We start from the raw sequence: 56,753 nt of genomic DNA, 5'->3' as shown, positions 1-56,753 counted from the left end.
GTGATCACCGCGTAGCCGGCCTCGGCGAGGGCCCGGCCGATGGTCACGCCGGCCTCGTACTCGGGTGAGTCGGCCGGGGTCCTGGCGGAGCCGAAGACGCTGATCGCGGGCGGGAGTTCGGCGAGGGCGCCGAAGCCCTCGACGAACTCGGAGGTGATCCGCAGCACCCGCCACGGGTCGGTGTGCAGCCAGTCGGTGGGGCCGGTGGTGTCCAGCAGGCGCTGGTCCGTGGTGCTCGTGCCGACCTGGTCCCGGCGCACCAGCACCGGGCCCTTCTGCTTCTCGGGCCAGGCCTTCCGCTTCCGCGGCACGCCGACCTGCTCGGGGCCGTGTCCGTAGTGCTTTTCGTCTCCTGTGCCTGTCATGACGAAACCCTACGCCCGCCCTCCCCCGTTTTCAGGCAACGGGGGAAGGTCGGTTGGGCAACCGGAAGGTGGCGTTCGACGGTTGACCGGATCAGCGCCCGATCGACGGTGCCCGACCGGGGGCTCAGCCGGTCAGCCAGGCGCGCAGCCGCTCCTCGGTCTCGGTGATGGCGCTCAGCGAGCAGTGCTCCTCCCGCTTGTGCGCGAGGTTCGGGTCGCCCGGGCCGTAGTTGACCGCCGGGACGCCCAGCGCGCTGAACCGGGCGACGTCCGTCCAGCCGAACTTGGCCCGGGCCTGGCCACCGGTGGCCGCCAGGAAGGCCTGCGCGGCGGGCTGGGCGAGGCCGGGCAGGGCGCCCGCGGCGAAGTCGGTGACGGTCAGCTCGAAGCCGTCGAAGACCTCGCGCACGTGCTTCTCCGCCTCGGCCTCGCTGCGGTCCGGCGCGTAGCGGAAGTTGACCGTGACGACGCACTCGTCCGGGATCACGTTGCCGGCCACGCCGCCGTCGATCCGGACCGCGTTCAGGCCCTCGCGGTACTCCAGACCGTCGATCTCCACCCGGCGCGGCCGGTAGTCCGCGAGCCGGGTGAGCACCTCGGCGGCGTGGTGGATGGCGTTGTCGCCGAGCCAGCTGCGGGCCGCGTGGGCGCGCACGCCGGTGAGCCGGACCTGCGCCCGCAGGGTGCCCTGGCAGCCGCCCTCGACCATGCCGCCGCTGGGTTCCATGAGCACCGCGAAGTCGGCGGCCAGCCACTCCGGGCGGTCCTTGGCGAGGTGGCCGAGGCCGTTGCGGTGGGCCTCCACCTCCTCGCAGTCGTAGAACACGAAGGTGAGGTCGCGGTTGGGCTCGGGCAGGGTGGCGGCGAGCCGCAGCTGGACGGCCACGCCGGACTTCATGTCCGAGGTGCCGCAGCCGTAGAGCAGGTCGCCCTCGACGTACGAGGGCAGGTTGTCGGCGATCGGTACGGTGTCCAGGTGACCGGCCAGGAGGACCCGCTCGGCTCGGCCCAGGTGGGTGCGGGCGACCACGTTGTTGCCGTACCGGTCCACCGTGAGGTGCGGGTAGCCGCGCAGGGCGGCCTCCACGGCGTCGGCGAGCGCCTGCTCGTCGCCGCTCACCGAGGGGAAGTCGACGAGTCGGGCGGTCAGCGCGCCGCCGTCGAGAGTGAGGTCCAGGGGCGTCGGGTTCGGGCTGCTCATGGCGCCAGCCTAGTCCGCGCGGTGGGCCTCCAGTGGGGCCTCCGGTGGGGCGTCCAGTGGGGCGTCCGCGGGGGCCTCCGGACGGAGGTGAACGGGTGGCCGACGGCAACCGGCGGCGCCGCACACCCGTCCGAGTGGGTACGGTGTCGGATCAAGGTGCAGGTGCGAGAGGGGCGACGGTGGCCAGGAGAAGGAGCAGCGACGAGCTGGGCGACGAGGCGGCGCCCGCCCGCCGCCGCGGGCCGCTGCGCGCCCTGCTGTTGGTGATCGTGGGGCTGCTGGGCCTGGCGCTGGTCGCCGGACTGGCCGTGGTGGGCATCTGGTGGTTCGGCTTCAAGCCGGGCGAGTCCGAGGGCTGTTCGGTGAAGACCGCGGCCGGCAACGGCACCCTGGAGGTCCCGCAGGCCGCCAACGCCGCGACGATCGCCGCGGTGGCGCGCTCGCGCGGGCTGCCGGACCGGGCCACCGCGATCTCGCTGGCGACCGCGATGCAGGAGTCCAAGCTGCGCAACCTCGCGGGCGGCGACCGGGACTCGATCGGCCTGTTCCAGCAGCGCCCCTCGATGGGCTGGGGCACCCCGGACCAGATCGCGGACCCGGTGTACGCGACCAACAAGTTCCTGGACGGCCTGGTCAAGGTCCCCGGCTACACCCGGCTGCCGCTGACCGACGCCGCCCAGGCGGTGCAGAAGAGCGGCTATCCGCAGGCCTACGCCAAGCACGAGACCAAGGCGACGCTGCTCACGTCGGCGCTGGCCGGCCGGGAGCCCGCCTCGTTCTCGTGCATCGTGCACGACTACGCCAAGCCGGACCCGGCGGACTCCGCCTCGCCGACCGCCGGTTCGCCGGCCGCGGGCGCCCCCGCCGCGGGTGCGTCCGCCCCGGCCGCGGCGCCGGACCGGACCCAGGTGCTGGCCGACCGGGTGCGCCGGGACTTCGGCCGCACCGTCACCCCGGCCACCGGCTACGCCTCGTCCATCAAGGGCGCCGAGAACGCCGTCTCGCTGACCCCGGACCCGGCCGCCGCCGCACTGACCTCCTCGGCGGACTCCGGCGCGGACGGCGGGGTGAGCGCCGAGCGGGCCAGCGGCTGGGAGGTGGCCCACTGGGCGGTCGCCCAGGCCCAGCAGCTGGGCATCGCGACGGTCGCCTACGACGGGAAGATCTGGCGCAAGGGCAAGTCCGAGGACGGCTGGCAGCCGCAGACCTCGGGCACCTCGACCAAGCTCGTCCTGGTCACCGTGGCGCCATCCGGCAAGAGTTGACGCACAGGCGTTCGGGTTGCCGCCGGACGGGTGATTCCGGTCAACCCCGGTGGACCGGACACCGGGGCCGGCGAGGTGGGACGGAGAACCGTCACTTCCCTTGACCGGGGCCGGTCCGGCGACGTCCGAGCGGCCCGGCGAAGGCCATTCCTGCAGTCGTACGATCCGATCGTCGGTCAGGCACTTTCCTTGCACCGGCCGAAACCTTCTGGCTTCTCAAGCGGTAACAACGTCGTCCGCCCGGTCGTCCACGCCCGGTCCCATGGGCGGACGGGACGGACCCAGACCCCTTCGAGGAGCCCCATGTCTCACCCCCTCACGCGCCGGATCGCCCAGGCCGCGCTCGTCGTGGCCGCCGGAGCGACCCCGCTGGTCGCGGCCGGCTCCGCGTTCGCCCTGGGCGGTGACGCCCTGCTGCCCAAGAGCGACCTCGCGGCACCGCTGGGCCAGCTCACCAACACCGACACCGGTTCCACCCTCCAGCACACCACCCACCAGCTCGGCCAGGCCGCCGGCACCACCGGCGCGGCCACCGTCGCCGCAGGCGTACCGGCCTCCGCCGACGCCGCCGGCAACATCGTCGCCCAGCAGCTCCCCGAGGCGAACGAGAAGGCGAGCTCGCTGACCGCCCCGGTCGACCAGACCGCCGCCACCACCGGCCAGCTCTCGGCCGTCACCCCGAAGGTCGCCTCGGCGCTGGCCGGCAAGCTCGGCGAGACCGTCACCGGCAAGGGCATGGGCACCCGCAGTGCCAACGCCGGCGCCAGCCCGGTCGGCGGACTCGCCCAGGCGGGCTCCGTCGCCAAGACGCTGCCGGGCGCCGACAAGCTCTCCGGCGCCGTCCCCGGCACCAACGCCGTCACCGACGCGCTGCCGCTGGGCTCCGTCGAGCGCGCCCTGCCGCTCGGCTCGGTCGAGCACGCCCTGCCGGCCGGCCTGCCCGGCACGGACGCCCTGGGGCTGGCCGAGCACGGTTCGGCCAACCGCCTCGGCGGCGCCGACCTCGGCCCGAACAACCCGCTGTCCGGCCTCACCGGCGCGCTCGGCCCGGTCGGCGGGCTGCTGAGCGGCGTCAACGGCGGCAACATCAGCGGCCTGCCGCTGTAGTCCGCGGGCCGGTCACCGCGGGCCGCGATCGGCCTGCGGTGACCGGCGTGCAGTGATCGGCATGCGGTGGCAGACGTGCCGTGGTCCGCGTGCCGGAGCCCTGACAAGCGAAGGGGCCGGTGTTCCGAGAACGGAACACCGGCCCCTTCGTCGGTTGGGTCAGCGCGCGGCGTTCAGCCGCTCCACGGCCGCCGCGACCCGCTCGTCGGTCGCGGTGAACGCGACCCGGACGAAGCGCTCGCCGGCCGGCCCGTAGAAGTCGCCGGGCGCCACCAGGATGCCCAGCCGTGCCAGTTCGGCCACGCTCTCCCAGCACGGCCGGTCCTGGGTCGCCCACAGGTAGAGGCTCGCCTCGGAGTGCTCGACCCGGAAGCCGTACGCCTCCAGCGCCGCCCGCAGCGCCGAGCGCCGGGCCGCGTACCGCGCGCGCTGCTCGGCCACGTGCGCGTCGTCCGCGAGCGCGGCGACGGTCGCCGCCTGGACGGGCGCGGGCACGATCATGCCGCCGTGCTTGCGCACCTCCAGCAGCTCCCTGACCACCACCGGGTCGCCCGCGACGAACGAGGCCCGGTAGCCGGCCAGGTTGGAGCGCTTGGAGAGCGACTGGACGGCCAACAGGCCCTCGTGGCCGCCCCCGCACACCTGCGGGTCGAGGACGGAGACCGGCTCCGCCTCCCAGCCCAGCTCCAGGTAGCACTCGTCGCTGACCAGCAGCGCCCGGTGCTCCCGGGCCCACTCGACGGCACGGCGCAGCTCGTCCGCGGCCAGCACCCGGCCGGTCGGGTTGGACGGCGAGTTCACCCAGAGCAGGCGCACCCGGGAGCCGTCCAGCTCGTGCACCGAGTCGTACTCGACCGGCTCGGCGCCGCACAGGCGGGCGCCCACCTCGTAGGTCGGGTAGGCCAGGCGCGGGTAGGCGACCTGGTCGCCGGGGCCGAGGCCGAGCTGGGTCGGCAGCCAGGCCACCAGCTCCTTGGAGCCGACGGTCGGCAGCACGGCCTGCGGGCCGATCTCGGCGCCGACGCGCCGCCGCAGCCAGCCGGCGATCGCCTCGCGCAGCTCCAGCGTGCCCCACACGGTCGGGTAGCCGGGGGTGTCGGAGTGCGCGGCCAGCGCCTTCTGGATCACCTCGGGGACCGGGTCGACCGGGGTGCCCACGGAGAAGTCGCAGAGGCCGCCCGGATGGGCCAGGGCGGTCGCCTTGTACGGTTCCAGCTTGTCCCAGGGGAAGACCGGCAGGAGGTCGGACAGCCTGCCCCGGTCGCCCTGGCGGCGCGCCGCCCCCGGGTGGCCCGGGAACGGCGCGCGCGTGCTGTCGGTGCTCACAGCTTCGTTGCCACCGATCGTCAGTGGTCGGCGTTCTGCGGCGGCAGAGCGGCGATGAACGGGTGGTCACGCTCGATCAGGCCCAGCTTCGAGGCGCCACCGGGCGAACCCAGGTCGTCGAAGAACTCGACGTTCGCCTTGTAGTAGTCCTTCCACTCCTCCGGAGTGTCGTCCTCGTAGAAGATCGCCTCGACCGGGCAGACCGGCTCACAAGCGCCACAGTCGACACACTCATCCGGGTGGATGTAGAGCGATCGCTCGCCCTCGTAGATGCAGTCAACCGGGCACTCTTCGATGCACGCCTTGTCCTTCACGTCGACACAAGGCTGCGCGATGACGTAGGTCACGCTGTCGTTCCTCCTCGGAAGGGCCTGGTGGCCCGTTCTGTTCTGCTCGCGTGCGCGGTGAGCGCGGCGTCGTCGATGCCCGCCCCTAGTATCGCGGGTCGGAGACCGCAAATGCACAGGAGGTGGCCGGATGACGACGGGCAACCCGGTCGGGGACCGTCCGGAGGTCCGGATAGATCGCTCTGACGTGGGACGACGCGTGTCGGTCCGGCGCCTGTCGGAGTTCGTGGACGACCGCCCGGTCTTCCGGGATTCGATCGGCGTGCTCACATCGTGGGACGATCATGGGTTGACGGTCGTGCCCCGGTCCGGTGATCCGGTCCACGTGCCGGAGAAGCTGCTGGTCGCGGGCAAGGTCGTGCCGCTGTTCCCCGCTCGGCGCGCCCCCCTGCCGGTCGTCACGCCGGTCGGCCTGCAGCGGATCGCGGGGCGCGGCTGGCCGGCCGTGGAGCAGGAGCCGCTCGGCGAGTGGACGCTGCGCGCCGCGGCCGGGTTCACCCGGCGGGCCAACTCCGTCCAGGCACTCGGAGACCCGGGGGTACCGCTGCCGCAGGCGCTGGCGGCCGTCCGCGCCTGGTACGCGGCGCGCGGGCTGCCCGCCTACGTCGAGGTGGTCTCCCCGGGCTCGCCGGACCGGCTCGTCGCCGAGCTCGACCGGCTGGGCGCCGGGTACGCGCCCACCCTCGTCCGCACCGCCCCGCTGGCCGGACTCGCCCGGGCCGGCACCGGACACGACCGGGTGCGGCTCGCCCGGACGGCCGACGCCGCGTGGCTGTCGGCGTACCGGCGGGTGAGCGGCGACCCGGCGGTCGAGGAGGCGGCGCGGCAGGTGCTGCACGGCGGGCCGTCGGTCTGGTTCGCCACCGTGCCAGGCGCGCCCGGGCAGCCGCCGCTCGCGATCGGACGCTGCGTCATCGAGGGCTCCTGGGCCTGCTTCGGTGCGATCGAGGTCCACCCGTACGCCCGGCGGGCCGGGCTGGGGACGACGGTCATGGCGGTGCTCGCCTCGCGCGCGGCCGAGGAGGGGGCGACCGGCGGATACCTGCAGGTGGAGGCGGAGAACGCGGGGGCGATCGCGCTCTATGACGGACTCGGCTTCACGACCAGTCACACTTACCACTACGCCCTTCTTCCCCAGGGGTAGCAGTCAGGTCGTTTTGCCCCGCTTGTCCCAATTGCCCGCCCGGAGCTCGGTCGGTCGGTCGTGCCGTCCACCGCCCCGCCCCGCCCGTTCCACCATCTCGTCCGTCCGCCGTACGAAAGCCGTCGCCGTCACCGTGACCGAGCAGAGCAGAGACCGCTTCCGGACCGCCGCGCGCGCCGAGCAGCCCGACCCGGTGCTGCTGTGCGTGCTCGCCGCCGCCGAACACGGCCCGGCGCTCGACCCGGGCGACCCCGGCGAGCCCCCGGGCGCGGACGCCCTGCTCGCCGCCTGCGAGGCCGCACTGGAACGGCACGCGGCCGCCGTCCGGCTGGCCGTCGCGGAACGCGCCCCCGCCGGGCCGGAGGAGACCGCCGCCCTGCTCGCGGCCGTCCTCGGCGGGCGGGAACGCTTCCACGGGCGGCAGGCGGACTACAAACGGCTGGAGTCTTCACTGCTGCCCGAGGTGCTGCGGCGGCGGCGCGGGCTGCCCATCATGCTCTCGCTGGTGTGGACGGCCGTCGGGCGGCGGGCCGGGCTCCCCGTCCACGGCATCGCCCTGCCCGGCCACTTCATCGTCGCCGTCGGCGGCCCGGCGGGCGGCGAGGACTACGTCCTGGCCGACCCGTTCCACGGCGGGCGGCTGCTCGACCCGGAGGACGTCCAGGGCCTGCTCGCCGCCACCGGGCACGACTTCACGCCCGCCATGCTCACCCCGGCCCAGCCCCTGGACATCGTCCTGCGGGTGCTCGGCAACATCCGCGCCTGGGCCGCCGACCGCCCCGAGCACGCCCGCACCCAGCTCTGGGCCACCGAACTCGCCCTGCTGCTGCCCCGACACCCGGCCCAGCTCCGCCTCGAACGAGCCGAACTCCTCGTCCGCACCGGCGACTTCCTCGGCGGCTCGGCCGAGATGGACGCGTACGCGGAGATCCTCGACGCCTTCGACCCGGACGGCGCCGCCAAGGTCCGCCAGGAGGCACGGGCGGCACGGCACCGGCTCAACTAGCGCCCCCCTACAGCCAGCCCTTCTCCCGGGCGATCCGGACCGCCTCGGTGCGGTTGCGGGCGTCCGTCTTCTGGATCGCCATCGACAGGTAGTTGCGGACCGTCCCCTCGGACAGGTGCAGCCGCCTGGCGATGTCCGCGTTCACGGCGCCGTCCGCGGCCGCACCCAGGACGTCCCGCTCGCGCGGGGTCAGCGGGTTGGCGCCCTCGGCCAGCGCGGCCGCCGCCAGCGCCGGATCGATCACCCGCTCGCCGCGCAGCACCCGGCGGATCGCCTCGGCCAGCTCGGCGGCGGGCGCGTCCTTCACCAGGAACGCGTCCGCGCCCGACTCCATCGCCCGGCGCAGGTAGCCGGGGCGGCCGAAGGTCGTCGCGATGACCACCTTGGTGCGCGGCGCCTGCCGGCGCAGTTCGGCGGCCGCCTCGATGCCCGTCATCCCCGGCATCTCGATGTCCAGCACGGCGACCCGCACGTCGTTCGCCAGCACCGCCGCCACCACCTCGTCCCCGCGCCCGACCTGCGCGACGACGTCGATGTCCCCCTCCAGCCCGAGCAGCGCGGCCAGCGCCTCCCGGACCATCCCCTGATCCTCGGCCAGCAGTACGCGGATCGAGGCCCCGTTGTCTGTGTCACTCATGGCCACGACCTTAGAGGGCAACGGGCTTGAGTCTCCGGCAGGGGGAAACCGCACAGGGTGCCCATGGACGCAGACCTTCGGCGGCCTGGACGCCAACCCCGAGTTCGTCACCGTGAGGCTCTCCGCCATGCCCGAACTGCCCGACGAGACACGGCCGGAGCCGGTCGAGGCCTGGGTCGAACCGGGCGAACTCGTCCAGGACCCGGACTTCCGCGCCGCCGTACGGACGATGGCCGAGCACCAGGCCGCCGACCGGACCGACGGCACCCGCCGGTTCCACGTCATCCGGGACGGCGACGGGGAGCTCGTCGGCCGGGAACTGCCCGCCGCCTAGGACTCGTTCGCACCGGGCGCGGCGTTCTCGGCCGGCGCAGACCCCGGGACAGACCCCGGCACCGCGCCCGGCACGGCCGCCGCCGCAGAGCCCGGGCCGGACAGCGTCCGCAACGGCACCGAGGCGCGCATCCGGAAGCCCTTCCCCCGCTCCCCCGGCCCGCTCTCCAGCCGCCCGCCGACCAGCGCCAGCCGCTCGTCCAGCCCGGAGAGCCCGTTCCCCGGCTGGGACTTGCCCGGCCCGCGCCCGTCGTCGGCGATCTCCAGGACGGCGTAGCGCTCGCCGTTCGCCTCCCAGCTCTCGTCGGCCGTCACCGTGCAGACGGTGGCACCCTCGCCGTGCCGGACGATGTTGGTGACGGCCTCGCGCAGCGCCCAGGCCAGTGCGCCCGCTTCCTCGTTGGCCAGGCCCGGCCAGGTGTCCGCCAGTTCCGGCGCGGCCTCCAGCCGGACCTGGGCGGCCGCGAGGGCGGTGCGGGCGGCGGCGAGTTCGACCGGCAGGGTGGGGCGGCGGAAGCCGGTCACGGCCTCCCGGACGTCGATCAGCGACTGCCGGGCGACCTGTTCGATGTCGGCGACCTGGGCCCGCGCGGCCTCGTCCTTGCCGGCGTCCATGAACCGCCCGGCCAGTTCGCTCTTGAGGGTGATCAGCGACAGCGAGTGCCCGAGCAGGTCGTGCAGGTCGCGGGCGAGCCGGAGCCGTTCCTCGGAGGCGGCCAGGTGGGCGACGGCGGCCCGGGCCTCGCGCAGTTCCTTCATGGTGGCGACCAGCCGCTGCAGGCCGGTCATCGCGAGGCCGGAGAGGAAGGCGCTGAGCGCGAAGGTGGCGATGTTGTCGGAGCCGGCGTGGACCAGCAGGCCGGTCCCGCCGGTCAGTACGGCCACCGCGGCGAGCGCCCGCACCGCGTAGTGCACCGGCGTGATGATGGCGACGCACACGGAGGTGTAGATGAACAGGGTCAGGAACGCGGCGCCCAGGACGAAGGAGGCGGCGACCGCGAGCACGACCATCGTCGCGACGATCGCCTGGCAGGCCCGGGGCCGCATCCCGGTCTGCGAGCGGAAGATCACCAGCAGGACGTAGGCCGCCATGAAGCCCACCAGGCAGAACCAGCCGAACGCCCGCCCGGCCGGGCTGTGGCCGCCGTTCAGCAGGTCGCCCGCCGGGTAGGCCAGGTAGAGCATCCACAGCAGCATCCAGGCGACCTTGACCAGCATCTGCCGCCTGGTCTCCACCGGGGAGCCGGGGATGTTCATGAACGACACGTGCTCCGCACCGCCCTCCGGGCGCTCGTCGGATCGGTGGGTCGGGCGCGTGTCGCTCATGTCGATCATCATGCCTGGCGGGTGTCGCGGCGGTACAGGGCCGCGGCGGCGACGGCGAACACGGCGAGGAAGCCGGCCAGTCCGGCGACCGCGGCGGTGTCCAGGGAGTGCCCGGGCTGGGTGAAGGTGGCCAGGTGGTTGTAGAGGTAGACGGGGTTGAACCGGGCGAACTTCTCCAGCGAGCCGCTCACCGGGAACCAGGTGCCGCCGAGTAGCGCCATCGCCATGTAGACGATCATCACGATCGGCTGCACCGCGTCCGGGGCCGCCGCGTAGCCGAGTGCCACGCCGAGCGCCGCGAAGACGAAGCTGCCGAGCCACAGCGCGACGGCCAGCCCGGTCCACTGCGCCGCGGTGAGCGAGACGCCCTGGGCGACGCCGACGGCGAAGACCACCAGGATGGCCGGCAGGGTGGTGACCGCGCTCGCCGCGATCTTGCCGACGGTGTACGCGCGGCCGGGCAGCGCGGTCAGCCGCAGTTGGCGGGTCCAGCCGCTCTTGCGTTCCAGCGAGATCCGCTGCGCGCTGCCGGTGAGCACCGCGCCGACCGCGCCGAAGGTGGCCATCGAGACCATGAAGTAGGTCTTGACCGGCAGCCCGCCGGCCTGGTCGGCGGCGCCGTAGGCGTGGATGAAGAAGACGTACATCAGCGCCGGGTAGAGGACGGTGAAGAACAGGTAGCGCCGGTTGCGGAGGGTCCGCAGGATCTCCAGCTTGATCAGGGTGGTCATCGCGCGTTCTCCTTCTCGGCGCCGTGGGCGGCGTCCTCGCGGTCCAGTTCGCCGGTGATGGTCAGGAAGGCCTGTTCCAGGCCCACGCCGGTGACCTCCAGACCGCGCGGGTACAGGCCGGCCCGGTAGATCCCGGCGACGCTCGCGTCGGCGTCCGTGGTCCGGATCCGCACCGTCCGCACTCCCGCGACCCTGGCGGTGACGTCCAGCGACTGCGCGCCCGGCAGGGTGCGCAGCACGGCGTCCTCGAACTGCCCGTCGGTGTCGTGGAGTTCGAAGGCGATCCGGCGGGCGCCGGCCCGCGCCTTGATCTCGGCGGAGCTGCCGTCGGCGATCAGCCGGCCCCGGTGCAGCACCAGGACGCGGTCGGCGATCGAGTCGGCCTCCTCCAGGTAGTGGGTGGCGAACAGCACCGTGCGCCCGGCGTCGGCCTGCGCCCGCATGCTCGCCCAGAACGCCTGCCGGACGCTGACGTCCATGCCGGTGGTGGGCTCGTCGAGGACGATCAGGTCGTTGTCGCCGGCGATCGCCAGGGCGAAGCGGACCCGCTGCTCCTGGCCGCCGGACAGCTTGTCGACCCGGCGCTCCGCCAGCTCCGTGATCCCCGCGTCGGCCAGCACCCCCGTGACCGACCGACCGCGGGGATGCACGTCGCAGGCGAGCCCGACCAGTTCGCGCACCTTGACGTCGGACATCAGGCCGCCGCTCTGGAGCATCGCACCGACCCGGCCGGCCGCGATCGCCGCCCGCGGGGTGCCGCCGAACAGCGTCACGCCGCCCTGGTCGGGTTCCCGCAGGCCGAGCAGCAGGTCCAGGCTGGTGGACTTCCCGGCACCGTTCGGCCCGAGCAGGGCGACGGTCTCGCCCGGCCGCAGTACGAGGTCCAGTCCGTCCACGGCGCGCACGTGCCCGTAGCTCTTGCCCACGCCGCGGAAGGCGGCCACCTCGGTGTCCATCGCCCGGCTCCTCTTTCCTGGTGGTGTCGTGCCCGGTGCTGTTCGCACCACCTCAGAGTCCCGCGCGGGCGGGTCGCGGCGGCAGTGTCCGCCGTCGTGCGTTCGGTATGACGGATGTCATGCCGGCGGCCGGTACCCGTATCAGGGCACCGGCCGCCGGGCGGGCTGGTGAGGGGCGGTTGTCAGGCCCCGCCACGGGCCCCGTTCACGGCCTCGTCACAGGCCCAGCGAGCGCTTCAGGAAGTCGACTTGGAGCAGCAGCAGGTTCTCCGCGACCTCCTCCTGCGGCGTCATGTGGGTGACGCCGGAGAGCGGCAGCACGGTGTGCGGGCGCCCGGCGGCCAGCAGCGCCGAGGAGAGCCGCAGCGTGTGCGCGGCCACCACGTTGTCGTCGGCCAGCCCGTGGATGATCATCAGCGGGCGCTCCAGCCCGGCCGCGTACCCGGTCAGCGAGTTGGCGTCGTACACCTCGGGCCGCTCGGCCGGGTCGCCCAGGTAGCGCTCGGTGTAGTGGGTGTCGTACAGCGCCCAGTCGGTCACCGGCGCGCCGGACACCGCCGCGTGGAAGACGTCCGGGCGGCGCAGGACGGCGAGGGCGGCGAGGTAGCCGCCGTACGACCAGCCGCGGATGGCGACCCGCCCGAGGTCCAGCGGGAACTCCTCGGCGAGCGCCTGCAGCGCCGCCACCTGGTCGTCCAGGGTGGCCCCGGCGAAGTCGTGGGCGATGGACTTCTCCCAGGCCGGCCCGCGTCCGGGGGTGCCGCGGCCGTCGGCGACGACCACCGCGAAGCCCTGGTCGGCGAACCACTGCGAGTTGAGGTGCGGGTTGTGCGCCTGGACGACGCGCTGGCCGTGCGGGCCGCCGTACGGGTCCATCAGGACGGGCAGCAGGCCGTCGCGCTCGCGGTCGTAGCCGGTGGGCAGGAAGACGGCGGCCGGGATGCGGCGCTCGCCGGCGAAGCGGAAGACCGGGCGGGCGGTGATGACCGGGGTCTCGGCGTACGAGGCGATGGTGGCGACGTCGTCGACCGCCAGGCCCTCGGGCAGGTCCCGGGCGACCTGGACGAGGCTGCCGGGCAGGTCGGGCTCGGCGGTGGCCCGGACGGTGATCCCGCCGGCGTGCACCGCGCTGGTGACGGAGGTGAACGGCCGCCCGTTGGCGGATTCCCAGCCGAGCCGCTTGCCGTCGTGGCTGATCCGGCCGACGGCGACCCAGCCGGGCTCGGGGTCGGTCTCGGTGGCGCCGCCGGAGGCGGTGAAGAACACCTCGTCCTCGGTGACGGCGACGACCGACCGCAGGTGCAGGTCGGCCCCGGTGACGGTCTGGTCGCCGATCACCAGCGCCCGCACACCGCCCCCGTCCGAGATCCGCACCAGCTTGCCGTCCGGGGTCCACGCCGGGACACCCCGGAACAGCTCCAGCCAGGCGCCGTCCTCCTCCTCGTGCAGCACCTCGGTGGCGCCGGTGGCGACGTCCAGGCCGAGGATCCGCTGGCTGCGCTGGTCGCGGGACTGCACCTGCAGCAGCGGCACGCCGCCCTTCGACCAGTGCACCCGGCCCAGGTACGGGAAGGCCGTACGGTCCCAGACCACCTCGGTGCGCCCGCCGTGCAGGTCGAGCACCCAGAGCCCGACCTCGGCGTTGGGGGTGCCGGCCGCCGGGTAGGCGACCTCGGCGGGCTCACGGTCCGGGTTGGCCGGGTCGGCGATCCACCAGCGGCGCACCGGGCTGTCGTCGGCGCGCTCGACCAGCAGCCGGTCGCCCTCCGGGGACCACCAGAAGCCGCGGTCGCGGTCCATCTCCTCCTGGGCGATGAACTCGGCCTGCCCCCAGGTGACGTTCGGGCCGTCCGGCTCGGCGAGCACCCGGTCGCCGCTGCCGTCGGTGCGGGTCAGCCGCAGTTCGCCGGCGGTGTTGGCGTAGGCGACGTACCCGCCGTCCGGCGACGGCCGCGGGTCCAGCAGCGGCCCGCGGGCGGGCAGTTCGGCGGTGGCGCCGGTGACGAGGTCGGCGGTGAACAGTCGGCCGGAGAGCGCGAACGCGGCCAGCGTGCCGGCCGCGTCCAGGGCGTAGCCGACGATGCCGGCCGAGCCCTCGCGGCTGCGCTCGCGGCGGGCCTTCTCGGCCGGCGAGAGGTCCTCCTCGCCGCCGCCCAGCAGGACGGCGGGGTCGGCGGCGATCCGCTCCTCGCCGGTGGCGGTGTCGAGGGTCCAGAGCAGGTTGGCCCGGCCGCTGCCCGTGGGGGCTCGCCCGGCGGGGGGCCGGGGCGAGGAGCGGAGGAAGAGGACCCGCGAGCCGTCCGGTGCGACGGAGAAGGAGCGGGGCGCGCCGACGGTGTAGCGCAGGGTCCGCGCGTACTGCCGGGGGAAGGTGTCCGCAGGGGTGTGGGAGGTCATGGCACCAGACCCTACGACGCCGAACTGCCGCCACCGGGAGGCTGGTGATCACTCGTTCGGAGCATCGTTCCCGAGTGCACCCCAAAGGGCCCCGAACCCCTTCCGACCGGCCCGTGCGCCCCCTGCACGCCTTCCACCCCGGCACGCCAGAGCTCACCGAACGTGATACTCCCCTCACCCATCGGGTATGACTTGTCGAGCGAGTGATCGTCGGCCCCGTCCCGGGCCCCGGCCACCCGCAGACGCCAGTCCCGTGCCGTCCCATCGCCGCCCTTTCCCGGGGTGGCGGAGCCCGAGAAGGGGTGTGAGCCGACATGGCCCTGAACATCTCCGCAGCCGTACTGATGCTGGTCATCGTGGTGATGCTGATCCGCCGCTCCGGCCTGAAGCTGGCCCACGCGATCGTCTGCGCGCTGCTCGGCTTCTACCTGGCCTCCAGCTCGATCGCCCCGTCGATCAGCCAGGTCACCAGCAACCTCGCCGGGATGATCAACGGCCTGAAGCTCTGACCCCGCCACGGCGGTCGTTAGGCTTCCTCCCATGACCGCGACTACCGGCCGCCGACTCCTCCTGGTGCACGCGCACCCCGACGACGAGTCGATCGGCAACGGCGCCACCATGGCCCGGTACGCCGCCGAGGGCGCCCGGGTCACGCTGGTGACCTGCACCCTCGGCGAGGGCGGCGAGGTGATCCCCCCGGAGCTGGCCCACCTGACGGCCGATCGGGACGGCACCCTCGGCGCGTACCGGATCGGCGAGCTCACCGAGGCGATGCGCTCCCTGGGCGTCACCGACGTCCGCTTCCTCGGCGGACCGGGGCGCTACCGCGACTCCGGGATGATGGGCGTGCCCGACAACGACGCACCCGACTGCTTCTGGCGGGCGGACGTGGACGAGGCGGCCGGCCACCTGGTCGCGGTGATCCGCGAGGTGCGGCCGCAGGTCCTGGTCACGTACGACGAGAACGGCGGCTACGGGCACCCGGATCACATCCAGGCGCACCGGGTCGCCATGCGCGCCCACGAGCTGGCCGCCGATCCGGCGTACCGCCCGGAGTCGGGCCGGCCCTGGCGGGTCGCCAAGGTGTACTGGAACCGGGTGCCCCGCTCGGTGATCGAGGCCGGGCTCGCCGAGACGGCCGCCAAGGCCTCCTTCCCGGGCGTCGCCCAGCCGTCCGACGTACCCGGCGTGGTCGCCGACGAGGTGGTCACCACGGTGCTGGACGGCGCCGCGTACGCCGGGCGCAAGGCCGCCGCGATGGCCGCGCACGCCACCCAGATCACCGTGGACGGCGCGTTCTTCGCGCTCTCCAACGACCTCGGCCAGCCCCTGCTCACCACCGAGTACTACCAGTTGGCACGCGGTCAGGCCGGACCGGGCGACCCGGAGGACGACCTGTTCACGGGCCTCGACACCGCGCCCGCGGACCCCGAGGAGGACGCCCGATGAGCAAGCCCGCCGCCCAGCCGCCGCGCCGGTCCGTCCCGGCGGCCGTCCTCGGCACCCGCGCGGAGCGGCTGGCCGAGCCCCAACCCCCGCGCGCCGCCCGGATCGCGGCGTATGTCCTGTTCTTCCTGCTCGGCATCGCCGTGTCGGTCTGCGGATCCTTTGTGCAGGCCCTGTGGCCGCCCGTGGGGGTCCTGCTGGCGCTCGCCGCGACGGCCGCCACCTTCTACGCCGGCCTGCGGGTCACCGGCACCCGCCTCGGCGCGGGCGCCCCCGCCGCGGGCTGGTTCCTGGCGATGCTGCTGCTGATCGTGCCCCGGCCGGAGGGCGACAACGTGCTGTGGTCCAACGCCACCTCGCTGGCCTGGCTGTTCGCCGGCTCGGTGCTCGGCGTGATCTGCGCCACCCTGCCCACCCGCACCAGCTGGTTCCCCGGGGTGCCCGGCCCCCCGCGCTGACCCGCCCGCCCGCGGCGTACGGCACCGCGTACGACGCGCAGTCAGGAGCGCCCGGCCTTACTCTCATACCGGAGGAACCGGACGTATCAGGATCTGTCCGAAGCCGTTCACCGCTCAGTTCTTCCCAGTATGGTGGTCCCGCAGAACGCCGTACCCGACCGCCGCCCGCCCCAGCCGGGCCCGGCGACCACGAACCGCGGTCGCGCCGCACGGCCCGCCCGCGAACCCGGAGCAGAGCAGCATTGAGCAGCCGCGAATCTGACAACGCCCACCCGACGCCCCGGCGCACGGGCCCGGACGCCTACCCGTCGGGCACGCCGCCCTACGGCACACCGGGGCTGCCCGGCGGCGACCGGTCCGCGGCCGGCGCCGGCCAGGGCGCCGCGTCGGGCGGCGAGGACGACGGCCCGAAGACCGAGACCACCCTGACCACCCGGGTCCGGATCAACATCCCCGGCTCGCGCCCGATCCCGCCGGTCGTCGTCCGCAGCGCCGTCAAGAACGAGGACGCGCCGGCCGAGGAGGCCCCGGCCGCCGCCCCCGAGCAGGGCGGCCCGCGGCACCGCTCCGCGCCGGCCTCGCCCGTCCTCGGTGTGATGGACGGCGGCGGCGCCTCCACCCCGCCGAACCTGCCGCCGGAGTGGCAGGTCCCGGCGATCCCGCCGGCGACCTCGGAGTCGGAGTCCACCGGCGCCTGGTTCCGGCCGCGGCAGAAGAAGGCCCAGACCGCCGAGCCCGCCCCGGCCGCGGTGCCGGCCGGCGCCCCGAACCCGGCGAAGGCCGCGCCCCGGCCGCAGGCCGCCCGCCCGGGCGGCGGCACCGCCGCCCGGGCGAACGGCGGCGCCCCGAACGGCCGTCCGGTGCCCGCCCAGGGCAAGTCGCCGAACCCGGCCGCCCCGACGCCGCCCGGCGTGCCCCGCCGCGCCGAGGCCCCGGCGGAGGAGCCCGGCGTCTACGAGGCCGCCGCCCCGTTCGCGCCGGGGGCCGACCCGTTCGCCCCGGCTCCCGGCCCCGACGCCGGTACGCGCGGTCCGCGCGGCGGCCGTCCCCAGCAGGATCGGCAGCAGCAGAACCGGCAACAGAACCGGCAGCAGCAGAACCGTCCCCGGCCGAACGGCCCGCAGCAGAACCGGCAGCAGCCCGGCCCGCAGAACGGCTTCCAGCCGAACGGCCCGAGCCCGGAGGACACCTCCGTCGACGGCTTCCGGCCGATCCGCGAGGACACCCCGCCGCCCGCCGCGATATCCGGCCCACCCCGCAACGGCGCCCCGCGCGGTGCCGACGGCCGTACGCAGCCGGGACTGTTCGCCTCGGCGCCCACCGGCACCGACCCGTTCGCCACCCAGCGCCCGGCCGCCCCCGGCCAGGACGTCCCCGCCGCCCCGGCGGGCCCCGGCGGGTTCTTCCCGGGCGCGCCCGGCGCCGGCCCGCAGCCCGGCCGCCCCCAGCCGTCCGGCCTCGACCCGGAGGCCACCGAGTTCACCCCGCTGCCGACCCCCGCCGAGGACGCCCAGGGCGCCCCGGCCGCCACCCCGCCCACCCCGGCTCCCGCGAAGGCCGAGTCCGCGCCCGCCAAGTCCAAGCGCGGCGGCGGCAAGAAGCTGGTCAAGCTGGGCGTCTACGGCATCAGCGCCGTGCTGTTCCTCGGCGCCGCCGCGTACGGCACCGGCCTGATGCTCAACCAGTCCGACGTGCCCAAGGGCACCGTGGTCCTCGGCACCGACATCGGCGGCAACAGCCGCGACCAGGCGATCCACTCGCTGGACGAGTCGGTCGGCAAGGCGGGCCAGCAGCCGCTCAAGCTGAAGATCGGCGACCAGAACGTGGACCTCGACCCGGCCGTGGCCGGGCTGAGCTTCGACACCACCGCCACCGTGGACGGCCTGGCCCAGCACAGCTACAACCCGGTCGACGTCATCACGTCGCTCAAGGGCGGCAGCAAGGCCGTCGCGCCGGACGTCAAGGTCGACCGGGCCAAGCTCAAGGCCGCCCTCGACACGCTGGCGGCCGGCTCCGGCCAGGGCCTGCAGGAGGGCTACGTCAAGTTCGGTGACAACGGCGATCCGGTCGTCGTCCCCGGCCGGGCCGGCCAGGCGGTCGACTCGGCGAGCGCCCTGGACGTGGTCGAGCAGGCCTACCGCGACCGCGCGGCCGGCAAGGCCGACCAGCCGATCGCCCTCGCCGTCACGGCCGCCCAGCCCAAGGTCTCCACCCAGGCCCTGCAGGCGGCCGCCGACGGCCTCGGCAAGCAGATCGCCAGCGGCAAGGTGCACGTCCTGGCGGGCACGAAGACCTGGGACTTCGGCGCGAAGACCGCCTCCAAGGCGCTGACCCTCGTTCCGGACGCCTCCGGCAAGATCGTGCCCAAGTGGGACATCGACGCGCTCACCGCCCAGCTGGGCACCGTGTTCGACAAGGTGAAGATCAAGAAGAACGGCCAGCTGGTCGCGATCACCCCGCAGGACGTCGCGGACGGCGTCGGCTCGGTCTTCGACAAGACCGGTGACAAGGACCGCACCTTCAAGTTCGCGGTCTGACACACCGGGCCCTCGTCACGGGGGCGGGTCCTCATCCGGGCCCGCCCCTCGACAACTCCACCCCCGGTCAGCAAGATGTGACGCCACACCTTCCGTCACATCCACCTCGGGGAGTACGCCGATGGGCCGCCGCCTCCAGCACCACGGGACGGCCCTGCTCGCCGGCCTCACCGCCCTCACCCTCTCCCTGGCGCTCTGCTCCTGCGCCTCCGGCCAGGGCGACGCCGGCGCCGGGGCGCTGCCGTCCGCCCCCGCGTCGCCCAAGCTCACCTCGGTCGACATCAACCCCCACGACCGCGCCCGGCTGCGCCAGGGCGGCACCCTGAACCTGGCGATCGCCCAGTTCTCCCGCCAGTGGTCGCCGATCCACGAGGACGGCAGCGAGTCCTCGACCATCGCCGTCACCAAGCCGCTGCTGCCGACCTTCTTCCGCTCGGACGCGGCCGGCACCCAGACCGTCAACCCCGCCTACCTGCAGGAGGCCCACGCCGAGCTGAGGGACGGCCGGCAGGTGGTCACCTGGACGCTCAACCCGAAGGCCCACTGGTCCGACGGCACCCCGATCACCTGGCGCGACATCGAGGCCGACTGGCGTGCCCTGAACGGCAAGGACCCGGCCTACAAGCCCTCCAGCAGCACCGGTTTCGAGCTGGTCTCCTCCGTCGAGCGCGGCAAGGACGACTTCCAGGCCGTGATGACCTTCGACCGCCCGTTCTCCGAGTGGCAGTCGATGTTCAACGGGGCGGGCAACGCCCCGCTGCTGCCGGCCTCCCGGGTCGCCACCCCGGAACTGTTCAACACCGCCTACCTGGACGCCATCCCGGTCACCGCCGGCCCGTTCAAGGTCGAGCAGCTGGACCGCGCCGCGCAGACCGTCACCCTGGTCGCCGACCCCGCCTGGTGGGGCGACAAGCCGGTGCTGGACAAGCTCGTCTTCCACGCGATGCTCCCCGACGCGATGGCCGCCGCCTTCGCCAAGGGGCAGCTCGACCTCGTCGACAACGGCCCGGACGTGGCCGGCTACCAGACCATCAGGAACACCAAGGGCGCCGTCGTGCGCCGGGCCGGCGGCCCGGACTTCCGCCAGTTCACCCTGAACGCCCACACTCCCGCGCTGAGCGACGCGACCGTGCGCCAGGCCGTGTTCCAGGCGATCAACCGGGACGCCGTCATCCGCTCCGACCTCAACGGCCTGGACTGGCCCGCCGTCCCGCTCAACAACCACCTGCTGGTCGCCAACCAGAACGGGTACCGCGACAACTCCCTGGGCCTGGCCCGCTACGACCCGACCGAGGCCGCCCGCAAGCTCGACTCGGCCGGCTGGAAGCTCGACGGCGACGTACGGAAGAAGGACGGCCGCGAGCTCAGCCTGCGGATGGTCATCCCGGCCGGTGTGACCCAGGCCCAGAACGAGGCCGCGAACACCACCAGGATGCTCAAGGACGTCGGGATCAAGGTCAGCACAGTGACCGCCCCCGCCAACGAGTTCTTCGACAAGTACATCAACCGCGACGACTTCGACATCACCGCCTACTCGCTCCTCGGCACCCCGTTCCCGGCCAGCGGCAACCGCGCCAACTTCGTCCAGAACGGCGGCACCAACCACGTCGGCGCGGGCAGCGCGGCGGTCGACACCGCCCTCGACCGGGCCGCCGCCGCGTCCGATGCGGCCACCGTCTCCGAGGCGATCAACCAGGCCGACGGCGAGCTCTGGAAGGTGGCCGGCGTCCTGCCGCTCTACCAGCGCCCCCAGCTCTACGGCGCCCGCGCCGACCTCGCCAACATCGGCGCGCAGGGCCTGTCCGACATCGTCTGGGAGAACGTGGGCTTCGCGAAGTAGCGGTCCAGCTACCAGCCCTGGGAGCCAGGGCCGGGCAGTCGGGGTCGGGCGGCCTCAGCCGTGCAGCGTCTCGCGCCAGTAGTGGCAGGCGCTGCGGCGGCCCGCCAGCTCCTCCCCCTGCTCGCCCGCCACCGGTGCCAGCGGCGGCAGTTCGGTGCGGCAGCGGTCCTGTGCGAGACCGCAGCGGGGGTTGAAGGCGCAGCCCTCGGGGATCCGCAGCAGGTTCGGCGGCAGGCCCTTGATGGCGTGCAGGTCCTGGCCCTTCTGGTCCAGCCGCGGGATGGAGTCGAGCAGGCCCTTGGTGTACGGGTGCGCCGGGCGCGCGTACAGCTCGTGCACCGGGGCGGTCTCTACGATCCGACCCGCGTACATCACCGCGATCTTGTCCGCGACGTCGGCGACCACGCCCAGGTCGTGGGTGATCAGGATCAGCCCCATGTTGAACTCGGCCTGCAACTCGGCCAGCAGGTCCATCACTTGGGCCTGGACGGTGACGTCCAGGGCGGTGGTGGGCTCGTCCGCGATGATCAGGTCCGGTTCCAGGGCCAGCGCCATCGCGATCATGATGCGCTGGCGCATGCCGCCGGAGAACTGGTGCGGGAAGTCGCCGACGCGCTGCCGGGCCGCGGGGATGCGCACCCGGTCCATCAGCTCGACGGCCTTGTCCTTCGCCTCCTTGCGGGAGGCGCCCTGGTGCACCCGGAACATCTCGCCGAGCTGGTAGCCGACGCTGAGCACCGGGTTGAGCGCGGACAGCGCGTCCTGGAAGATCATCGCGATCCGCCGACCCCGGACGGCCCGCCGCGCGCCGGCTCCCATGGTCAGCAGGTCCTCGCCGCGGAACAGGATCCTCCCCGCGGTGATCCGCCCCGGCGGCATGTCCAGGATCCCCATGACCGCCTGCGCGGTCACCGACTTGCCCGACCCCGACTCCCCCAGCACCGCCAGCGTCTCGCCGGCCGACACCGCGTAGCTCACCCCGTTGACGGCCTTCGCGACGCCGTCCCGAGTGTGGAACTCCACGTGCAGATCCTCGACCTCCAGCAACGGAGTCCCGGGCACCAGGTTCTCCCGACCGCCGCCGATCACCTCCACCGCGTCCATGTGAGCAGTCCTCCTCAGCGCAGCAGCGACCACCGATAGGCGCAGAGCAACTATCAAGGACCGGACCGCACTTGGCGACCCTGCGGCAGATCACTTTTCCATCACGGGACGAACGGCGAAGGGCGCGCCCCCCGTACGGGGACGCGCCCTTGAACGGAAACCGGTCAGCCGGGGCCCTGCCCACCCTCGCGCTCCGCCGCGCTCTGCTCACTCTCGCGCTCCGCAGCGCTCTGCTCACTCTCGCGCTCCGCAGCGAAGTGACACGCCGAGTCATGAGCCGCCGCCCCCTGCAGCCAGCTCGGCACGGCGAGCAGCGGCACCTCGACCTCGCACCGCTGCTGCGCCTTCCAGCACCGGGTGCGGAACCGGCAGCCCGACGGCGGGTTGGCCGGCGAGGGCACGTCCCCCGTGAGCACGATCCGGTCCCGTGACTCGCGCGCCGTCGGGTCCGGAACGGGCACCGCGGAGAGCAGCGCCTGGGTGTACGGGTGGGTGGCGTGGTTGTAGATCTCCGCGTCGCTGCCGATCTCGACGATCCGGCCCAGGTACATCACGCCGACCCGGTCGGAGATGTGCCGGACGATCGAGAGGTCGTGCGCGATGAACATGTACGACAGGTTGAAGTCGCCCTGCAGCTGCTCCAGCAGGTTGATCACCTGCGCCTGCACCGACACGTCCAGGGCGGACACCGGCTCGTCGCAGATGATGACCTCCGGTTTGAGCGTCAACCCCCGCGCGATGCCGATGCGTTGGCGCTGGCCGCCGGAGAACTGGTGCGGGTACCGGTTGATGTACTCGGGGTTGAGCCCGACCACGTCCAGCAGGTCCTGGACGGCCTTGCGGCGGTCGCCCTTGGGCGCCACCTCGGGGTGGATCTCGAACGGCTCCCCGATGATGTCGCCGACGGTCATGCGCGGGTTGAGCGAGGTGTACGGGTCCTGGAACACCATCTGGATGTTCCGCCGGACGGCCTTCAGCGCCGATCCGGAGAGCCGGGAGATCTCCTCCCCCTTGTAGCGGACGGATCCCCCCGTGGCCGGCTCGAGGTTCATCAGCACCTTGGCCAGCGTGGACTTCCCGCAGCCGGACTCGCCGACGATGCCGAGCGTCTCGCCCTGCATCAGGTCGAAGCTGACCCCGTCGACGGCCTTGACGGCGCCGACCTGCTTCTTGAACAGGACGCCCTGGGTCAGCGGGAAGTGCTTGACGAGGTCCCGGACTTCGAGGATGGGCTCGCCGCGCGGCACCTCCTGGGTGAAGGCGGCCTCCTCCGGCACCGCCGCGCCCAGTGCGCTGGCCCCGTTAGCGGTCATGGAGGGTCTCCTTCCAGAAGAAGCAGGCGCTGCCGCGTCCCTCCAGCGGCGTCCCGTCGTCCTCGACGACCTCGAACAGCTCGGGCACCTCGGTCCGGCAGATGTCCTGTGCGCGGGGGCAGCGCGGGTTGAAGGCGCAGCCCGGGGGGATCCGCAGCAGGTTGGGCGGCAGGCCCTTGATCGCGTAGAGCTCCTGGCCCTTCTGGTCCAGCCGCGGGATGGAGTCGAGCAGGCCGCGGGTGTACGGGTGCGCGGGCCGTGCGTACAGCTCGTGCACCGGGGCGGTCTCGACGATCCGGCCCGCGTACATCACCGCGATCTTGTCGGCGACGTCGGCGACCACGCCCAGGTCGTGGGTGATCAGGATCAGCCCCATGTTGAACTCGGCCTGCAACTCGGCCAGCAGGTCCATCACCTGGGCCTGGACGGTGACGTCCAGGGCGGTGGTGGGCTCGTCCGCGATGATCAGGTCCGGTTCCAGGGCCAGCGCCATCGCGATCATGATGCGCTGGCGCATGCCGCCGGAGAACTGGTGCGGGTAGTCGTTCACCCGCTGCTTGGCCGCGGGGATGCGCACCCGGTCCATCAGCTCGACGGCCTTGTCCGTGGCCTCCTTGCGGGAGACGCCCCGGTGCGCCCGGAACATCTCGCCGAGCTGGAAGCCCACCGTGAGGACCGGGTTGAGCGCGGACAGCGCGTCCTGGAAGATCATCGCGATCTTCTGGCCGCGGATCCTGCGCCGCTCCTCCTTGCCCATCGTGAGCATGTCCCGGCCCCGGTAGCGGATCTCGCCGCGCGGGATCCGGGCCGGCGGCATGTCCAGGATGCCCATGATCGCCTGCGCGGTGACCGACTTGCCGGAGCCGGACTCGCCCAGCACCGCCAGCGTCTCGCCCGCCCGGACGCTGTAGTTGACGCCGTTCACGGCCCGGGCGACGCCGTCCCGGGTGGCGAACTCGACGTGCAGGTCGCGTACGTCGAGCAGCGGCCCCTGGTACGCCGCCTCCCGTTCGTGCCCGGTGGTGTCCACCGCTGTGCTCACGATGCGCTCCCCTCGCTCAGCGAAGCTTCGGATCGAGGGCGTCGCGCACCGCGTCGCCCAGCATGATGAAGGCCAGCACGGTGACGGAGAGCGCCGCGGCCGGGAAGAACAGCACGTAGGGCGCCGTCCGGATCACCTTCTGGGCGGAGGAGATGTCGATGCCCCAGGAGATGGTCGGGTCCTGCAGGCCGATGCCGAGGAAGCTCAGCGTCGCCTCGGTGGCGATGTAGCCGCCGAGCGCGATGGTGGCGACGACGATCACCGGGGCGACCGCGTTCGGCAGGATGTGCCGGAACATGAGCCGTCCCGTCCCGGCGCCGAGGGCCCGGCCGGCCACCACGTAGTCGGACTGTTTGACGGTCAGCACCGCGCCGCGCATCACACGGGCGATCTGGGTCCAGCCGAGCACGCCCAGCGCGATGACCACGCTCCACACCGTGCGGGTGGCGAAGGCGTTCAGCAGCACCAGGGCGCCGAGCAGCAGCGGGATGCCGAAGAAGATGTCGGTGATCCGGGAGAGCACCGCGTCGACGGCGCCGCCGAAGTACCCGGCGACCATCCCGGTGAGCCCGCCGAGCACGGTGACCGCGGCGGTCACGAAGATGCCGACGGTGATCGAGGCGCGGGCGCCGTAGATCACCCGGGCGTAGATGGACCGGCCCTGCGCGTCGTAGCCGAACCAGCCGGCTCCGAAGGCGTCGCCCCAGTTCGGCCGCTTGAGGTAGTCGTTGACCAGGTCGGCCTTGCGCGGGTCGGCGTCGGTGAACGCCCAGGGGAAGACCGCCATGACGACCAGCAGCAGGATCAGCACCGCGGAGATCAGGAAGATCGGCCGCTGGCGCAGGTCCCGCCAGGCGTCGCCCCAGAGGCTGCGGGCGGCCTCCCGCTTCCCCGCGTCCCGTTCGACCAGGGTCTCCTGCTCGACCGCCATGCCCTGCTCGCCCGCGTAGTCGAGGTGGGAGATGCCCGGCTTGGGGTGGGGTTGGTACGAGTCCTCGTCGTGGATGTCAGGCATAGCGGATCCTCGGGTCCAGGACCGCGTAGAGCAGGTCGACGAGCAGGCTGGCGACCAGGTAGACGATCACCAGGACGGTCACGATGCCGACCACGGTCGGGCCTTCCTTCTGGTTGATCGCCCGGTACAGGACGTTGCCGATGCCCTGCACGTTGAAGATGCCCTCGGTGACGATCGCGCCGCCCATCAGCGCACCGAGGTCGGTGCCGAGGAAGGTGACCACGGGGATCAGCGAGTTGCGCAGCAGGTGGCGGGTGATGATGGTCCGTCGGGGCAGGCCCTTGGCGACCGCGGTGCGGATGTAGTCGGCCCGCAGGTTCTCGCCGATGGACGTCCGGGTGAGCCTGGCGACGTACGCGAGCGAGAGCGAGCCCAGGACGATCGCCGGCAGGATGAGTTGGGAGAGGTCGTAGCTGTCCTGCACCGTGGGGGTGACCCAGCCCAGGTTGGTGGCGAACACCGTCTGGGCGATGTAGGCGAGCACGAAGACCGGGATCGAGATCACCACCAGGGTGAGGATGAGCACCAGGGTGTCCGCGATGCTGCCGCGCCGCAGTCCGGAGACCACGCCGCAGGCGAGGCCGAGGACCATCTCGAAGACGAAGGCCATCAGCGCCAGCCGGATGGTGACCGGGAAGGCGTCCGCCATGATGTCGGCGACCGGGCGGCCGGTGAAGCTGGTCCCGAAGTCCCCTTGGAAGAGGTTCCCCATGTAGTGCAGGTACTGCTTCCAGATCGGCTGGTCCAGGTAGTACGTGTGCTTGATGCTCGCCACCACGGCCGGGTCGGCGGCCTTCTCGCCGAACAGTGCCGACACCGGGTCACCGGGCAGCGAGTAGACCATCAGGAAGATCAGCAGTGTGGTGCCGAAGAACACGGGGATCATCTGCAGCACCCGCCGCAGCACGTAACTGCCCATCCGAGCCTCCTTCCTAGGTGCCTGACCGGCCGGGCCGGTCGGCTGGGAGACCGCGCCCCGCCCTCCGTGCGGGGAGGGCGGGGCCGGCGCGAGGGGATCAGGGCCCGGGGATCAGCCCTTGACCTCGACCTGGGTCCAGGCCGGGTTGCCGAAGGAGTCGAACTTCACGTTCTGCACCTTGGACGAGTAACCCGAGTTGGTGCGGTAGTACCAGAGCGGGATGGCCGGCATCCCGCTGGGCAGCACGGACTCGGCCTGCTGGTAGCCGGTCACCGTGTCGGGGACGCTGGCGGCCTCGTCGGCCTTGGTGGCGTCGTCGTCGAACTGCGGGTTGCTGTAACCGAAGTCGTTGGAGGCGGCACCGGTGCGGTACACGTCGGCGAGGAAGTTGGCGTTCAGCGGGTAGTCCTGCACCCAGCCGGTGCGGAAGGCGCCGTCGAGCTGGTGGCTGGTGATCGCCGCCCGCGCGGTCTTGAAGTCGGGCTTCGGGTCGCCCAGGCAGTCGACGCCGGTGTTCTGCCGGATCGAGTTGCAGACCGCGTCGACCCACTCCTTGTGGCCGCCGTCCGCGTTGTAGGTGATCAGCAGCTTGTTGCCGGGGGCTCCGCCGCCCTCCTGGATCAGCTGCTTGGCCTTGGCCGGGTCGAACTTGCAGAAGTCCCCGCAGGCGCCGTCCTTGTAACCCTCGACGCCTTCGGCGACCCAGGCGGTGGCCGGCTTGCGGGAGCCCTGCAGCACCGTCTTGGTGATGGTGTCGCGGTCGATCGCCATCGACAGGCCCTGGCGCACCTTGGCCTTGTCCGGCGAGGCCCAGTCGGACTGGTAGAGGGTGAAGCCGATGTTCTGGATGGCGCCCTGCGGGGAGTCCACCGCCCGGTCGCCGAGGTCGTTCTTGTACGTCGCCAGCGCGGACGGCGGCACCTGGTCCATCACGTCCAGGTTGTTGGACTGCAGGTCGGCGTAGGCGGCCTCGGACGTGGTGTACATCTTGAAGACGATGCCGCCGTTCTTCGGCTTGTCCACGCCCTGGTAGTCCGGGAACGCCTTGGTGACCACCTGGCTGTTGTGCGACCAGCTGACGAACTGGTACGGGCCGTTGCCCACCGGCTTCTGCCCGTACCCGGCCGGGTCGTTGAAGAAGGCGTCCGGCAGCGGCGAGAAGGCGATGTAGCCGAGCTTGTACTCGAAGTACGAGACCTTGTGGCTCAGCTTGACGGTGAAGTGCAGGTCGTCGGTGACGGTCAGGCCGGACAGCTTGTCCGTGGTCGGCTTGCCGGAGGTGGGGTGGATGTCCTGGTAGCCCTCGATGTCGGAGAACCAGGAGCTGTTGATCTGGTTGTTGGCGGGGTTGGCGCCCCAGTTCCACGCGTCGACGAAGTTCTTGGCGTGCACCGGGGTGCCGTCGTGGAACTTCCAGCCGTCCTTGAGCGTGACGGTGAAGGTCTGCGAGTCGCTGGTGTCGATCTTGTCCGCGACCTGCATCCGGATCTTGGCGTTGCCGGGGTCGTAGTCGACCAGGCCCTTGAAGAGGTTCTGGATGATGCGACCGCCGCCGACCTCGTTCGCGTTGGCGGGCTGCAGCGGGTTCTGCGGCTCGTTGCTCTGGTAGCTGAAGGTCTTGCTGGTGTCCGACGAGCTACTGCTGCTTCCGCCGCTGCTGCTGCACCCGGTGGCTACCAGGACCACGGACGTCGCAGCGGCGAGGACCAGGCGAGCACGGGCGGCTACGGGCATGAAAGGTCCCTCCTCAAGGTGTGTGTCGCATCACACCCCATGAGAAACGCGCCCCGGCGACGGCGCGAGTCGGGGGCACCCGGACGGGTGCCTCGAGCCGCTGCGGAGTTGACGGAACGCCGGAAGGGCCCGTGGCGGGGATGCCACGGGCCCTTCCTGGAGTTGCCGGGGGATCAGGCGGCGGCCGGCTCCCGGACCTCGGGGAAGTGGCAGGCCGAGTCGTGCGCGGCCGGGCCCTGCAGCACCGAGGGGACCGCCAGCAGCGGGACCTCCTCGGCGCAGCGCTCCTCCGCCTTCCAGCAGCGGGTGCGGAAGCGGCAACCGGACGGCGGGTTGGCCGGCGAGGGGATGTCCCCGGAGAGGATGATCCGGTCCCGCGACTCGCGCGCCGCCGGGTCCGGCACCGGCACCGCGGAGAGCAGCGCCTGGGTGTACGGGTGGGTGGCGTTCTCGTAGATCTCCTCGTCGGAGCCGATCTCGACCATCTTGCCCAGGTACATCACGCCGACGCGGTCGGAGATGTGCCGGACGATGGAGAGGTCGTGCGCGATGAACATGTAGGAGAGCCCGAACTCGCCCTGCAGCTGCTCCAGCAGGTTGATGACCTGCGCCTGGACGGACACGTCCAGGGCGGACACCGGCTCGTCGCAGATGATGATCTCGGGCTTGAGCGCGAGACCGCGGGCGATGCCGATGCGCTGGCGCTGGCCGCCGGAGAACTGGTGCGGGTACCGGTTGATGTACTCCGGGTTCAGACCCACGACGTCCAGGAGGTCCTGGACGGCCTTGCGGCGGTCGCCCTTGGGCGCCACCTCGGGGTGGATCTCGAACGGCTCCCCGATGATGTCGCCGACGGTCATGCGCGGGTTGAGCGAGGTGTACGGGTCCTGGAACACCATCTGGATGTTGCGGCGGACGGCCTTGAGGGCCGCGCCGGACAGCCCGGAGATGTCCTCGCCCTTGAACAGCACCTGGCCGGAGGTGGCCCGCTCCAGGTTCATCAGCACCTTGGCCAGCGTGGACTTGCCACAGCCGGACTCGCCGACGATGCCGAGCGTCTCGCCCTTCTTCAGCTCGAAGGAGATGCCGTCGACCGCCTTGACGGCGCCGACCTGCTTCTTGAAGAGGACGCCCTGGGTCAGCGGATAGTGCTTGACCAGGTCCCTGACCTCCAGGATGTTCTCAGCCATGGAGGGTCTCCTTCCAGAGGTGGCACGCGCTGCGGCGGCCGGTGAGCTCCTTGCCGTCCTTGTCGGTCACGTGGTGCAGCGCGGGCACCTCCGTGCGGCACAGGTCGGTGGCGACGTCGCAGCGGGGGTTGAACGCACAGCCGGCCGGGACCTTCAGCAGGTTCGGGGGGAGGCCCTTGATCGCGTACAGCTCCTGGCCCTTCTGGTCCAGGCGCGGGATGGAGCGGAGCAGGCCCTTGGTGTACGGGTGCGCGGGGTTCGCGTACAGCTCGTGCACCGGGGCGGTCTCCACGATCCGTCCGGCGTACATCACGGCGATCTTGTCCGCGACGTCGGCGACCACGCCGAGGTCGTGGGTGATCAGGATCAGGCCCATGTTGTACTCGGCCTGCAGCTCGGCGAGCAGGTCCATCACCTGGGCCTGGACGGTGACGTCCAGGGCGGTGGTGGGCTCGTCGGCGATGATCAGGTCGGGCTGCAGGGAGAGCGCCATGGCGATCATGATGCGCTGGCGCATGCCGCCGGAGAACTGGTGCGGGTAGTCGTTCACCCGCTGCCGGGCGGCGGGGATGCGCACCCGGTCCATCAGCTCGATGGCCTTCTCCTTCGCCTCCTTCTTGGAGGCGCCCTGGTGCACCCGGAACATCTCGCCGAGCTGGTAGCCGACGCTGAGCACGGGGTTGAGCGAGGAGAGCGCGTCCTGGAAGATCATCGCGATCTTCTGGCCGCGGATCTTCCGGCGGTCCTCGTTGCCCATCTTGAGCATGTCGCGGCCGCGGTACAGGATCTGTCCCTGGGTCACCTTGCCCGGGGGCATGTCCAGGATGCCCATGATGGTCTGCGCCGTCACGGACTTGCCGGAGCCGGACTCGCCGAGGACGGCGAGGGTCTCGCCGGCCGCGACGGAGTAGTTGACGCCGTTCACGGCCTTGGCGATCCCGTCCCGGGTGTGGAACTCCACGTGGAGGTCCTTCACCTCCAGGAGAGGGGTGCCAACTTCGAGACGGTCGCTCTTCTGGCTGTTGTTCTCGATCACGGTGGTCATCGGGTCGTCACCTCTTCTCTCAGCGGAGCTTCGGGTCGAGGGCGTCGCGCACCGCGTCGCCGAGCATGATGAAGGCCAGCACGGTCAGGCTGAGCATGCCGGCGGGGAAGAACAGGGCGAACGGAGCCGTGCGGATCACCTTCTGGGCCGAGTTGATGTCGATGCCCCAGGAGATGGTCGGGTCCTGCAGGCCGATGCCGAGGAAGCTCAGCGTCGCCTCGGTGGCGATGTAGCCGCCGAGCGCGATGGTGGCGACGACGATCACCGGGGCGACCGCGTTCGGCAGGATGTGCTTGAACAGGATCCGGCTGGTGCCGGCGCCGAGCGCCTTGGCCGCGGTCACGAAGTCGGCCTGCTTGACCGTGATGACCGAGCCGCGCATGACGCGGGTCATCTGCGTCCAGCCCAGGGCAACCAGCGCGAAGACCACGCTCCAGATGGTGCGGTCGGTGAAGGCGTTCAGGATCACCAGGGCGCCGAGCAGCAGCGGGATGCCGAAGAAGATGTCGGTGATGCGGGAGATGATCGTGTCGACCCAGCCCCCGAAGTAGCCGGCGAGCATGCCGGTGATGCCACCGAAGATGGTCACACCCACCGTGACGGTGATGCCGACCACGACCGAGGCGCGGGCGCCGTAGACGACGCGGGCGTAGATGCTGCGGCCCTGGAGGTCGTAACCGAACCAGTCAGCCTCGAAGAAGTGGCTGTAGTTCGGCTTCGTCAGGTAGTGCAGGCGCAGGTCGCCGGCGCGCGGGTCCACCGAGGTGAACAGGCCCGGGGCGATCGCGATGACGATCAGCAGCAGGATCAGCAGCGCGGAGATCACGAAGATCGGCTTGCGGCGCAGGTCGTGCCAGGCGTCCGAGCCGAGGCTGCGGGCCTTCTCCTGCTTCGGCGCCGGGACGTCCGCGGTGCGCTGGGCCGGGATGTCCCCGGAGGTCTTCTTGTCGGTCAGGTCAGGCATACCGGATCCTCGGGTCCAGGACCGCGTAAAGCAGGTCGACGATCAGGCCGGCGGCGAGGTACACGATCACGAGGAAGGCCACGAAGCCGGAAACGGTGGCGCCGTCCTTCGCGTTGATCGCTTGGTAGAGCGCGTGACCGACACCCTGGACGTTGAAGATGCCCTCGGTGACGATCGCACCGCCCATCAGGGCGCCGAGGTCGGTGCCGAGGAAGGTGACCACCGGGATCAGCGAGTTGCGCAGCAGGTGGGTACCGACCACCTTCCGGCGCGGCAGGCCCTTGGCCACCGCGGTGCGGACGTAGTCGGCCTTGATGTTCTCGGCTATGGAGGTACGGGTGAGGCGCGCGACGTACGCCAGCGACAGCGAGCCGAGCACGACGGCCGGCAGCACCAACTGGGAGATGTCGTTGCTGTTCTGGACGGTCGGCGTGACCCATTTCAGGTTCTGCCCGAAGACCGTCTGGAAGATGAAGCCGAGGACCGGGACCGGGATCGAGATCAGCAGCAGGGTGAAGAGCAGGGCGCCCTTGTCGAACACCTTGCCCCGCCGCAGACCGGCGAACAGGCCGATGCCGATGCCCAGCACGATCTCTATGGCGAACGCGAACAGCGCGAGCCGGACCGTGACCGGCAGCGCCTCGGTGATCTTGTCGAGCACCGGACGTCCGTCCGTGACCCCGATGCCGAAGTCGCCGGTGAACAGCCCCGCCATGTAGTCGAGGTACTGCTTGACCAGCGGCTCGTCGAAGTGCTGCTGGTGCCTCAGTGCGGCGAGCTGTACCGGGTCCGGCGCCTTGTCGCCCCACAACGCTGCCAGCGGGTCACCGGGCAGCAAGTGCACCATGAAAAAGATGAGTGCGGTCGTTCCGAGGAACACCGGAATCATCTGGAGCAGTCGCCTCGCGACAAAGCGCCCCATCGTGCCTCCATGTATGACTCTGCCGGGCCCGTCAACCCGGCCAGAGATAAGTCGGCGTGCCAACGGCCGGTGCCAGTCCTCGCCCTTGTGGGGATGGGACGGGCACCGGCCGTTGTCACCAGGTCAGGCGGTGCCGACCGATTACTTCTTGACCTCGACGTCGGTGTACACCGGGTCGCCGAAGGAGTTGAACTTCACGTTCTGGACCTTCTTGGAGTAGCCGGAGCTGGTCTTGTAGTACCAGAGCGGGATGGCCGGCATGTCCTTGGCCAGCACGGCCTCGGCCTGCTGGTAGAGCTCGGCGGTCTTCTCGACCGAGGTCGCGGCGTCCGCCTGCTTCGACAGGTTGTCGAACTCCGGGCTGGAGTAGCTGGCGTCGTTCGCGGCGGCACCGGTGCCGTAGACGTCCCGCAGGAAGTTGGCGTTCAGCGGGTAGTCCTGCACCCAGCCGGTGCGCATCATGCTGGAGACCTGCTTCTTCGTGACGATGTCACGCGAGGTCTTGAAGTCCGGCTTCGGGTCGCCGAGGCACTCGACGCCGGTGGCCTGGCGGATCGAGTTGCAGACCGCGTCGACCCACTCCTTGTGACCGCCGTCGGAGTTGTACAGGATGGTGATCTTGCCGCCGGGGACGCCGCCACCCTCCTGGATCAGCTGCTTGGCCTTCTCCGGGTTGTACTTGCAGGCGTCGCCGCAGGTGCCGGCCTTGTAGCCCATGACGCCGGGCGCCACGAACGAGTCGGCGGGCTGGCGGGTGCCGTTCAGCACGGTCTTGGTGATGGTGTCACGGTCGATGGCCATCGACAGGCCCTGGCGGACCTTGGCCTTGTCCGGGGCGTTCCAGTCCGCGTTGTACAGCGCGAACGAGATGTTCTGGATGGCGCCCTGCGGCTGGTCGACGGCGCGCTTGCCCAGGTCGTCCTTGTACTTGGGCAGGTCGGTCGAGTCCACCTGGTCCAGGACGTCCAGGGTGTCGGACATCAGGTCCTTGTACGCGGCCTCGGGCGAGGTGTAGCTGCGGAAGACGATTCCGCCGTTCTTCGCCTTGTTGGTGCCCGTGTACTTGTCGTAGGCGGCCAGGGTGACGGCCTTGTTGTGCTCCCACGACACGAACTTGTAGGGGCCGTTGCCGACCGGCTTCTCGCCGTAGCCCTTCGGGTCCGCGAAGAAGCCCTCGGGCAGCGGGAAGAAGGCCGAGTAGCCGAGCTTGTACGTGAAGTACGAGACGGGGCTGGTCAGTTCGACGGTGAAGTGCGTGTCGTCGATGACCTTGAGGCCGGACATCTCCTTGGCCGTCGGGTCACCCTTGTCCGGGTGCACCGCGTCGTAGCCGACGATGTCCGAGAACCAGTCCGAGTTGATCTGGTTGTTCGCCGGGTTGGCCGACCAGTTCCACGAGTTCACGAAGGACTTGGAGGTGACCGGGGTGCCGTCGTGGAAGGTCCAGCCGGCCTTCAGCGTGACGGTGTAGGTCTTGGAATCGGTGGTCTCGATCTTGTCGGCCACCTGGTTGCGCAGGGCGCCGGTCGCGGGGTCGTAGTCGACGAGGCCCGTGAAGAGCTGCTTGACGATACGGCCGCCCTGGTTCTCCATGGCGTTCGCCGGCTGCAGCGGACGCTGCGGCTCGGCGCTCTGGTAGCTGAAGATGCCCTGGGCGTTGACGGCACCATCGGAGCTGCCCCCGCTGGAGGAGTCGCTGCTGCTGCTACAAGCAGTCGCGGCAAGGGCGACCGCAACAGCTGCGACAACCCACTTGGCCTGGCTCCCACCACGCATCGGTGTGCCTCCTGAATTCGACGTTGCAACGAGGAGAGCACTGCGGAACGGTTTGCCACCGGGCCCGCTGTGCCGTCCGCGCTCGTGGTTTCGGCGCGCACCCCTGCGCGTTCACCCTTGACCCGAGCCTGACTGAACCCACTATCCGTCACGCACGGACACGAAAGTGACCAGTGACGATCTCAATTAGGTCACATGAACAGTCGGTAAGTTTCGAAAACCGGACATTTGAGACATAGCCAGACAGGCACCAAACGGACAGTCGTCACGGATGACGAACTGTCACGTCCGCTCAGCGGACACTCCGACGTGATGAGCGCTATTCCGTTAATAGCGGCCCCGACAACTTGGAGTAGTTGAAAAAGTTCGCCCCCCTCTCCATGGGAAAGGGGGGCGAATCATTCCGGCCAATGGCCGTTCAGTGCGTCTTGATCAAGACTTCTTGGCGCGCGAGGCAGTGCGTCCGCGGTCCTTCTGGTCGAGGACGACCTTACGGATGCGAACCGTCTCCGGGGTCACCTCGATGCACTCGTCCTCGCGGCAGAACTCCAGCGACTGCTCGAGCGAGAGCTTGCGCGGCGGGACGATCGACTCGGCCACGTCGGCGTTCGACGACCGCATGTTGGTGAGCTTCTTCTCCTTGGTGATGTTCACGTCCATGTCGTCGGCACGCGAGTTCTCACCGACGATCATGCCCTCGTACACCTCGGTGCCCGGCTCGCAGAAGAGCACGCCGCGCTCCTGCAGGTTGGTCATCGCGAAGGCGGTCACCACGCCGGCCCGGTCGGCGACCAGCGAACCGTTGTTGCGGGTGGTCAGGGTGCCGAACCACGGCTCGTGGCCCTCGTGGATCGAGTGCGCGATGCCGGTGCCGCGGGTGTTGGTGAGGAACTCGGTCCGGAAGCCGATCAGACCGCGGGACGGGACGACGAACTCCATCCGGACCCAGCCCGAGCCGTGGTTGGACATGTTGTCCATCCGGCCCTTGCGGATGCCCATGAGCTGCGTGACCGCACCCATGTGCTCCTCCGGCACGTCCACCGTGAGGCGCTCGACCGGCTCGTGGGTCTTGCCGTTGACCTCCTTGGTGACCACCTGCGGCTTGCCGACGGTCAGCTCGAAGCCCTCGCGGCGCATGGTCTCGATCAGGATGGCCAGCGCCAGCTCACCGCGGCCCTGCACCTCCCAGGCGTCGGGACGCTCGGTGTCCAGCACGCGCAGCGAGACGTTGCCGATCAGCTCGCGGTCCAGGCGGTCCTTCACCTGGCGGGCGGTGACCTTGCGGTCCACCTTGGCGACGGACTTGGCGTCCGCGCCCTTGCCGCTGCCGCCCCGGCCGACCAGCGGCGAGGTGTTGGTGCCGATGGTCATCGAGATGGCCGGCTCGTCCACCGTGATCAGCGGCAGCGCGACCGGGTTCTCCGGGTCGGCCAGGGTCTCGCCGATCATGATGTCGGAGATGCCGGCGACGGCGCAGATGTCACCCGGGCCCGCCACCTCGGCCGGCTTGCGGGTGAGCGCCTCGGTCATCAGCAGCTCGGAGATGCGGACGTTCTGCATCGTGCCGTCGCGCTTGATCCAGGCCACGGTCTGGCCCTTGCGCAGCTCGCCCTGCTCGACGCGCAGCAGCGCGATGCGGCCGAGGAAGTTGTCGGCGTCCAGGTTGGTGACGTGCGCCTGCAGCGGGGCGGCCTCGTCGTAGGCCGGGGCCGGGACGTGCTCCAGCAGGGTGGAGAAGAACGGCTCCAGGTTGGTGCTGTCCGCCGGAACCGTGCCGTTCTCCGGCTTGGTCAGCGAGGCGACGCCGTCCCGGGCGCAGGCGTAGACGATCGGGAACTCGATCTGGTCCTCGTCCGCGTCCAGGTCCAGGAACAGGTCGTAGGTTTCGTTGATGACCTCGTCGATCCGGGAGTCCGGACGGTCGGTCTTGTTGATGCAGAGGATGACGGGCAGCCGGGCGCTCAGTGCCTTGCGCAGCACGAAGCGGGTCTGCGGCAGCGGGCCCTCGGAGGCGTCGACCAGCAGGACGACCGCGTCCACCATCGACAGACCGCGCTCGACCTCGCCACCGAAGTCGGCGTGGCCCGGGGTGTCGATGATGTTGATGGTGATGGGCGCGCCACCATCCTTCGGGTGGTACTTGACCGCGGTGTTCTTCGCGAGAATGGTGATGCCCTTCTCGCGCTCCAGGTCGTTCGAGTCCATCATGCGGTCGTCGAGGTGCTGGTGGGCGGCGAAGGCGCCGGCCTGCTTCAGCATGGCGTCGACCAGCGTGGTCTTGCCGTGGTCTACGTGGGCGACGATGGCGACGTTACGGATGTCGTTGCGCGTGGGCATGCCTTGCGGATTCTCCCGGAATCGTGGGTTGCGGCGCCCGGCTGCGTGACGCGCACTTGCGATCCCTGTCGATCGCCGCCGCCCGTTCCGCCTGCTACTACCGGTCCACCCGCCGGGCATATCGACATGCCTCGGCTTCCTCCTATCGTACGGGGAAGCGCCCAGGTGGGCGGAAACGAGCAGGTCGGGCGGGATCAAGATCACAGGTTGGCACCCGCTGTCCAGCCCCGGACACCCTACGAAGGCCGGATCCACCCCACGTCCTGGAAGCGCGGCCAGCCGAAGCCGAACGCTCCGGCGCCCGCCACGCCCTGGCGGACGCCGACCAGCTCCGGGCGCTGGTAGAGCGGTACCGAGTGCCCGAGCTGCCAGATCCGGACGTCCGCCTCCTGGAGCAGGTCGAGTCGGGCCGCCGGGTCCGGTTCGGCGGCCGCCCGGTCGAAGAGCCGGTCGATCTCCTCGGTGCCGCTGCGGCCGTAGTTGGTGCCGGGGTCGAGCGCGCCGTCGGGGTCGGGCCGGGGCTTGGCGTAGGCGGGGCGCTGCTCGCTCGCCGGGCTGGGGCCGGCGGGCCAGGAGAACAGCGCGAGGTCGTAGTCGCCGGCGGCCAGGCGGTCCCGGACGAAGGCCTCGGCGGGCGCGGTCACCGGCTTGACCGCGATCCCGGACTCGGCGAGGACGGCAGTGAGCGCGTCGGCGGTGCGCTTGGCGGTCGCCGAGCCGGCCGGGACGAGCAGGGTGAGGGCGAGTTCCCTGCCGTCCTTCGTCCGGGGGCCGCCGCCCGGGGGCCGTTTCCAGCCCGCCTCGTCGAGTTGCCGGGCCGCGTCCTGCGGTCCGGCCGCCGCGCTGTTGTCCCGGTAGCCGTCCTGGTCCCCGGCGAACAGGTGGCTGCCCAGCGGGGCGGCGGGCAGGCCGAGCGGGGTGAGTGCGGCGTCGGCGATCCGCCGCCGGTCGACGGCCCGGCCGAGGGCGCGCCGCAGGGCCGGGTCGGTGAGCGGCGGCCGGGCGGCGTTGACGGTGAGCTGGGTGAGCGCGGCCGCGGCGGCCCGGTGCACGGTGATGCCGGGGAGGGCCTGGGCGCGCCGCAGGGCCTGAGCCGACGCCTCGGGCGCGGCCGCGGGCGGCGCTGCCCCCGGGGTGGGGGTGGTGGGCGCCGGCGCCGCGCGGTCCACCGTGGTGGTGAGCGGGGCGATGTCCAGCCGGTTCAGGTCGAGCGCGTCCAGCCGCTGCTCGGGCGGGGTGGCGAGGAAGTCGATCCGATCGGTCTTCGGCGGGTCGCCCCACCAGAGCGGGTTGCGCACCAGGGTGACCCGCCCGCCCCCGGTGTCGTACGTGGCGAGGGTGTACGGACCGGCGCTCGGGTGCGTGCCGCCGGTCAGCGCCCGGTTGAAGGCGTCCGGCGTGGCCGTGTCGGCGGCCGGGTAGAGCGGCGCGAACAGCGAACGCCATTCGGCGTACGGCCGCCGGAAGGTGACCCGCACCTCGTGCGGGTCGGCGCCCTGGGTGACCGCGTCGATGGCGTCGTACCCGGCGGGGTGCCCGCCCCGGTAGGCCGGGTCGAGGCCGGAGAGGGCGGCCCGCTGCGCGGCGAGGTCCGCGGCCTTCAGCGGGGTGCCGTCGCTCCAGACGGCGTGCGGGTTGAGCCGGTAGGTGACGACCTGGGGCTGCTGCCCGGGCGGGGTGGATTCGGCGCCGGCCAGGTAGTCCGGGTCGGGGACGAGCCGGCCGTGCTCGTCGGGCCGGAACAGCGAGGGGTACAGCGCGTGGGCGACCAGCGCCGAGTCGGCGGTCGCCGCGCCCTGGTAGACGTTCAGCGTGGCCGGAGTGCCGTCCACGGCCCAGCGCAGCGTGCCGCCGTCCCGGACGGCGGTGCGGTCGGCGGGCCGGACGTCCCCGGTGTCGGCGGTGGGGTCGGCCCGGACCGGTGCGGGAGCGGGGGTCCGGCCGGGGGCCTGCTCCTCGGAGCAGCCGCCGAGGCCGGCGGCGATCAGCAGCGCGGCGGCTGCGGCGGTGAGCTGGCGGACGCGCATGGCGGCCATCGAACGCCGCCGCCCGCGGCCCCGCCCGTACCGACACGGCGGGCCGCGGGCGACTGCACCCGTTCGGCCCACCGCCCGGGTGGCTACAGGGCGAGCTCGAACCAGACGATCTTGCCCTTGGGCGTCCGCCGGCTGCCCCAGCGCTCGGCCAGCAGGCTGACCAGCTGCAGGCCGCGCCCGCCCTCGTCGGTCTCCTGGGCGCGCCGCTGCCGGGGCTGGGCGTAGCCGTCGTCCCAGACCTCGCAGACCAGGCCGCGATCGCGCAGCAGCCGCAGCCGGATCTCGCCCCGGCCGTGCTTGAGCGCGTTGGTGACCAGTTCGCTGACCAGCAGCTCGGTGGTGTCGACCAGTTCCTCCAGCCCCCGGGCCAGCAGCCAGCTGCAGGCCAGCTCCCGGGCCTTGGCGACGGAGGTGGGCTCGGGCGGCAGGAACCACTGGCCGACGGCGTCCTCGGGGAAGCCGTGCACCTTGGCCATCAGCAGGGCGATGTCGTCCTCGCCGTGGTGCGGGTTGAGTTCGCCCAGCACGTGGTCGCAGAGGTCTTCCAGGCCCTTGCCCTCGCCGGAGAGAGCCGAGCGGAAGGCCTTCAGGCCCTCGTCCAGCTGGTGCTTGCGGCTCTCCACCAGGCCGTCGGTGTAGAGGGCGAGCACCGCGCCGTCCGGGAGGAGGAACTCGACCTCCTCGAAGGGCTCGCCGCCGACGCCGAGCGGCAGGCCGGGCGGCACGTCGAGCATCAGGGCACTCTCGCCGGGGCTGAGCAGGACGGGCGGCAGGTGGCCGGCGTTGGCGAAGACGCAGCGGCGGGTCACGGCGTCGTAGACCGCGTAGACGCAGGTCGCCAGGTAGACCTCGCGGGCCTCCTCGTCGGCCGTCGAGGTGAGCCGCCCGTACGGGGTGGGCGGGCCGACCGGCACGGAGTCGTCGCCGAGGCCGCGGGCGATCTCGTCCAGGGCGCCGAGCACCTCGGCGGGGTCGAGGTCGAGCATGGCCAGGGTGCGGACGGCGGTGCGCAGTTGGCCCATGGCGACGGCGGCGCGCAGGCCGCGGCCCATCACGTCGCCGATGACCAGCGCGGTGCGGTTGCCGGGCAGCGGGATGACGTCGAACCAGTCGCCGCCGACCTCGGTGTTGTTGTTGCTGGGCAGGTAGCGGCAGGCGATCTCCAGGCCGCTGGCGGCCGGGTTGCCCGGGGGCAGCAGGCTGCGTTGGAGGATCAGCGCCCGCTCGTGCTCGCGGCGGTAGAGCCGGGCGTTGTCGATGCAGACGGCGGCGCGGGCGACGAGTTCCTCGGCGATCGCGACGTCGCGGGCGTCGAAGGGCTCGCTGCCGATGGCGCGGGAGAGCTGGACGAGGCCGAGGACCTGGTCGCGGGCGACCAGCGGGACGATCAGGGTGGAGCGCAGCAGCGGGTCGCGCCCGGGCTCGGGGACGACGCTGCGGCCGGTGCGCAGCGCCCGGGCGTGCGGGGAGCGGCGCGGGTAACAGAGGGTGCCGCCGGCTTCGGCGATGGGCAGGCCGGTGACGGAGCCGAGCACCGAGGAGGCCCCGCCGAGGACGCTGGACACGGCGACCCGGCGCAGTTCGCCGCTGCCGTCGGTGAGCACGGTGTCGCCGAGCCGGCCGGCGCTGGGGACGGTCTCGCCGGAGAGCAGCGCGGTGTAGAGGTCGACGGTGGCGAGGTCGCAGAACGGCGGGACGACGACGTCCAGCAGTTCCTTGGCGGTGGTCTCCAGGTCGAGCGTGGAGCCGATGTGCGCGCTGGCCTCGTTGAGCAGGGCCAGGTTGCGGCGCACGCCGTCGGCCTCGCGCTCGGCGACGTGCCGGCTGGTGACGTCGGAGACCTGTCCGGCCACGCCGGTGGGCTGCCCGGCGGCGCCGTTGAGGCGGTACAGCGAGACGGCCCAGAGCCGGTTGCCCTCGCGGGTCGGGACGGCGCCGTGGAAGCGCAGGTCGAAGACGGGTTCGCCGGTGGCGAGGACCTTGCGCAGGGCGGCGGTGAGCCGGTCGGCCTCGGACGGCGCGAAGAGGTCGTGCGCGGTGAGGCCCTCCAGGTCGGTGGGGACGAGTCCCATCCCGGCGGCGAAGGCGTCGTTGACCCGCTGCAGCCGCAGCCGGTCGTCGAACAGCACGAAGCCGGTGGGCGTCTGCCCGAAGACGGCTTCGGAAGCGGCGAGGTCGGTCTCGATCCGGCGCAGCCGTCCGAGGTCGACGGCCAGGCAGGTGGCGCCCGCGGTGGGCAGGGCACTGTCGGGCATCAGGTAGAGCTCGGCGAGGCCTTCGCTGCCGCCGGCGTCCCGGTAGGGGGCGGTGCCGACCCACTCCTCGCCGGCGAGGGTGCGCTCCAGCCGGGCGCGGCCGCGCTGCCAGAGCTCGCGGGGGACGAAGGTGGTGATCGGGTCGGCGCCGACGGCTTCGGCGGCGGGGACGCCGAAGAACTCCGCGGCGCGCTCGCTCCACTGGCTGATCCGCCCGTCGGGGCCGATCGCGAAGGTGGCGACCCGGATGTAGTCGTAGATCGAGCCCGGGTCGCCCGCCCCCCACGTCTGGGCCTCGGCGGCGGGGTGGCCGCCCTGGCGCACGGCGTCGCCGCCCGGCGGGGCCGCCGGTACGGGCAGGTGCGGGGAACCGGCCTGCCCGGGTACGGCGGCATGACCGCTGCTGCTCGGCGCGCTCCGCGCCGGAGTGCTGTTCAACGGACCGACCCCTCCAACCCGCGACCGTCCGGATGTCGAGAAGACCGAGTATTCATCATCGAGGGGTACGTTCACACGCCCTCAACATCACAACATCAGATCGGGCGAAGGTTTTTGTCCTATCGCCCGCGCAACCACAATGCCACGCTCGCGCCCCCTGCCGGAGCGCGCGCTCCCCCCGGGCCACCGATGGCATATGCGGTACCGCTCCCCTGGCGCTCGTGCCGGTCCTCCTCGGCTCACGGCTCACGACTCGTCGGGCTCATTACCCGGCAGCGCCTGCTCGAACCAGACCACCTTGCCGATCCCCTCGGCCCGGGCTCCCCAGCGCAGTGCCAGCCGGCTGACCAGCTCCAGGCCCCGGCCGCCCTCGTCGGCCTCGGCCGCGTGCCGCTCCCGGGGCGGGTCGGGCAGCGGGTCGGAGATCTCGACGAGCAGCGTCTCGCCGAGCGTCAGCCGTACCCCGATGGGGGCGCTGGCGTACCGGACGGCGTTCGTGACCAGCTCGCTGACCAGCAGCTCCGCGGTGTCGGTGAGTTCTTCGACGTGCCACTCGGCGAGCGTGGCGCGGACCAGCCGGCGGGCCCGGGAGACGGCGGTGGGCTCGGCCGGCAGGGTCCAGCCGGCCGTCGGGGTGCCGGCCTGGCCGTGGCCCAGCCGGGCCAGCAGCAGCGCGACGTCGTCCGGCTCGCGGCCCTGCTCCATGGTGTCGAGCACCGCCTCGCAGGCGGCCTGGATGGAGGCGTGCGGCTCCTGGAGGACGGTGAGCAGCCGGCCGAGGCCGACGTCCAGGTCCTTGTCCCGGGACTCGACCAGGCCGTCGGTGCACAGCGCGAGCAGGCTGCCCTCGGGGATCTTCAGTTCGACCGACTCGAACGGGACTCCGCCCACGCCGAGCGGGGCGCCGGAGGGCAGGTCGAGGATCCGGCCGGCGCCGCCGGGCAGCGGGCCGCCGGTGCGGGTCGGCTCCCGGAGCTCCTCGCCCGGCACCACCAGCACCGGCGGGATGTGCCCGGCCTTGGCGACGGTCAGCCGGGCCGTCGCCGGGTCGAAGACCGCGTAGATGCAGGTCGCGAGCAGTGCCTCGTCCGGGCCCTGGGCGAGGTCGTCGGCCAGCTCGTGGACGTGCCGCAGCAGGACGTCCGGCGGCAGGTCGAGGGCGGCCAGCACCCGGACCGCGGTGCGCAGCCGGCCCATGGTGGCGGCGGCCCGCAGGCCGTGGCCCATCACGTCGCCGACCACCAGGGCGGTGCGGTCGCCGGGCAGCGGGATGACGTCGAACCAGTCGCCGCCGACCTCGGTGCCGATGCTGCCGGGGACGTACCGGTAGGCGACCTCGACGCCGGTGGGCTGCGGGACCTGCTGCGGGAGCAGGGTGCGCTGCAGGGTGAGCGCGGCGGTGCGCTCGCGGGCGTAGAGGCGGGCGTTGTCCAGCGAGCTGCCGGCCCGGTCGGCCAGCTCGACGGTGAAGGCGAGGTCGTCCCGGTCGAAGCCCTCCCGGTAGCCGGCCCGGCTGACCAGCAGCAGACCGATCACGATGCCCCGGGCGCGCAGCGGGACGACCAGCATCGAGTGCACGCCGAGGTCGCGGGCGGCCTGCATCTTGGGATCGCCGGGGTAGGTGACGTCGTCCAGCTGGTCGGCGCCGGAGAGCAGTTCGGGCACGCCGGTGCGCAGCACCCGGCCGCAGGCGGAGTCCTCGGCGAAGGTGATCCGGGCGCCGCGGCGCAGCATCACGTCGACCTCGGGGCCGTCCTGGACGGAGGCGGTGCCGAGCTGGAGCAGCGAGGTGCGCCGGTCGTGGCCGTGCCGGGGCAGGTCGTCGCCGTGCGCGACGGCCTGGAGCAGGATGACCGCCGAGTGGTCGGTGAGCCGGGGGACGACCGAGCCGGCGAGCTCCTGGGCGATCCGGGAGGCGTCCAGCAGGTCGCCGACCCGGGAGCCGAACTCGTTGAGCAGCGAGAGCCGGCGCCGGGCGTGCTCGACCTTGGCGACGGCCCGGTAGCGCTCGGTCACGTCCATCACGGTGCCGGAGATGCCGAGCACCCGGCCGGAGCGGTCGGTCATCCGGCTGTACGAGATCGAGCGGTAGCCGGCCCGGGTGGTGACCGGGGAGGCCAGGGTGACGTCGATGACCGGTTCGCCGGTGGCCAGCACCTGGCGCTGGATGGCGGTGATCTCGTCGGCGGCCCGCTCCGGCAGGGTCTCGCCGGTGGTGCGGCCGACGTGGTCCTCCAGGGCGACGCCGTTCATCTCGGCGAGGGTCCGGTTGACGGCGGTGTAGCGCAGGCCGGTGTCCAGGATGGCGATGCCCAGCGGGGACTGCTCGAACAGCGCGTCGCGCACCGCGAGATCCCGCTCGACGGCCCGTACGGCCGCCGCCTCGGCCAGGTTGACCTGCAGGAACGGGGTGCCGTCGCCGTCCACCAGGAGCGAGATCCGGGCGTCCACGGCGATCGGCACGCCGTCCCGGTCGCGCAGCTCGGCGTGGCCGGCCCAGCGGCCGTGCCGAAGGGTGTCCTGGATGGCCGCGCGGATCCGGCCGACCTGCTCCTGGTCGGGGATCAGCTCCTCGATCCGGCGGCCGACCAGCAGCTCGTTCGGCCAGCCGAGCAGTTCCTCGGCGGCCGGGCTCCAGAGCACCACCCGGCCCGCGGTGTCCAGGATCGCGATGGCGACCTTGAGCATGTCGAGCAGGCTGCCCCCGGGCCGGGCGCCGGCACCGCTCGGGGTGTCGCCGGGCCCGCCGGGGAACGGCCGGCCGGGGCGGCTGCGCAGGCCGCTGCGGGCTTCCGGCTCGGGCGGTGTCAGGGTCGGCGCCGGCTGGGCGGGCGCGGTCTCGGGGGCGGCGACGGCGCCCCGACGGCGCCCGGTCGACGGCTGGGGGGCCGCCGGACGGGCGGCGCGGCGCAGCCGGGCGCGGGCGGCGGCGCTCCCCGCGGGGCCTGCCCGCCGCTCTCCCCCGCCGCCGTTCCCGGTACTCGACACCGACGGGGCCTCCGGCTCTGGTCGGGATCGGCGTCGCCGGCTGGGGACGGCTCACCGATGGTGGCGAATAGTGCCGAAAAGCGACATACCCAGCGGAACCCAGGCTATCCCGGCCGCCGGGTCCTCTTGTCCGATTGACCTACCCGGCGGACTGCGCGTCGTCCACCGTCCCCGGCCTGGTCAGCAGCGCGGCGACGGACGGCAGCACGTCCCGGTCGTGGTCGATCCAGTCGACGGCGTCCAGCTCGTCCGGGCCCAGCCAGCGCAGCGCGTCGTGGTCCTGCAGCGCACGCGGCTCGCCGGCCAGCAGTTCGGCGGCCCAGAACCGCAGCTCCAGGCCGGGGCGCACGGCCCACGCGCCGGGCAGCCGGGACAGCGCCCGCGCCCGTACGCCCAGCTCCTCCAGCAGCTCGCGCTCCAGCGCCTGCTCCTCGGTCTCGCCGGGCTCCGCCTTCCCGCCTGGGAACTCCCACCGCCCGGCCACCGCCTCGGGCGCGCTGCGCCGGGCGGCGAGCACCCGGCCCTCGTGGACCAGCGCGCCGCCGACCACGATCCGGGGGCCGGCGGGGCGGTCTGCGGGGCGGTCGGCGACGAGCTCCAGGGGCTGTGCGGCGGGTGTGGCGTCCATGGCCCCGACCCTACGGCTCAGGCGTTGCGGGGTGCGCCGTCACCGGTCCCGGCCGCCCGGGCCGGCCGCGCTGCCCCGGCGTCCTCGACCCAGTACAGCTGCTTGTGGCCGCGGGCCTCGAACTCGGCGGCCAGCCGCTGTGCCTCGGCCCGGTCCAGGTCCGCGGCGACCAGGAAGCGGTTGCCGTTGTCGTCCTGCCGCATCACCCGATAGGGGCCCATGGCGGGAGCGTATCCGGCGCGCACCGGGCGCGGTTCCCGGTCACGGACGCCGTCGCGCCCCCGGCTCGCGTGGGGGTCGGGCCGGGGGCACGCCCGGGACACTACGCGCGGCGCGCTACCGGCAGGTACGGCCGCGGTTAACGGCCGGTAACCGCGGCCGCGGCGGTTCCCCGCAGGTTCAAGCCCGCAGGCTCAGACCCGAAGGTTCAGACCCGAAGGTCGGGCACCTGCTCGCCGGTGGACAGGCCGAGCGTGCGGCGGATCTCCACGGAGATCGGCACCGTCTTGGCCACCAGCGACCTGGCCCGGCGCAGGTCGCCGGCCAGGTCGCTGCCGGCGGCCGCGGCGTCCCAGGCGGCGGCCGCCTGCGACTGGGCGTCGACCAGCTTGGCGATCTTCGGCTGGACGTCGGCCGGCCAGCTCGCGGCCGGCCCGCCCAGGGCGGCGGCCTCGGCGCGGGAGGCGGCGGCCATCCGCCGGGCCCAGGCCCGGTAGTCGGCCTCCGCGGCGGAGACGTCCTTCTTGGGCTCGTCCAGGTAGGTGCCGTTGAAGCCCCGGACGGCCTCCAGGTAGGCCAGCTGAGGCGCGGTCAGGCTGCCCCGGTCGGTGTGGACCGTCCCCCGGTGCTGGTCGTCGCGGTCCTCGAAGCCGCAGGTGACGTACCGTTCGCCGGTCGCCCAGTTGCTCGCCGTCGGGTAGAGGTAGACGTCGTCCATGCCGTCCGGGACGGCCCACTGGTCCAGGGCGTAGTCGTCCAGCACCTTGCGGCAGAGCTGGACGGCCGACTCGCGGACCGTACTCTCCCCCGGGTAGGGGCCGTTGCCGCCGGGGACCTCGACGGTGCCGGCCACCTCGCCGTGGTGCGGTTCGGAGCAGGCCACCCGGCGCACCCAGTACACCGTCTCGTCGCCGTCCGCGCCGGTCACCGAACCGCCGTCGGGGGCGCTGTAGCAGTCGCCGGTCTTGAGCGCGGACCAGTGGACCGAGCCGGCCGGCGGCTTCGGGGCCTGCCCGAACCGGCCGGGCCGCGCGGAGCCGAAGTCCCCCGCCCCCAGGAGCAGGGCGAGCAGCACCGTGCCGATCGTGCCGAGCACCACGCCCGTCACCGCCATGCCGAAGCCGCGCTCCTTGCGGCGGTTGATCTGGACCAGCGCCACGATGCCGAACACCAGCGCCACCGGCGCCACCAGGACCAGGCCGGTCACCAGGGAGCCGACCGCGAAACCGTTGTTGGGGGCGGCGCTGCCGGGGGCGGCGGCCGGGGCGAAGCCCGGGGCGTACGGGTGGCCGGGCCGGAAGCCCGACTGGGCGGCGGGCGTCACGGAGGCCCAGCCGCCGGCGGGCAGCGGGTGCGGCGGCTGGGGCGGGGCGGACGACGGCAGGGGGACGGCCTGCGGGGGCGCGGGAGCGGGCGGCTCGGGGGCGGCCCAGGGGTCGGCGGGTGCGGGCGGGGCGGGCGCGGGCGGCTGCGCGGCTGCCGCGGGCGGAGGGGTGTCGAGCGGCGTCGCCCCGGGGGCCTGCGCGGGCTCGTCGGCCTCCTTGCGGAAGTCCACCCGGGGGTCCTGGCCCGCCGCCGCCGGCGCCGCCACGGCCGGGGCCGCGCCGCCGTCCGCGGCCACACCGGTGCCCGCACGCACGCCGGGGTTCGTATCCGCGCCGGAATCCGGACCCGTCCGGGCGGGCTCGTCTGCCGCCGGGGCGAGCAGCTCGGACTCAGGCTTGGACACGTGGACTCCCCCAACCCGCCGGAGCGGGCATCGGCTCGGCGTTCGCCACCATGGCTCGGGCCCGAACGGGCCCGATGTGAACGGTCGCGCGACTTTACCCGATCTTTCCGAACGCCTGCCCGTGCCCGCCGGGGGCCCGCCGTCCGCTCAGCCGCGGGCCAGGATCTCGCCGTGCAGCATCGAGAACCAGCCGTCACCGGCGGCGCTCCACTCCCGCCAGCCGGCCGCGATCTGCTCCGGCTCGTCCCGCTCCGCGTAGCCCCGCTCGACCACCGTCCGGCCCAGCGCGGTGCCGGTCATCCGGTCCGCCCACATGCCGCCCCACCAGGCGCGCTGCTCGGGCGTCGCGTACGTCCAAGTGGTGGCGCCCGCGGTGACCTCGGCGAAGCCGGCCGCGCGCGCCCAGGACAGCAGCCGCCGGCCGGCGTCCGGCTCGCCGCCGTTGGCGCGGGCGGTCCGCCGGTACAGCTCCAGCCACCGGTCCAGCGCGGGCACCTCGGGGAACCAGGTCATCGAGGCGTAGTCGACGTCGCGCGCCGCGACCCGCCCGCCGGGGGCCGTCACCCGCCGCATCTCGTGCAGCGCGGCCACCGGGTCGGCCACGTGCTGCAGCACCTGGTGGGCGTGCACGACGTCGAACTCGCCGTCCCGGTAGGGCAGTCGATGGACGTCGGCGCGCTCGAAGACGACGTTGGACAGACCGCGCGCCGCCACGTACCCGGCGGCCTGCTCCAGCACCTCGGCGGAGGTGTCCACGGCCACCACCCGGCCGTCCGGCCCGACCAGCTCGGCCAGGTCGGCGGTGATCGTGCCGGGCCCGCAGCCGATGTCCAACAGAGCCTGTCCGGGCCGCAGTTCGGGCAGCAGGTAGGCGGCCGAGTCGGCGGCGGTACGGGAGCGGTGGGAGCGCAGCACGGCCTCCTGGTGGCCGTGGGTGTAGACGGCGGCGGGCTGCGGTCCGGACATGGGATCCCCCTGAGGCGTGGTCGGTCTGCCGTTCTCCGAGGGCTCCGACGCTACCCGTCGTCCCGCATCCCGAGAATATATGTCTCACCTGTCGATCAGCCGGGGCCCGGCCGGCACCCGGCCGCCGTACCGTGGAGGCGCCCCCGACAGAACGGTCCCCGCCCATGCCCGGCCAGCGCCCCTTCGTCCTGCTGAGCGCCGCCGTGTCGCTCGACGGCCACCTCGACGACGCCTCCACCGACCGGCTGCTGCTCTCCAACGCCGCCGACTTCGACCGGGTGGACGAGGAGCGGGCGGCCGCCGACGCGATCCTGGTCGGCGGCAACACCCTGCGCGCCGACAACCCGCGCCTCCTGGTCAACGACCCCGCGCGCCGGGCCGCCCGACTGGCCGCCGGCCGGCCCGAGTACCCGCTGAAGGTGACGCTCAGCGCCGGCGGCGCCCTCGACGCCGGGCTGCGGTTCTGGCACACCGGCGACGCCAAGCTCGTCTACACCACCGACACCGGGGCGGCAGCGCTGCGCCCGCGGCTGGACGGGCTGGCCGAGGTGGTCACACTCGGCGGCGCGGTGGACCTCGGCGCGGTGCTGGACGACCTGGGCGAGCGCGGCGTGCGACGGCTGATGGTCGAGGGCGGCGGGGGCGTGCACACCCAGTTCCTGGCCGGGGGCCTCGCGGACGAGCTGCAGCTGGCCGTCGCCCCGCTGCTGGTCGGCCAGGCCGAGGCACCCCGGTTCGTCCGCCCGGCCGCGTTCCCGGGCGGCCCGGCCCGGCGGATGCGGCTGCTGGAGGCCCGTACCGTGGGCGACGTCGTCCTGCTCAGGTACGCCCCGAAGGAGCCCGCGCCGTGAACCGCCCCGCGACCACCGACCTCGACCACCTGCGCCGGGCCGTCGAACTCTCCCGCCGCTGCCCGCCGTCCGCGACGGCCTTCTCGGTCGGCGCGGTGATCGTCGACGGCGACGGCCGGGTGCTGGCCCAGGGGTACAGCCGGGAGGCGGACGCGCACGACCACGCCGAGGAGGCGGCCCTGGCCAAGCTCCCGGCCGGCGACCCCCGGCTGCGCGGGGCGACCGTCTACAGCTCGCTGGAGCCCTGCGGGCAGCGCGCCTCCCGCCCGGTGCCGTGCGCCCGGCTGATCATCGCGGCCGGCGTCCCGCGCGTGGTGGTCGCCTGGCGCGAGCCGGACCTGTTCGTCGCCGCCTGCCAGGGCACGGCCCTGCTGGAGGCGGCCGGGGTCGAGGTGGTGGAGCTGCCGGAGCTGGCCGAGGAGGCCCGCGCGGTCAACGCCCACCTGCTCGGCTGATCTTTTGGATCTTTTGTATCCTTTAGAAACAAACAGCTCGCGTTTCGTTCCTCCGAGGAGCCCCCATGCCCGCCGCCCCCATCCGGCTGACCGCCCGCGCCCTCCTCCTGGACATGGACGGCACCCTGGTCAACTCCGACGCCGTCGTCGAACGCTGCTGGGGCCGCTGGGCCGAGCAGCACGGCCTGGAGCCGGCCGAGGTGCTCGCCGTCGCCCACGGCCGCCAGGGCCACGCCACCATGGCCGCCCTCCTGCCCGACCGCCCCACCGAGGTCAACCTCGCCGAGAACGAGCGGATGCTCGACGAGGAGCGCGCCGACACCGAAGGCGTCGTCCCGATCCCCGGCGCCGCCGCCTTCCTCGCCTCACTGGCCGGCCTCCCGCACGCCCTGGTCACCTCCGCCGACCAGCCGCTCGCCCGGGTCCGGATGGGCGCCGCCGGACTGCCACTGCCGCCCGTCCTGGTCACCGCCGAGTCCGTCGGCGCCAGCAAGCCGGACCCGGAGGGCTTCCTCAAGGGCGCCGCCGCCCTCGGCTACGCCCCCTCCGACTGCCTCGCCTTCGAGGACTCCGGCGCCGGCATCGCCGCCGCCAAGGCCGCCGGCATGCGCGTCCTCGGCATCGGCCCCCGCGCCACCGCCCACCACCCGGACGCCCACGCCGACACCCTCACCACCGTCACCATCACCCCGACCCCGGACGGCCTGCTCACCATCACCGTCGGCTGACCCGCCCGCCGGACACCAAGGAGGTCGCCGCCGTGGTCCCCATCGACGTTTTGCGGCAGCACCAGGAGCGGGAAGAGCGCGAGATCAATCGGATCATCGACGAGCGCATGGCTGCCCCCTCGGCGGGCATCCCGGGCCCCTTCGGAATCAGCACCGCGATGCAACCCCGGACCGGCGATCAGTAGTGGTAGCGGGCCGGAAACGGGGCCCACCTCACGCTTGCTTGCTACCAGCGGTAGGATCAGCGGCATGAGCAGTAGCAGGAAGTATTCGATCAGCCTGCCCGAGGACCTCGCCGAATCCGTACGCGCACACGTGGGGCCCGGCGGCTTCTCCGCCTATGTTGCCGAAGCCCTCGAACAGCGGGTCGCCATGGACAAGCTCGGGGAGATCGTCGCCGACTTCGAGACCGACAACGACGGGCTCACCCGCGAGGAGGTCGAGGCTGCCCGCGCCGTGTTGCGCCATGACCACCGTCGTGCCGACGGAGTCGCCGCCTGATGCCCGGCGCACTCCTGCTCGACAGCGAAGGTCTCTCGAAGCTCTACCGCAAGGACCGGACGGTCGTGGCTCTGGTCCAAGCGGCATCGGAGGAGGGCGTCCGCGTGGCCACCAGCGCCATGACCACCCTTGAGGCCGACTACGAGCGCATCCACCCGGCCCGCATCAAGTGGGTCCTCTCCCGCATCGACGTTCACGACGTCACCAAGGAGATCGCCGACCACGCCGCCGCCCTCCTGCGTACCCACCACCTCCACGGGCACAAGTACTCCATCGACGCCGCCTTCGCCGTCATCGCCCGCACCGCACCCCCGCCGGTCACCGTCCTCACCTCCGACCCCGAGGATCTGACGCTCCTCTGCGGCCCCACGGTCGAGGTCGTCAAGGTGTGAGCGCGCCCGCCGCACTCGAGGGCGACCAGGACCGCCTTGCCCGACCCGTTGACATGCGGGTCGGGCAAGACTCTTGAGTGACCGTCAGGCGTTGAAGCGGAATACCCACCACAAGGCCGTGACCTGCGAAGGTGCTGATCCTGGCGGCCCAAGTCAGCACAGAATCAGCACGGTGGCTCGACCACACAGCCAGCCATCAGTAGTGGTAGCGGGCGGCCAGAACGATGATCTCCCGGTCCGTCACCAAATAGACGAGGCGGTGCTCGTCGTCGATCCGCCGCGACCAGGCCCCGGGCAAGTGGTACTTCAGCGGCTCGGGCTTGCCGATCCCGGTGAACGGGTCGCGCAGGACGTCCTCGATGAGCTTGTTGATCCGGGCGAGCATCTTGCGGTCGCTCTTGAGCCAGGACGTGTAGTCCTCCCAGCCGCCCTCTTCGAAGACGAGCCTCACGCGGCGCCCTTCCCCACGTCCGCCGCATCAGGGTCGATGAGCTCCCGCTCGGAGAGCCCTGTGCCGCCAAGGGCGTTCTCGTACGCCTTGAGCAGGCGGCGAGCGTTCGCCGGCGAGCGCAGCAGATAGGAGCCTTCGCGCAGGGCGGCATAGTCCTCGGCCGACACAAGTACGGCGTTCCCGTGCTTGGAGACGATCTCGATGGCCTCGTGATCGTCGTTGACCTTCTTGATCAACGGGAAGAGAGCCTTGCGCGCCTCGCTGGCAGTGATCGACATCGACTGGACTCCCTCCACGAGTGGTACCAGATAACGTACCACCGGAAGGAAGGGTGCGATGGGCCGAATGTCAGCACCAAGTCAGCACGGGCACGAAAGCGGGCCCTGCCTCAGGACAGGCAAGGCCCGTCTGACCTGCCCATTTGACAGATCGAATCAGCTTAGAGTAATCAAATGATCACACGTTGAAGCGGAACATCCAAGACAGTGCTCCGACCTGCAAGAACAGGCTTTCGGCGGCTCGCATCCAGCACCGATCCAGCACCGTAGGGGCTCATCCAGCACATCCAGCACGCACGACCGCGATGCCCCCCATCACAGCGGGTGTTGTGTACACACGGAACACTCAGTACGCTTGAGCGCATGACACAGCCGCTGCCCATAGAGTCCATCCGGGATGTACGCGCGCACTTGGCCGAGGTCGTGGAGCGAGCCGATCGGGACGATGTGCCCACGGTGATCACACGCCGAGGCAAGGAGATCGCCGCCGTCGTCTCCATCGAGGTACTGCGCAAGTACCAGGAATGGGAAGAACGCGAGATCAACCGGATCATCGACGAGCGCATGGCCAACCCGGCTCCCGGTATCCCGATCGAGGACATCATGAGGGAGACGCTGGCGCGCAGTGAGTGAGTACCGAACCGTGTTCCGACCCGAGGCTCAGGCCGAGCTTCGGAAGATCCCCCGCGACATGGCACTGCGCATCCTGGCCAAGCTGACCGAGCTGGAGAGCGATCCTCTCGGCTTCAACACCACCGCGCTCGTGTCGCAGCCCCAACGCCGGCGCCTGCGAGTCGGCGATTACCGGGTCGTCTACACGATCGACAACGGGGAGCTGGTGGTGTGGGTCGTGCACGTCGGGCATCGCTCCACCGTTTACGGCACCTGATACCGGCCGATCCAGCGTCAGGATATCCAGCACCCATCCAGCACCGTGATGACGAAGGGGTCGACCCCCAAAGGAGCCGACCCCTTCCGAGCTGCACACTTGACGAATCACCTAGCGCACAGTAAGGAGCGGATCACACGTTGAAGCGGAACTCCACCACGTCGCCGTCCTGCATGACGTAGTCCTTGCCCTCGATGCGGGCCTTGCCCTTGGAGCGGGCCTCGGCGATGGAGCCGGTCTCGACCAGGTCGTGGAAGGAGATCACCTCGGCCTTGATGAAGCCCTTCTGGAAGTCGGTGTGGATGACTCCGGCGGCCTCGGGGGCGGTGGCGCCCTTCTTGATGGTCCAGGCGCGGGTCTCCTTGGGGCCTGCCGTCAGGTAGGTCTGCAGGCCGAGGGTGGCGAAGCCGACCCGGGCGAGGGTGGCGAGGCCGGGCTCCTCCTGGCCCATGGACTGGAGGAGTTCGAGGGCTTCGTCGTCGTCCAGCTCGATCAGCTCGGACTCGATCTTGGCGTTGAGGAAGATCGCCTCGGCCGGGGCGACCAGCTCGCGCTGGGCGTTCTTGAAGTCCTCGTCGGCCAGCTCCTCCTCGTCCACGTTGAAGACGTAGAGGAACGGCTTGGCGGTCAGCAGGTGCAGGTCGCGGATCGGGGCGGTGTCGAAGCCGGCCTCGAAGAGGGTCTTACCGGTCTCCAGGATCGCCTGCGCGGCCTCGGCGGCGGCCAGCACGGGGGCGGTGTCCTTCTTGAGGCGCGCCTCCTTCTGGAGCCGTGGCAGGACCTTCTCGACGGTCTGGAGGTCGGCGAGGATCAGCTCGGTGTGGATGGTCTCGATGTCGTCCTTGGGCGACACCTTGCCGTCCACGTGCACCACGTCCGGGTCGGTGAAGGCGCGCACGACCTGGCAGATCGCGTCCGACTCGCGGATGTTGGCGAGGAACTTGTTGCCCAGGCCCTCGCCCTCGCTGGCGCCCCGCACGATGCCCGCGATGTCGACGAAGTCGACGGTGGCCGGGAGGATGCGCTGGGAGCCGAAGATCTCGGCGAGCTTGGCCAGCCGCGCGTCCGGGACGCCGACCACGCCGACGTTCGGCTCGATGGTGGCGAACGGGTAGTTGGCCGCCAGCACGTCGTTCTTGGTCAGGGCGTTGAACAGGGTCGACTTGCCGACGTTCGGCAGGCCGACGATTCCGATCGTGAGCGACATGAAGCGCAGTCCCGGGGGCTTGGAGGAGTTGGGTCGGCACCGTGCGGGCCGACCCCCAAGTCTACGGGCAGCTCCCGCGGTGCCTCACTCGTCGGTTCGCACCCTCCGGGGCACCGTCCCGGGCTCCGGGGACTCAGCCGGTTGCCCCGCCCGTCGGCGGTGGGGAAGCGGCGGTGGCCGGGCGGGTCAGCCCATCCGGGCGACGGTCCATGGCTCCGCCGTCCGGAGACACGGGCCAGGACCTGAACGGTCCATTACACACTGTGGCGATGATCGGACCGTACGTTGGGCGGGTGGAGCAGAGCATCCGTACCCAGCCGCCAGGGCCCAGACGCCGTCCGCCGAACGGCGCGGCCGCAGCCGCCGTCCCCGGTCCAGGCCGGGCTCCCGAGACCGGCGGGGCCCCCACCGGGCCGGCTCCCGCGTCCCGGCTGCGCCCGGTGGCCGGCCCGCCCGCCGCCGCCCGTCCGGCCGCCCCGCGGCTGCGCCTGCCGCTGCGCGGGCGCGGCGGCGCGCAGCTGTACGGGCGGCGCCGGACCGGCCGGCCGACCCGGCTGACGGCCATCGGCACCGGCGTGGCCGCCGTCCTGGCCACGGTCGCGGTGGCGGGCGCGGACCGGCTGCTGTTCGACGGCCTGGGCTGGCTGTTCGGCGTCGGCTACGTGGTGGTCTGCTTCCAGCTGGCCGTCCGGGTCCGCTACGCCGACCTGCTGGCCGCGCCGATCAGCGGGCCGATCGCCTTCGCCCTGGCGCTGCTGCTGCTCGCGCCCGTCGGCTCCACGGGCTTCACCGCCCAGGTGGTCACGCTCGCGACGGGGCTGGCGCTGCGGGCCGGCTGGCTGTTCTCCGGCACCGGGCTGGCCGCGCTGATCGTGCTCGCCCGCTTCGTCGCCCAGCGCCGGTTCCACCGCTCCCGCTGAGGCCGCGTCCCTAGCGCGCCGCCCGGGCCGCCGCCATGGCGGCCCCGACGATGCCCGCGTCGTTGCGCAGTTCCGCCGGCACGACCCGCGCCCCGCGGTCCTTCAGCAGCGGCAGGAACTTCTCGTGCTTGCGGCTCACGCCGCCGCCGATCACGATCAGCTGCGGCGAGAACAGCATCTCCACCAGGTCCAGGTACTCGTCGACCCGTCCGGCCCACTGCTCCCAGGTCAGTTCGTGCCGGTCCTTGGCGGCCGAGGAGGCCCGGCGTTCGGCGTCCTTGCCGCGCAGTTCCAGGTGGCCCAGTTCGGTGTTGGGCACCAGCACGCCGTCCACCAGGAGCGCGCTGCCGATGCCGGTGCCGAAGGTGAGCATGAGGACCACGCCGGGCTGGTCCCGGCCGGCGCCGTGCGTCACCTCGGCGAGGCCGGCCGCGTCCGCGTCGTTGAGGACGGTCGCGGGCAGGCCGAGCGCCTCGCGGAAGAGCCCCTCGGCGTCGAGGTCGATCCAGCCCTTGTCCACATTGGCGGCAGTCCTGGTCCGGCCGCCGACCACCACACCGGGGAAGGTCAGCCCGACCGGGCCCCGGTGGTCGAAGTGGCGGACCACCTCGCGGACGGCGGCGACCACGGCTTCGGGGGCGGACGGCTGCGGGGTGAGCACCTTGTAGCGCTCCTCGGTGAGCGCGCCCCGGGCGAGGTCGACCGGTGCGCCCTTGATCCCCGAGCCGCCGATGTCCACGCCGAATACCGCCGTCATCACGTCCACCCTCCGCCGCGCCCGCGGACCCGCTTGTCCACAGCCTGTGAACAAAATACGAGAGGGCGCACGGCCCCGCACAGCAGAGAGCCCGGTGCCCCGAGCGGGGCACCGGGCTCTCCGGGGGCGTCAGAGCTTGCCCGCCGCCTCGGCGCGCAGGTCGCGGCGCAGTTCCTTGGGCAGCGAGAAGATCAGGTGCTCCTCGGCGGTCTTGACCGTCTCGACCGTGTCGTAACCGCGTACGGCCAGGAATTCGAGCACGCCGTCGACCAGGATCTCCGGCACCGAGGCGCCGCTGGTCAGGCCGACGGTGCCGACGCCCTCCAGCCACTCCTCCCGGATCTCCTCGGCGAAGTCCACCAGGTGGGCGGCCTTGGCGCCGTACTCCAGGCCGACCTCGACCAGGCGGACGGAGTTGGAGGAGTTCTTGGAGCCGACCACGATCAGCAGGTCGGTCTCGGGGGCCAGCTGCTTGACGGCGACCTGGCGGTTCTGGGTCGCGTAGCAGATGTCGTCGCTGGGCGGGCTGACCAGCGCCGGGAAGCGCTTCTTCAGCTCGCCGACGGTGGCCATGGTCTCGTCCACCGACAGGGTGGTCTGGGACAGCCAGACGACCCTGGACTCGTCCCGGACCTTCACGTTGGCGACGTCCTCGGCGCCGTCCACCAGGTGGATCCGGTCCGGGGCCTCGCCCATGGTGCCGATGACCTCCTCGTGGCCCTCGTGGCCCACCAGCAGGATGTCGTAGCCCTCGTCGGCGAAGCGGACGGCCTCCTTGTGCACCTTGGTGACCAGGGGGCAGGTGGCGTCGACGGTGGCGAGCTTGCCGGCCCGCGCCTCGTCGTGGACCGACGGGGCGACGCCGTGCGCGGAGAAGACCACGATCGAGCCCTCGGGCACCTCCTCCGTCTCGTCGACGAAGATGGCGCCCTTCTTCTCCAGGGTCTGCACCACGTACTTGTTGTGGACGATCTGCTTGCGGACGTAGATGGGGGCCCCGTACTGCTCCAGGGCCTTCTCCACGGCGATCACGGCGCGGTCGACGCCCGCGCAGTAGCCCCGGGGGGCGGCGAGCAGGACACGGCGCTGCGCGGTGTTGGACATGGCTCCATCGTACGGGCGGCCGCGCACGGCGCCGCTCGTGGCGGGGAGCCGCGCCGACGGTGGGGCGATTTCCGGACAGACTCGGTCACAAGTGCTCAAATGTGGTGCCTATGAGCACAGTGAGCGAGCAGGCGACGCCGAGCGGCCTGCGCCGCAGTCTGAGCGTCCGCGATCTGATGGTCTACGGACTCCTGTTCATCGCCCCGATGGCCCCGGTCGGCGTGTTCGGCGTGCTGGACGCCAAGAGCCACGGCGCCGTCGCCACGGTCTACCTGGCCGCCACGGTGGCGATGGGCCTCACCGCCTTCTCGTACGCCCAGATGGTGCGCGCCGTGCCGCAGACCGGCTCGGTGTTCGCCTACGCCCGGGCCGGGCTGGGCGAGGGCCCGGGGTTCATCGCCGGCTGGATGGCGATGCTCGACTACCTGCTGATCCCGGCGGTGGCCTACCTGTTCTCCGGGATCGCCCTGCACTCCCTGGTGCCGGACGTCCCGCGCTGGCTGTGGACGGCGATCGCGGTCGTGGTCACCACCGCGCTCAACCTCGTCGGGGTGCGGACGGCGGCGGCGGTCGGGTTCGCGGTGCTCGCGATGGAGATCGCGGTGCTGGCGGTCTTCGTGGTGGCCGCCGTGGTGGCGCTGGCCCAGGACGGCGCCCGGCGCGGCTGGGACACCCCGTTCACCGCCGTCGGCGACTTCTCGCTGACCGCCGTGATCTCGGCGGTGTCCGTCGCGGTGCTCTCCTACCTGGGCTTCGACGCGATCGCGACCTTCGTGGAGGAGGCGCTCGGCGCCTCCGCGGCGGTGGCCCGGGCGGTGCTCTGGTGCCTGGCCCTGGCCGGAGTGCTGTTCGTCGCGCAGACCTACCTGGCGGCGGTGCTGGAGCCGATGGGCCCGCAGCAGCTGGCCGCCGATCCGGCGGCGCAGGGCTCGGCGTTCTACGACACCGTGGAGACCGGCATCGGGCACTGGCTGCACGTCCTGGTGGCGGCCGGCAAGGCCATCGGCGCGGCCTTCGCGGCCCTCGCCGGGCAGGCGGCCGCCGGGCGGCTGGTCTTCGCGATGGCGCGGGACGGACGGCTGCCGCGCGGCCTCGGCTCGGTGGACCCGGCCAGCGCGGTGCCGCGGCGGGCGCTGCTGGCGGCCGCGGTGATCACGATGGCGGCGGCGGTCTGGGCG

The 56,753-nt window shown here is 72.3% G+C and carries 50 protein-coding genes and 2 pseudogenes (2 of these 52 running past the window's edge); 19 read left to right on the top strand and 33 right to left on the bottom strand.

Annotated features, from left to right (window positions below):
• Positions 1-365, bottom strand: the start of a protein-coding gene (locus AC0B61_RS15310) for an LOG family protein (RefSeq protein ID WP_471741143.1). Its footprint begins 445 nt before the window's first position; 365 of the gene's 810 nt are visible here — the first part of the coding sequence; its start codon is at positions 363-365; its stop codon lies off the left edge, out of view.
• A gap of 124 nt (positions 366-489) precedes the next feature.
• The gene (gene dapE, locus AC0B61_RS15305) at positions 490-1,566 is read right to left on the bottom strand and encodes a succinyl-diaminopimelate desuccinylase (RefSeq protein WP_471741142.1); all 1,077 of its coding nucleotides are present in this window, start codon (positions 1,564-1,566) and stop codon (positions 490-492) included.
• Between the two features lie 179 nt (positions 1,567-1,745).
• Between dapE and AC0B61_RS15300 the strand changes: the two genes are divergently transcribed.
• The gene (locus AC0B61_RS15300) at positions 1,746-2,831 is read left to right on the top strand and encodes a VldE C-terminal domain-containing protein (RefSeq protein ID WP_471741141.1); all 1,086 of its coding nucleotides are present in this window, start codon (positions 1,746-1,748) and stop codon (positions 2,829-2,831) included.
• 303 nt (positions 2,832-3,134) lie between these two features.
• Entirely contained in the window at positions 3,135-3,938 is an 804-nt protein-coding gene (locus AC0B61_RS15295) for a hypothetical protein (protein ID WP_471741140.1), read from the top strand.
• A gap of 159 nt (positions 3,939-4,097) precedes the next feature.
• Here the strand turns inward: AC0B61_RS15295 and dapC are convergent, their stop codons facing one another.
• Entirely contained in the window at positions 4,098-5,189 is a 1,092-nt protein-coding gene (dapC, locus tag AC0B61_RS15290) for a succinyldiaminopimelate transaminase (RefSeq protein WP_471741276.1), read from the bottom strand.
• 95 nt (positions 5,190-5,284) lie between these two features.
• Positions 5,285-5,611: a ferredoxin gene (gene fdxA, locus AC0B61_RS15285; protein WP_030061559.1), complete on the bottom strand. Its 327-nt coding sequence runs from the start codon at positions 5,609-5,611 to the stop codon at positions 5,285-5,287.
• A gap of 130 nt (positions 5,612-5,741) precedes the next feature.
• On the opposite strand from fdxA, the gene AC0B61_RS15280 reads away from it, so the two are divergent.
• Complete coding sequence (locus AC0B61_RS15280) at positions 5,742-6,755, top strand: GNAT family N-acetyltransferase (protein ID WP_471741139.1); 1,014 nt, start codon at positions 5,742-5,744, stop codon at positions 6,753-6,755.
• Between the two features lie 133 nt (positions 6,756-6,888).
• A complete protein-coding gene (locus AC0B61_RS15275) occupies positions 6,889-7,761 on the top strand; it encodes a transglutaminase family protein (protein WP_471741138.1) in 873 nt (290 codons plus the stop codon).
• Between the two features lie 7 nt (positions 7,762-7,768).
• Here AC0B61_RS15275 and AC0B61_RS15270 read toward each other — a convergent pair whose 3' ends face one another.
• Complete coding sequence (locus AC0B61_RS15270; protein WP_471741137.1) at positions 7,769-8,398, bottom strand: response regulator; 630 nt, start codon at positions 8,396-8,398, stop codon at positions 7,769-7,771.
• A 127-nt stretch (positions 8,399-8,525) separates the two neighbouring features.
• Between AC0B61_RS15270 and AC0B61_RS15265 the strand changes: the two genes are divergently transcribed.
• Positions 8,526-8,732, top strand: a complete 207-nt coding sequence (locus tag AC0B61_RS15265) for a hypothetical protein (protein ID WP_471741136.1) — start codon at positions 8,526-8,528, stop codon at positions 8,730-8,732.
• Here AC0B61_RS15265 and AC0B61_RS15260 read toward each other — a convergent pair.
• The 4 genes and pseudogenes from AC0B61_RS15260 to AC0B61_RS15245 all read right to left on the bottom strand — a co-directional run bounded on the left by AC0B61_RS15260 (position 8,729) and on the right by AC0B61_RS15245 (position 14,141).
• Positions 8,729-10,057 (bottom strand): sensor histidine kinase, encoded by a 1,329-nt coding sequence (locus AC0B61_RS15260; RefSeq protein WP_471741135.1) that lies wholly within the window; start codon positions 10,055-10,057, stop codon positions 8,729-8,731. The two genes, AC0B61_RS15265 and AC0B61_RS15260, sit on opposite strands and share 4 nt — an antisense overlap.
• Before the next feature lie 8 nt (positions 10,058-10,065).
• The gene (locus AC0B61_RS15255) at positions 10,066-10,788 is read right to left on the bottom strand and encodes an ABC transporter permease (RefSeq protein WP_471741134.1); all 723 of its coding nucleotides are present in this window, start codon (positions 10,786-10,788) and stop codon (positions 10,066-10,068) included.
• Positions 10,785-11,687: pseudogene (locus tag AC0B61_RS15250) on the bottom strand (ABC transporter ATP-binding protein); the annotation flags it as partial. The gene AC0B61_RS15255 and the pseudogene AC0B61_RS15250, both read right to left, overlap by 4 nt.
• 273 nt (positions 11,688-11,960) lie before the next feature.
• Complete coding sequence (locus tag AC0B61_RS15245; protein WP_471741133.1) at positions 11,961-14,141, bottom strand: S9 family peptidase; 2,181 nt, start codon at positions 14,139-14,141, stop codon at positions 11,961-11,963.
• Between the two features lie 314 nt (positions 14,142-14,455).
• On the opposite strand from AC0B61_RS15245, the gene AC0B61_RS15240 reads away from it, so the two are divergent.
• The 5 genes from AC0B61_RS15240 (at position 14,456) to AC0B61_RS15220 (ending at position 20,422) form a co-directional block, all read left to right on the top strand.
• Entirely contained in the window at positions 14,456-14,650 is a 195-nt protein-coding gene (locus AC0B61_RS15240; protein ID WP_471741132.1) for a DUF2304 domain-containing protein, read from the top strand.
• A 31-nt stretch (positions 14,651-14,681) separates the two neighbouring features.
• Entirely contained in the window at positions 14,682-15,590 is a 909-nt protein-coding gene (gene mshB, locus AC0B61_RS15235; protein WP_471741131.1) for an N-acetyl-1-D-myo-inositol-2-amino-2-deoxy-alpha-D-glucopyranoside deacetylase, read from the top strand.
• Positions 15,587-16,045 carry a DUF6113 family protein gene (locus AC0B61_RS15230; RefSeq protein WP_471741130.1) on the top strand — a complete coding sequence of 153 codons (459 nt, stop codon included), beginning with the start codon at positions 15,587-15,589 and terminating at the stop codon, positions 16,043-16,045. Before mshB ends, AC0B61_RS15230 begins: the two co-directional genes overlap by 4 nt.
• Positions 16,046-16,287: 242 nt before the next feature.
• A complete protein-coding gene (locus AC0B61_RS15225; protein WP_471741129.1) occupies positions 16,288-18,582 on the top strand; it encodes a peptidoglycan binding domain-containing protein in 2,295 nt (764 codons plus the stop codon).
• A gap of 121 nt (positions 18,583-18,703) precedes the next feature.
• Positions 18,704-20,422, top strand: coding sequence for an ABC transporter family substrate-binding protein (locus AC0B61_RS15220; protein WP_471741128.1), 1,719 nt, complete (start codon positions 18,704-18,706; stop codon positions 20,420-20,422).
• A 54-nt stretch (positions 20,423-20,476) separates the two neighbouring features.
• On the opposite strand, the gene AC0B61_RS15215 is transcribed toward AC0B61_RS15220, so the two are convergent.
• The 19 genes from AC0B61_RS15215 to AC0B61_RS15125 all read right to left on the bottom strand — a co-directional run bounded on the left by AC0B61_RS15215 (position 20,477) and on the right by AC0B61_RS15125 (position 47,042).
• Positions 20,477-21,526, bottom strand: coding sequence for an ABC transporter ATP-binding protein (locus tag AC0B61_RS15215; RefSeq protein ID WP_471741127.1), 1,050 nt, complete (start codon positions 21,524-21,526; stop codon positions 20,477-20,479).
• A gap of 164 nt (positions 21,527-21,690) precedes the next feature.
• Positions 21,691-22,839, bottom strand: coding sequence for an ABC transporter ATP-binding protein (locus AC0B61_RS15210; protein WP_471741126.1), 1,149 nt, complete (start codon positions 22,837-22,839; stop codon positions 21,691-21,693).
• Positions 22,829-23,881 carry an ABC transporter ATP-binding protein gene (locus tag AC0B61_RS15205; protein ID WP_471741125.1) on the bottom strand — a complete coding sequence of 351 codons (1,053 nt, stop codon included), beginning with the start codon at positions 23,879-23,881 and terminating at the stop codon, positions 22,829-22,831. Before AC0B61_RS15205 ends, AC0B61_RS15210 begins: the two co-directional genes overlap by 11 nt.
• A gap of 16 nt (positions 23,882-23,897) precedes the next feature.
• A complete protein-coding gene (locus tag AC0B61_RS15200; RefSeq protein ID WP_471741275.1) occupies positions 23,898-24,812 on the bottom strand; it encodes an ABC transporter permease in 915 nt (304 codons plus the stop codon).
• Between the two features lie 76 nt (positions 24,813-24,888).
• Complete coding sequence (locus AC0B61_RS15195; RefSeq protein ID WP_471741124.1) at positions 24,889-25,815, bottom strand: ABC transporter permease; 927 nt, start codon at positions 25,813-25,815, stop codon at positions 24,889-24,891.
• Positions 25,816-25,926: 111 nt separating this feature from the next.
• Complete coding sequence (locus AC0B61_RS15190) at positions 25,927-27,549, bottom strand: peptide ABC transporter substrate-binding protein (protein WP_471741123.1); 1,623 nt, start codon at positions 27,547-27,549, stop codon at positions 25,927-25,929.
• A gap of 173 nt (positions 27,550-27,722) precedes the next feature.
• Positions 27,723-28,739, bottom strand: a complete 1,017-nt coding sequence (locus AC0B61_RS15185; RefSeq protein ID WP_471741122.1) for an ABC transporter ATP-binding protein — start codon at positions 28,737-28,739, stop codon at positions 27,723-27,725.
• Positions 28,732-29,784, bottom strand: coding sequence for an ABC transporter ATP-binding protein (locus tag AC0B61_RS15180; RefSeq protein WP_471741121.1), 1,053 nt, complete (start codon positions 29,782-29,784; stop codon positions 28,732-28,734). The genes AC0B61_RS15185 and AC0B61_RS15180 overlap by 8 nt, the downstream gene beginning before the upstream one ends.
• A 19-nt stretch (positions 29,785-29,803) precedes the next feature.
• On the bottom strand, positions 29,804-30,748 hold the full coding sequence (locus tag AC0B61_RS15175) for an ABC transporter permease (RefSeq protein ID WP_471741120.1): 945 nt from the start codon (positions 30,746-30,748) through the stop codon (positions 29,804-29,806).
• A complete protein-coding gene (locus AC0B61_RS15170; RefSeq protein ID WP_471741119.1) occupies positions 30,741-31,670 on the bottom strand; it encodes an ABC transporter permease in 930 nt (309 codons plus the stop codon). Before AC0B61_RS15170 ends, AC0B61_RS15175 begins: the two co-directional genes overlap by 8 nt.
• 141 nt (positions 31,671-31,811) lie before the next feature.
• Entirely contained in the window at positions 31,812-33,446 is a 1,635-nt protein-coding gene (locus AC0B61_RS15165) for a peptide ABC transporter substrate-binding protein (RefSeq protein WP_471741118.1), read from the bottom strand.
• Positions 33,447-33,878: 432 nt separating this feature from the next.
• On the bottom strand, positions 33,879-35,783 hold the full coding sequence (gene typA, locus AC0B61_RS15160; RefSeq protein ID WP_471741117.1) for a translational GTPase TypA: 1,905 nt from the start codon (positions 35,781-35,783) through the stop codon (positions 33,879-33,881).
• A 236-nt stretch (positions 35,784-36,019) separates the two neighbouring features.
• Positions 36,020-37,810, bottom strand: a complete 1,791-nt coding sequence (locus tag AC0B61_RS15155; protein WP_471741116.1) for an ABC transporter family substrate-binding protein — start codon at positions 37,808-37,810, stop codon at positions 36,020-36,022.
• A gap of 92 nt (positions 37,811-37,902) precedes the next feature.
• On the bottom strand, positions 37,903-40,512 hold the full coding sequence (locus tag AC0B61_RS15150; RefSeq protein ID WP_471741115.1) for a SpoIIE family protein phosphatase: 2,610 nt from the start codon (positions 40,510-40,512) through the stop codon (positions 37,903-37,905).
• Positions 40,513-40,758: 246 nt separating this feature from the next.
• Complete coding sequence (locus AC0B61_RS15145) at positions 40,759-43,500, bottom strand: SpoIIE family protein phosphatase (RefSeq protein WP_471741114.1); 2,742 nt, start codon at positions 43,498-43,500, stop codon at positions 40,759-40,761.
• 139 nt (positions 43,501-43,639) lie between these two features.
• Positions 43,640-44,128 carry an NUDIX domain-containing protein gene (locus tag AC0B61_RS15140; RefSeq protein ID WP_471741113.1) on the bottom strand — a complete coding sequence of 163 codons (489 nt, stop codon included), beginning with the start codon at positions 44,126-44,128 and terminating at the stop codon, positions 43,640-43,642.
• Between the two features lie 17 nt (positions 44,129-44,145).
• Positions 44,146-44,349 carry an SPOR domain-containing protein gene (locus AC0B61_RS15135; RefSeq protein ID WP_471741112.1) on the bottom strand — a complete coding sequence of 68 codons (204 nt, stop codon included), beginning with the start codon at positions 44,347-44,349 and terminating at the stop codon, positions 44,146-44,148.
• Between the two features lie 206 nt (positions 44,350-44,555).
• Positions 44,556-46,076, bottom strand: a complete 1,521-nt coding sequence (locus AC0B61_RS15130; protein WP_471741111.1) for a DUF4190 domain-containing protein — start codon at positions 46,074-46,076, stop codon at positions 44,556-44,558.
• Positions 46,077-46,223: 147 nt separating this feature from the next.
• Positions 46,224-47,042 carry a methyltransferase domain-containing protein gene (locus AC0B61_RS15125; protein ID WP_471741110.1) on the bottom strand — a complete coding sequence of 273 codons (819 nt, stop codon included), beginning with the start codon at positions 47,040-47,042 and terminating at the stop codon, positions 46,224-46,226.
• Between the two features lie 164 nt (positions 47,043-47,206).
• Here AC0B61_RS15125 and AC0B61_RS15120 point away from each other — a divergent pair.
• The 5 genes and pseudogenes from AC0B61_RS15120 (at position 47,207) to AC0B61_RS15100 (ending at position 49,969) form a co-directional block, all read left to right on the top strand.
• Positions 47,207-48,348: pseudogene (locus AC0B61_RS15120) on the top strand (dihydrofolate reductase family protein).
• Positions 48,349-48,413: 65 nt separating this feature from the next.
• On the top strand, positions 48,414-49,076 hold the full coding sequence (locus AC0B61_RS15115) for an HAD-IA family hydrolase (protein ID WP_471741109.1): 663 nt from the start codon (positions 48,414-48,416) through the stop codon (positions 49,074-49,076).
• Positions 49,073-49,261 (top strand): hypothetical protein, encoded by a 189-nt coding sequence (locus tag AC0B61_RS15110; RefSeq protein WP_471741274.1) that lies wholly within the window; start codon positions 49,073-49,075, stop codon positions 49,259-49,261. Before AC0B61_RS15115 ends, AC0B61_RS15110 begins: the two co-directional genes overlap by 4 nt.
• A 64-nt stretch (positions 49,262-49,325) precedes the next feature.
• A complete protein-coding gene (locus AC0B61_RS15105; RefSeq protein WP_471741108.1) occupies positions 49,326-49,577 on the top strand; it encodes a hypothetical protein in 252 nt (83 codons plus the stop codon).
• Positions 49,577-49,969 carry a type II toxin-antitoxin system VapC family toxin gene (locus tag AC0B61_RS15100; protein ID WP_471741107.1) on the top strand — a complete coding sequence of 131 codons (393 nt, stop codon included), beginning with the start codon at positions 49,577-49,579 and terminating at the stop codon, positions 49,967-49,969. Before AC0B61_RS15105 ends, AC0B61_RS15100 begins: the two co-directional genes overlap by 1 nt.
• Before the next feature lie 196 nt (positions 49,970-50,165).
• On the opposite strand, the gene AC0B61_RS15095 is transcribed toward AC0B61_RS15100, so the two are convergent.
• Positions 50,166-50,420: a Txe/YoeB family addiction module toxin gene (locus tag AC0B61_RS15095; RefSeq protein ID WP_328955342.1), complete on the bottom strand. Its 255-nt coding sequence runs from the start codon at positions 50,418-50,420 to the stop codon at positions 50,166-50,168.
• Positions 50,417-50,698: a type II toxin-antitoxin system Phd/YefM family antitoxin gene (locus tag AC0B61_RS15090; protein ID WP_471741106.1), complete on the bottom strand. Its 282-nt coding sequence runs from the start codon at positions 50,696-50,698 to the stop codon at positions 50,417-50,419. The genes AC0B61_RS15095 and AC0B61_RS15090 overlap by 4 nt, the downstream gene beginning before the upstream one ends.
• 363 nt (positions 50,699-51,061) lie before the next feature.
• Between AC0B61_RS15090 and AC0B61_RS15085 the strand changes: the two genes are divergently transcribed.
• A complete protein-coding gene (locus tag AC0B61_RS15085; protein WP_344460062.1) occupies positions 51,062-51,331 on the top strand; it encodes a type II toxin-antitoxin system Phd/YefM family antitoxin in 270 nt (89 codons plus the stop codon).
• Positions 51,324-51,587, top strand: a complete 264-nt coding sequence (locus AC0B61_RS15080; RefSeq protein WP_471741105.1) for a type II toxin-antitoxin system RelE family toxin — start codon at positions 51,324-51,326, stop codon at positions 51,585-51,587. The genes AC0B61_RS15085 and AC0B61_RS15080 overlap by 8 nt, the downstream gene beginning before the upstream one ends.
• A gap of 133 nt (positions 51,588-51,720) precedes the next feature.
• Here AC0B61_RS15080 and ychF read toward each other — a convergent pair whose 3' ends face one another.
• Entirely contained in the window at positions 51,721-52,794 is a 1,074-nt protein-coding gene (gene ychF, locus AC0B61_RS15075) for a redox-regulated ATPase YchF (protein ID WP_471741104.1), read from the bottom strand.
• 293 nt (positions 52,795-53,087) lie between these two features.
• On the opposite strand from ychF, the gene AC0B61_RS15070 reads away from it, so the two are divergent.
• The gene (locus AC0B61_RS15070) at positions 53,088-53,714 is read left to right on the top strand and encodes a DUF6542 domain-containing protein (protein ID WP_471741103.1); all 627 of its coding nucleotides are present in this window, start codon (positions 53,088-53,090) and stop codon (positions 53,712-53,714) included.
• 10 nt (positions 53,715-53,724) lie between these two features.
• On the opposite strand, the gene ppgK is transcribed toward AC0B61_RS15070, so the two are convergent.
• Positions 53,725-54,471, bottom strand: a complete 747-nt coding sequence (gene ppgK / locus AC0B61_RS15065) for a polyphosphate--glucose phosphotransferase (RefSeq protein ID WP_471741102.1) — start codon at positions 54,469-54,471, stop codon at positions 53,725-53,727.
• A 129-nt stretch (positions 54,472-54,600) separates the two neighbouring features.
• Positions 54,601-55,575 (bottom strand): 4-hydroxy-3-methylbut-2-enyl diphosphate reductase, encoded by a 975-nt coding sequence (locus AC0B61_RS15060; RefSeq protein WP_471741101.1) that lies wholly within the window; start codon positions 55,573-55,575, stop codon positions 54,601-54,603.
• 110 nt (positions 55,576-55,685) lie between these two features.
• On the opposite strand from AC0B61_RS15060, the gene AC0B61_RS15055 reads away from it, so the two are divergent.
• A protein-coding gene (locus AC0B61_RS15055; RefSeq protein WP_471741100.1) for an APC family permease crosses the window boundary here: on the top strand, positions 55,686-56,753 show its 5' portion. Its footprint extends 372 nt past the window's final position; only the first 1,068 of its 1,440 coding nucleotides appear in the window; it begins with the start codon at positions 55,686-55,688; its stop codon lies off the right edge, out of view.

It is taken from the genome of Kitasatospora sp. NPDC023385 (assembly GCF_055664045.1).
Note: the sequence above shows the minus strand (reverse complement) of the source record. Positions and strands in the feature narration are given on the sequence as shown.

Bases quoted from the DNA above. Each gene is read 5' to 3' on its own strand.
- dapE (WP_471741142.1), bottom strand. From the start codon at position 1,566: ATGAGCAGCCCGAACCCGACGCCCCTGGACCTCACTCTCGACGGCGGC.
- AC0B61_RS15295 (WP_471741140.1), top strand. From the start codon at position 3,135: ATGTCTCACCCCCTCACGCGCCGGATCGCCCAGGCCGCGCTCGTCGTG.
- AC0B61_RS15280 (WP_471741139.1), top strand. From the start codon at position 5,742: ATGACGACGGGCAACCCGGTCGGGGACCGTCCGGAGGTCCGGATAGAT.
- AC0B61_RS15270 (WP_471741137.1), bottom strand. From the start codon at position 8,398: ATGAGTGACACAGACAACGGGGCCTCGATCCGCGTACTGCTGGCCGAG.
- AC0B61_RS15265 (WP_471741136.1), top strand. From the start codon at position 8,526: ATGCCCGAACTGCCCGACGAGACACGGCCGGAGCCGGTCGAGGCCTGG.
- AC0B61_RS15260 (WP_471741135.1), bottom strand. From the start codon at position 10,057: ATGAGCGACACGCGCCCGACCCACCGATCCGACGAGCGCCCGGAGGGC.
- AC0B61_RS15255 (WP_471741134.1), bottom strand. From the start codon at position 10,788: ATGACCACCCTGATCAAGCTGGAGATCCTGCGGACCCTCCGCAACCGG.
- AC0B61_RS15245 (WP_471741133.1), bottom strand. From the start codon at position 14,141: ATGACCTCCCACACCCCTGCGGACACCTTCCCCCGGCAGTACGCGCGG.
- AC0B61_RS15240 (WP_471741132.1), top strand. From the start codon at position 14,456: ATGGCCCTGAACATCTCCGCAGCCGTACTGATGCTGGTCATCGTGGTG.
- mshB (WP_471741131.1), top strand. From the start codon at position 14,682: ATGACCGCGACTACCGGCCGCCGACTCCTCCTGGTGCACGCGCACCCC.
- AC0B61_RS15230 (WP_471741130.1), top strand. From the start codon at position 15,587: ATGAGCAAGCCCGCCGCCCAGCCGCCGCGCCGGTCCGTCCCGGCGGCC.
- AC0B61_RS15220 (WP_471741128.1), top strand. From the start codon at position 18,704: ATGGGCCGCCGCCTCCAGCACCACGGGACGGCCCTGCTCGCCGGCCTC.
- AC0B61_RS15215 (WP_471741127.1), bottom strand. From the start codon at position 21,526: ATGGACGCGGTGGAGGTGATCGGCGGCGGTCGGGAGAACCTGGTGCCC.
- AC0B61_RS15210 (WP_471741126.1), bottom strand. From the start codon at position 22,839: ATGACCGCTAACGGGGCCAGCGCACTGGGCGCGGCGGTGCCGGAGGAG.
- AC0B61_RS15200 (WP_471741275.1), bottom strand. From the start codon at position 24,812: ATGGCGGTCGAGCAGGAGACCCTGGTCGAACGGGACGCGGGGAAGCGG.
- AC0B61_RS15195 (WP_471741124.1), bottom strand. From the start codon at position 25,815: ATGGGCAGTTACGTGCTGCGGCGGGTGCTGCAGATGATCCCCGTGTTC.
- AC0B61_RS15190 (WP_471741123.1), bottom strand. From the start codon at position 27,549: ATGCCCGTAGCCGCCCGTGCTCGCCTGGTCCTCGCCGCTGCGACGTCC.
- AC0B61_RS15185 (WP_471741122.1), bottom strand. From the start codon at position 28,739: ATGGCTGAGAACATCCTGGAGGTCAGGGACCTGGTCAAGCACTATCCG.
- AC0B61_RS15180 (WP_471741121.1), bottom strand. From the start codon at position 29,784: ATGACCACCGTGATCGAGAACAACAGCCAGAAGAGCGACCGTCTCGAA.
- AC0B61_RS15175 (WP_471741120.1), bottom strand. From the start codon at position 30,748: ATGCCTGACCTGACCGACAAGAAGACCTCCGGGGACATCCCGGCCCAG.
- AC0B61_RS15170 (WP_471741119.1), bottom strand. From the start codon at position 31,670: ATGGGGCGCTTTGTCGCGAGGCGACTGCTCCAGATGATTCCGGTGTTC.
- AC0B61_RS15165 (WP_471741118.1), bottom strand. From the start codon at position 33,446: ATGCGTGGTGGGAGCCAGGCCAAGTGGGTTGTCGCAGCTGTTGCGGTC.
- typA (WP_471741117.1), bottom strand. From the start codon at position 35,783: ATGCCCACGCGCAACGACATCCGTAACGTCGCCATCGTCGCCCACGTA.
- AC0B61_RS15155 (WP_471741116.1), bottom strand. From the start codon at position 37,810: ATGCGCGTCCGCCAGCTCACCGCCGCAGCCGCCGCGCTGCTGATCGCC.
- AC0B61_RS15140 (WP_471741113.1), bottom strand. From the start codon at position 44,128: ATGGACGCCACACCCGCCGCACAGCCCCTGGAGCTCGTCGCCGACCGC.
- AC0B61_RS15135 (WP_471741112.1), bottom strand. From the start codon at position 44,349: ATGGGCCCCTATCGGGTGATGCGGCAGGACGACAACGGCAACCGCTTC.
- AC0B61_RS15125 (WP_471741110.1), bottom strand. From the start codon at position 47,042: ATGTCCGGACCGCAGCCCGCCGCCGTCTACACCCACGGCCACCAGGAG.
- AC0B61_RS15115 (WP_471741109.1), top strand. From the start codon at position 48,414: ATGCCCGCCGCCCCCATCCGGCTGACCGCCCGCGCCCTCCTCCTGGAC.
- AC0B61_RS15105 (WP_471741108.1), top strand. From the start codon at position 49,326: ATGAGCAGTAGCAGGAAGTATTCGATCAGCCTGCCCGAGGACCTCGCC.
- AC0B61_RS15100 (WP_471741107.1), top strand. From the start codon at position 49,577: ATGCCCGGCGCACTCCTGCTCGACAGCGAAGGTCTCTCGAAGCTCTAC.
- AC0B61_RS15090 (WP_471741106.1), bottom strand. From the start codon at position 50,698: ATGTCGATCACTGCCAGCGAGGCGCGCAAGGCTCTCTTCCCGTTGATC.
- AC0B61_RS15085 (WP_344460062.1), top strand. From the start codon at position 51,062: ATGACACAGCCGCTGCCCATAGAGTCCATCCGGGATGTACGCGCGCAC.
- ychF (WP_471741104.1), bottom strand. From the start codon at position 52,794: ATGTCGCTCACGATCGGAATCGTCGGCCTGCCGAACGTCGGCAAGTCG.
- ppgK (WP_471741102.1), bottom strand. From the start codon at position 54,471: ATGACGGCGGTATTCGGCGTGGACATCGGCGGCTCGGGGATCAAGGGC.
- AC0B61_RS15060 (WP_471741101.1), bottom strand. From the start codon at position 55,575: ATGTCCAACACCGCGCAGCGCCGTGTCCTGCTCGCCGCCCCCCGGGGC.